Raw genomic sequence first — 57,671 nt, forward strand, 5'->3', positions numbered from 1 at the left:
TGATCAAAAAATGCCTTACACTGGCTATGGAACGGCGCAGTCCGCTGGTTTCAGAAGATGCCACCACACGATACCTGTCGTTCATAGAGGGCTTCCCAAACCTCATCAACCGCATTCCACTTTCGCACGTAGCCTCGTATCTGGGCATTACCCAGCAATCGCTGAGCCGTATACGCCGTAATATCCGTTAATGATGCTTTTTACCAAATGGTAAATGTTTTTTAATAGCCATTCTCAACCTTTGCTTATTCATTTAAAAAATACAAAAAGATGAGCAAAAAGATCGTATTAATAACCGGAACAAATAGTGGTTTTGGCTGGCTTACCGCCCAGAGCGTAGCCGCCTTGGGGCATCGGGTTTATGCCACGATGCGCGATACCCATGGACGAAATGCTGAAAAGGCCCGGGCTTTAGCCGCTGTAGAGAACATAACCGTTTTAGACGTTACCCTGACTGACGATGAAAGCGTGAAGCAGGCCGTTGATGGCATTTTGGCTAAAGAAGGCGTTATTGATGTGCTGGTGAACAATGCCGGTTACGGAATGACCGGTGTAGCCGAGAGCTTTACCACAGCCGATGTGCACACCACTTTCGATATTAATGTTTATGCCCCCTGGCGTTTGATTAAACAGGTACTGCCCGCCATGCGCAAACAGGCCGAGGGACTGATCATTAACATCACCAGCGGCTTTGGGCGGGTATCGTTCCCGTTTGCGACCATTTATGCGGCCTCCAAGTTTGCGCTGGAAGGAATAAGCGAAGGCTTGCATTACGAAGTGAAACGTTTAGGAATAGATGTGGTGCTTGTGGAGCCAGGCGCTTTCCCGACAGAAATGCAGCAAAAGAACAATCCTGCATCTGATCAGGGTGTATTTGAGGGCTATGGCGCCATTGCCGGTATACCCAACAAAATGGTAGCCGCATTGGGTGAAGAAATGCAGGCTAAAAAACCCAACCCACAGGATGTTGCGGATGCCATTGTAAAACTGATCGGTACCCCAAAAGGCACCCGGCCATTACGTACGGTAGTAGATCCTATAACCGGCCAATACATTGAAGCTGCCAACCAGGCTGTAGCTGAACAATTTGCCAAAGGATTGGTGGTATTCGGGATGGGTGAATTATTGTAAGTGAAAAGGATATACAAAAACGGCAGTAGCCTGGGCTACTGCCGTTTTTTATTGGAGCATTGCAGGATGGAGGCTACCTCAAAAGTGTGACGACTTTTTCCCGTCCGGGTTATTTTAATTTCATTTTACCGGGCCGGAGACCCTCTTCTATGGGCTCATTTATAGCACGCCTGCAAAACTCTACGGATAGTGCAATTAATGGCTATTTATTTTTAAACAACAATAAAAATGCAGCACACCCAGACCAATTAAATTACTCACTATTAACCCTTTAAGCACTAATCTTTTTTAACAGGATTACCAAGCATTTGTATAAGTTTATTTTCAAGTCCTTTTCCTACCAAGGTCTTGCCAACAATTTTACCATTGGGATCAATAAGGAAATTTTGCGGTATTGCACTAACACCATACAATTTTGCAGCTGCATTGTCCCAGGCTTTAAGATCAGATAGTTGCAGCCATGGTAAACCATCGGTCTTTATAGCCGCCAGCCACTGATTTTTTGCCTCGCTCTTATCAAGCGATACCCCAAGCACAGTGAAGTTTTGATCTTTGAATTGATTATAAATCCTGAGCAGGTTTGGATTTTCTGCCCTGCAAGGACCGCACCACGATGCCCAGAAATCCAATAAAACGTATTTACCTCTGAAAGAAGAAAGTTTTACTAATTTCCCTTCTGTATCAGCTAACTCAAAATCAGGCGCTGTTTGCCCAACAGCGGTAGCTTTCATCTGCGCTAAGGTTTTAGCAAAGTTTATACCTTTAGCACTTTTCTTTATTCTGTCAGAAAATCCATCAAATAAAGATTTTACTTCAGTATATTCTCCATCATAAGCCAGTTTAGACATCAGGTTGAGCGCAAGATCGGAATCTGTATGTGTTTTAACGAATTTTGCATAGGCTTCATTCGTCAGCTTGCTATATCTTTTTTTGAATTCTTCCAGCTTATCTTCAAAATCAGGTGTGTTTTGTGGGTTGGATTTTCCTTCCATAAAAGCCCGATCTTCGGGAGACATTTTAGCTAACGCTTCGTCTACGAGATTATTGAATTCGGTATAATCATTGTTCATTGGTGTTCCGGTTACCTGGAATCCAATGAAAGAGCTTCCCTCTTTTATCGTCACTACGATTTTACCCGGTTCTAAAATTACAGTACCACGTTCAAGACTTTTATCTCTCCCAACACTTTTTGTATCAAAACTCAGTTCGGCTGAAACAGGTGAAGAAGGAGCAGTCCCGGCAAATTTAAATGCCCCGTTTTTTAATGTAACCGAATCGGTAATATCTTTACCGTTTAAAGTATAATCCAAATAAGCTTTAACCGGCGCATTAAACTCGCCATATTTTCCTGTGATGGTAAACGTGTTTTTGCCGTCCTGTGCAAAAGCACTCAATTGCATAATTGATAAAGCGGCGATTATTAATTTTTTCATGTTTTTATTTTATAGTTCCGGATATTAAATAATGTTAATGGTAAATTCGACTTCATCCGGAGGAAGACACATTTTATCGTTACATACCATAAATTCTACTTTCCCTTTTACCGCGGCATTTTTACCAGTTAACTTAACTTTTTGCTGAAAAACGACTGCGCTTTCGAAAAAGCCGACTTCCATCATAAATGCAGGCTCTAAACGTACAATTGCTTCGGGTTCTTTGGTGGCCCCCATCAGGCTATAGGCGTTTGATTTTTCAAAGGTAAATTTTGTAGGTTGTGGACCACCTTTTCTAACATACTGTGAATATAAGTGCCAGCCTTTTTCCAAAGTGGCTTTTACGAATACAACTGCTTCATTTTTGCCTGTTTTCTTTGCAGCATAACTCCACTTTACCGGATGATAAATCTGGCCGAATGATTTAATCGCAAAAAACGAGCAGATGAATAATAAAATCAGATTTTTTTTCATATAGGTATCAATAATTAATTGTTAAGGGCAGCGTGCTTTTTAGTAATTTCTACCATGGCTTTAACTTCATAATATTCGCGATCAGTTGAACCAGCGTAACCAATTCCTTCCATCCTTATTATTCCTTTAGGATCGATGATAAACTTATGCGGTGTGCCTTTCGCACCAATTGCTTTAAAGAATGCCATTTCGGGATCGCGAAGCACATCAAGTGTAAGCTTGGATTTATCGACATATTGCTGCTGCGTTTCCTTATCTTCTGCAATACCCGCAACAAATAACTGAAATGGTTCATTCTTGTAATCTGCAACTACCCTTTCGAAAGCGGGAAAACAAGCTTTACACGGCGTACAGGTTGTACTCCAAAAATCAACCATCAGGATTTTTCCCTTGTAATCAGACACTTTAAACGGCGCACCATTTAATTTGGTGATGGCAAGGTCTGGTGCAGGTTTACCCACCGGATCCCACTTACCTTCAAGTTCTTTATAATAGCGCTGATAAGCCTCATCCTGCAATGAAGCCACATATTTTGCAGCGTTATCTTCTCCATTTACTTTTGCGTAGATGGTTTTAAGCGTAGCTAAAAGTTTGGGATTTGATTCTGCATCTTTAACAGCAACAGTTAATGTATCAATCGCCTTTTGCGTTTGGCCGTTTGCATCTAAAATGACTGCATAACGACTGATGAAGTTTGGCTTAGAATCTTTAAAATAATTCATGTTCCTTATTTTAGCGTCTTTAAGCGCTTCATTAATCTTTGCTAATGCGGAGCTTTTATTACCATTTATACAATCCACTGTAGCTGAAATTTCCAGTAAGACTTCGTGTGCGTGTTCGAAATCATCTTTACGTAAACCGTTTTCAATATCTTTAAGGTATTGTTTGGAAGTGACATCAATCCATGCCAGGTTTTTTTTGTCATCTACCCACTTTTCGAGAATGTTGGTTAGCTCATACAACGATAGACCGTCTTTAACAGACTTATCATACTGTTTGAACTTCTCTAAATTTTCCTCATGAAGCCAGTTGATGGCTATTGCTGCCCTGATACGGTCGTAATGTTTTCTATTTTTCTCGGTTTCGGGTATCTTTTTAAGTAAGTCGTGATAAAATTTCTCCTGGTCCTGTACCTTAGCGATAAGGGTGAATTCGTCATACTTTTCAGCCAAAGGGTTAGGCTGTTGTGCCTGAGCTCCGAAACTGATCAACAGTCCCAGAACTAAAGTCGCAATACATTTTTTTAAATTGTTGATTTTCATAACTGATATTTAATTTATGTCATAATAATGAGGCTGTATCAAAATGGTAGTTCTATCGAATCTGTCAACGCTGAGCTTAGCCTGTACTACGCCTGACGAAGTATCGCAATGCCTTGTAAGACATTTAAAAACAAGCCCTTCGACTACTTGTCCCGAAACTTCGGGAAACTCAGGATGACAATTCTATATTCAATTGGTACAGCCCCGGAAGGTTATTGATTGTCTACTAATCCTTGATTTTGATTGACCATAAGGCTTCCAAATTTCAAAGCATAGCGCTTTGGCGTTAATGTATATGTTTTTAAAGCATTGCCGTCAGCATCCAGCAGGTAGTGCTTAGGAATGATGTGATCCTTGTAAATCGGATCGACAGAAAGACGACGCATATCCAACCACCTCAAGCCTGAAAGTGCAAACTCCCTAACGCGTTCATCTAAAATAAATCTAACCATTGCCTGTTGATCTGAAATTACGTTTACAGGCAGTGCCGCAGTTGAGGCTGGCATTCTTTTCGACCGTAACGCTTCAACATCTGCCTTTGCACCGATCAGGTCATTTCCCCGTGCCTTTATTTCGGCACGCATTAAATACATTTCAGGTAGAGATGGTCCTATATCAAGAAAGAAATTGGGATAACGACGTACTTTTTTAGGGTAAATCAGGTCGCCAAACAACTCGGTGTCTGAATAAAGCAGCAATCGCTTATCATCATCACCGTAAAGGCTTGCTGCCTGAGGAGTAAAAACCGGGCAATCAGCAAAATTGAAATTCCATACCGTGGTAGAAATATTATAAATGATCTGGCTGTTGTTTGCTGCAAGGGGAAGATTGCTTAAGGCACCGAGAAAGTTGAGCGGAAACCAGGAACCGGCCGCATTTTCATCTAAAACGGTGTTGTAGTCGTAAAGCGCAAGTGGTATGGTTGATTTGGATAACTCTGCAAAAGCACCATCAATATGTGTTTTAGCTGAAGCAAAATCAAGCATATTCATGTATACCCTGGTAAGAAAGAATTCAGCAGCCATTTTAGATAACCTCCTGCGGTGCGTAACCGGCCCCAGATCGGGGAAGGCTTCTGTTAAATCTTTGATGATCGCAGTATAACATTCTTTTACAGTTGCACGGGTAAAGGAGGTTTGCGTAACATCAGCTGCAGTAATGAGCGGTATACCCAAATCAGCTGAAGCAGAAGCAGGATTGTAAGGCAAAGAAAAGTCATTTAAAAAGGCCAGATTACATATAGCCCTACCAACTTTTGCTTCAGCCAATAACTGCCTTTTCTGCTGATCGGTTCCCTGAGTTGATCCCATTACCTCGTTGATGATCTTATTAAAAAGGTAAAGCCTTTGAATATAACCGGTGGGGGCAGTTATTTCCTGCGGAAGTTCGTTCTGCTCGTAAACCATATCCTCATACCGGAACAAACGTTGAACACGTAAAGGCACACTTTCAAGATAATTATTTTGCAGGGCCACGTCATCTCCAAGATAAATAGAAGCAGAAACGGTGTTTTGCAAGAACAAACCATTTAAGATCTGCTCATAATCATTTGTAGTTTGCGCAATCAGTGATCCTTTTGGCTGTATTTCCAAAAAATCTTTTTTGCAGGAGCCGGCTAAAAGCATCGTGCAGGCAAACAATGCCATTAAAAAGTATTTCGTTGTGAGTTTCATAACTATTAATTCAATTTAAAGTGTGATATGAGCACCAAGTGTTATTGTTCCCTGCCCTGTACGTAGGTTTCTTATCGCTCCGGTGTTGCCGGCGGTTTGAGTTGCGCCAACATTTCCTAAAGACTGGAATTCCGGATCGATCCCTAAATCATTGGCTTTCCATAACATTAAGTTGGAAACCTGTGCCCTGAATGTTATAGATTGTGCATGTAGTTTTTTGATTAGCCCACCCCTGACATCGTAGGCTAACGTGATGTCGCGGATCTTCGCAAAAGAAGCATTAAACACATTGCTGTTTGCATAAGTATAATAGTTCGTATTTCTACTGCCACTAATCGCACTTGTAGCAGCATACCGGGGAATATCGGTCTTGTTCTCATCTCCGGCTACTTTCCAACGGTTGGCAAACTCGCTGGTCATGTAATTTAAATAAGGTACGCCCGACCAGAAGGTATTTACATCCCGGAACATTACGTTTCCGCCGTTATAAATAATATTGATGCCCAATGTGACATTTTTGTAGCGGAAATTGTTGGAAAAACCACCGCTGTAAACCGGTTGTGAACTGCCCATGTATACTACATCCTGGGCAGTAGTGGCTGTAGGGTTCGATGTAAGCGTTCCATCGGCCAGTCTAACCTGTGGATCTCCGGAAGCATTTAAACCTGCATAATTGTAGGCAAATACCACAAAAGAAGGATAACCATCCAGGAACCTGGTACTAATCATACCTGGTCCGGTAGTGATGGGTGTAGCATTTGCAAGCCGCGATATTTTATTTTTATTGTACCCTAAGGTAAATGAAGTGGTCCAGGTGAAATGATTACTACTGATATTAAGCGAATTGAGCGAAATATCCAAACCCTTGTTTTGCAGATCGCCAAAGTTTCCGATTACTGAAGCAAAGCCCGTGAGCGGTGCGGTTGTCAGGTTACCGATCAGATCATTTGTTTTTCTGATATAACCGTCTATCGACCCAAACAATACACCATTCAGGATTTCAAAATCCAGTCCCAGATTGTAGTTTTTGGTGAGTTCCCAGGTAAGTTTTTTGTTCGCGGGGGCATTGATGATCAGACCAATGCCGTTCGGATAATTGACATTTGTTTCAGCTTTCAAAATATCCCATGATGCTGCAGTGCCTGGAGTAGGCGCATTACCTGTAATACCGTAGGTAAACCTAACATCTAAACGGCTTAACCAGTTTACAGGCTTCATAAATTCCTCTCTTCCAAGTGCCCATTTACCCCCAACACTCCACACGGGCCTGTTCTGAGCCGATTGGTCAAAGCCAAATAAGTTGCTTCTATCAATACGGATACTGCTGTTCAGTGTGTATTTACGGTCGAATGTGTAACCTAAATTGGCAAAATAAGACGAAGTTCGGCTGATTACACCTTCGCCGCCCGTTACATTATTGGCCAATGTTCTTGTTCCTCCTGGTACCGTTCCGGTAATACCCTCACCTAATAATTGATAATTTACAGGTCTTGCTACCTGAAGCTGATCATCCCATCCCCTATAAATGGCTGTTGTTGAAAGTGGGGAATTGCTGGTTGCTTCCTGCCCTGCCATAACGGTCAGCTGATGTTTATCAAGCCAGGTGTGATCATACAAAAACTGGTTTCTGATCGTCCAGCTTTTGAGCAGTTCATCGGTAGCAGTTAGCCGGCCGCCAAAAGCCGGGACATTATACACCGGGGTACTGTTAAGCGTAGGCGCCTGGGTAAATGTCATTACCTCATCTCTTACCGCATAACTGCCCTGATCCAGTTGCACGCGTTTTTTAAAAGAATTCATGTTATAGCCGAATGTTCCTTCATAACGGAGGCCTTTTATAAGCTCCAGTGTAACACCGGCCACAACTCTGGTAGATAATGCATTACCTTTGGTATATCCCCTCTCAATCTCCTGTAAAGGGGAATAATCCAAATTGATACGGCTTCTTGCCTGGTAATCCTTACGCAGATCATCGCTATAATTGCCCATATGGTTAACTATTAGCGGATTTCCTGAGGGATCAGCAAATAACTGGTAAGGCACCAGATCCAAACTCGGAACGGTGATATTGTTGCTCCTGGTAACCCTGTTGGTGAGGTCGGTGATGAGGTAAACCTGGAGACTTTTGTTAAACTTAAAATCCTGACGCAGGTTGATTTTGTACTGGTCATCTGTCTGGCCCGGAGTATTATTAACCGTTCCGATATAGTTAGCAGAACCATAAAACGAATGTGTTTTACCACCACCGGATACAGACAAGGTATGGTTAGTAGTTGATGCCTGCCTGTAGAAATACTTTTTAAGCTGATCGCTGTTATCGATTCCCGCCAGGCTATCGAGTTTTGCATTGGCCTGGGCTTGTGATATTAAGCCTCTGCTTGCATCATACTGTGCCTGCAAATGAGGGGTAAGAGGGGCTGTCAATTGTACTGAATTATAGGAATTACTGCCCACATATTGAGGAAATAGCTCCTTTGCAGTAGCAATAAACTGGCTGCTGTTCATCTTCTGGATATAGCCCAGATCAGGTATGCCCTGAAAATTATGGTACCCGTCGTAGTCAATTTTTAACTTTTCATCTGCACCACCTTTTTTTGTAGTAATCACAATTACACCATTAGCGGCCTTGGCGCCCCAGATTGATGAGGAGGTAGCGTCTTTAAGTATGGTGATATCTGCAACATCCTGCATGTTGATGTTTTGAATAAAATTATCAGGAACCTGTACCCCATCTAAAACCACGAGCGGCCCCCTGTTGGAATTGATTGATGATAAACCACGAATCAAAAAGGGATTGTTACCTGCGTCAGGCGCATTATTCACCGCTAAACCGGGTACTAATCCGTCCAGCCGTTGCAACACATTGGTGCTGCTGGATCTGTTGCTCATAACCGCCAGGCTGGGTTTCGAAAAAGAGCCTGCGCTTCTTTCCCTCGATAGCGTTTGATATCCTGTGGAGAAGGTAACATTTACCGATTCAAGATCATTGGTAGCAAATTCAAGCTGAATGGTTCCCATATCTGGCGATGCATTGATCTCCCTTATGGCATATCCAACGTAGGAGATTACGAGAACAGCATCATTGGCAATGCCCGATAAACGAAATGAGCCATTGGCTCCTGTTTGTGTGGAGATTTCACTGTTTTTAACTTTAACGGTGGCACCCAGCAATGGCTGTTTCAGCACATTGACAACAACACCTTTCACATCTGTCAACCCTGAAGGACTTACTGTTGCTGTGTTTGGTTTATTGAAAATCAGAATCGCCTTGTTTTCTTTATCGATGCTATACGAAAGATTGGTTTGAGCGAGTATCTGTTTAAGTGCCGCATCCAAAGGTACATTCGTAAGACTTACATTAACAGTTTTGTTCTTCTCTTCTGTATCGGTCCAGACTGAACTATAGCCTGTTTGTGACCGGATCTCTCTAAACACTTTTACTAAAGTGATTTTCTTTTGATTAATTGTGATATTTTGTGCTAAACCTGATGCGCTTACATGTAACAGCGAGATCAGTAGCAGGAAAAAAGTTGGCTTAATAAGCCTGAAAACTTTATGGACGCAGCATGGAAGCTGCATAAAATCTGTCGCAGAAATTTTATACATTTACATTCTTTTAAATCGTGAATTACCTAGTAAGAAACGTTCATTTCCGATCTGATCGGAAAGATTTAAGAGTTTGGAAAGGGGTGTTCCAGCACTCCTTTTCCTCTTTTAAGTGGTGGCAATTAGTTACTCTTCATGTTGTTGGTTTAGTTAAGTTTGGTTTGATGGTTGATAATAAATCAGTTCATTAGTATTAATTTATGGCGTAAAACGCACAACTTTAATAGTTCTTCCATTCACATTAAAGCGCACCTTTTTGGTCATTTCCAAAATCCGCAGCACATTTTTGATCTCACCGTAGCGGGTTATCGTAGCCAAGACCGGAATCTGTTTCAGGGTTTCGTTTTGGTATTCAACCTTTACATCGTACCACAAGGCAATTTTATTCATGGCACTTTCCATCGATTCGTCGAACATAAAATACCCATCTTTCCAGGCAGTCATCTCCTCAACGTCTACATCATTAACCGATATTTTATTTTTACTAAATAACGCCTGCTGACCGGGCTTTACCTTTTTTAATTGACCGTTCGATTCTACCTGAATAGCTCCCTCCAATAAAGTGGCGGCAACATGGCCGTTATTAGCAATGCTGTTTACATTAAAACTGGTTCCCAAATCCCGAACAATCCCTGCAGCCGTTTTAACTGCAAACGGTGCATCAGTCATATGTTTTACCTCAAAATACGCTTCACCATATAGAAGTTCGACATCACGTCTGTTACGGGCAAATTTTTCAGGAAATCTGATCGCACTAAACGCATTGAGCCAAATTTTGGTGCCGTCACTCAGGTTAACCTGGTAAACCCCACCCTTTGGAGTCCGAAGGGTATCATAGGCAATTTTAGCAGGAGATGTATTTATACCCCTGGTGTAAGTTAATGATCCGTTTGCATGCTGCTGCACTATTAAACCGGTATTTGGCATTTCAATTTTTTGAAAACCGCTACCCAGTAATATTTTTTTCCCATTTGCCATGAGAAGCTCAGCTTTGTTACCGCCCGGCCTAATGCCTGTGTAAGCCATATTTTGGGTATTGGTGGTTCTTTTAGGAGCAAGCAATAAGTAAGTAACTGTAACGATACCAATTAAAATAGACGCAGCTATGGAGATGTATTTTAAGGAGTATTTACTGCGCTTGGCTAAGATCGCATTAAGGATTTCACGCGAATCTCCTTCTGAAAGTTCCATGTCAGATTCGTAATCTTTCCACGCGCTGTTCAAAAGATCATCGAGTTGTTTGGGTTCTAATGTATCCAGCTGACTAAATAACTGATCCCGTTCCTCTTTATCACATTTACCCTCTAAATATTTTGCTAGTAAAGCTGTTACTGTATCATTCGACATAAACTTAATTTAAAAATCAACGCAATTTTAGCGTGTTTTTAAAGGTAAGACGACAGAACAGTCAAAATGTGCAAGAGAAAATTATTTTTTATTTATTTTTTTTGCACTTCGGGGATTAAAAACACAAAAGTATCATTAAAATAAGCAAGAAAATACTTTCTTTTAATGTAATGAGGGCATTTCTGAAATGGCTTCGGATGGTTGCTACGGAAAGATTTAGTTTTTTTGCAATTGCAGGATACTCTTCTCCTTTTAAATGTCGTAATTCATAAACCAAGCGCTGCTGCTTTGGTAGATTTTTCAAAGCATGTTCGAATTTCGATTGGATTTCTGTAGCTTTCATATCCTCGAATGGGTCGCTGGCCATGTGCTCATCAGAAATGAGGCGGAGATCGGAAACAGCCATTAATTCACGCGATTTCCGTTTCAGGTGGTCAAGAGCAGCATTTTTGGCCATACGGTAAATAAAAGCATTGAAGTTTTCTACATGATGTGTGCTATGACGTGTGTTCCAAATTTTTAGAAAAACATCCTGAACAATATCTTTTGCAATCTCGCTGGACTCTGTTATCCTAAAAATAAAGCCGTAGAGTTTATCTTTATAGTTGTAAAAAAGAGAAGCAAAAGCTTCCTCATCATCCAATAATAGGCGATGAAGTAATTCCAACTCTTTTTCACGTGTTAACTTTGACATCCTGATGTGCACCTTTCGCCAGAGATCATGATTAAATCACAAATAGCTATCAGGCTAAACTTGGGTTTTATTAAATCAGATAAATTTGTTAAAACTATCTTAATATTTAATAAAAATACAAAAACTTCAGAATAAAAAAGAAATGTGAAAAAACTATTAATGGTTTTTGAGCTAGTGGTTTATCATGATGTACCAGAACTTAAGCCCCTGATAAATGGAGTAATTAGACCAGGTATTTTATCGAATTTCATTTTACCGGGCCGGAGACGCTCTTCTATGGGTTCATCCGTAGAACTCCTGCGGAACTCTACGGATAGTGGGATCAATCGCCTAATTGTTTTAAAGCCGTTTGGAGCATTACATCGTTTCCATTTAACATATCTGCAAGGGCAGGTTGGACTACAACATCAGGAAGGGTGCCGTGGCCAAAGTTTTTATGGAGATCAACCGCATTAATATACTTGAGAAGTGGGATAGACACTTTAAGCCCGAAGTCAAGTTTGGCTTCCGGCATCAGGCCGCTGTTATTCCCCTGGTATCCTCCACCTGTCTCCTCGCCCACAAACAAGGCACGTTTGTTATACTGTAAAACGGCTGATAAGTCTGCACAGGAAGATAAGCACGCACCATTGATTAATACCACCACCTTGCCGGTATAAACATCTGCTTCAGGTTGCTGCACTTCATAGAAATCAAACTCACGGGTAAATTTAGATTTGCGCCACAGATATACCGAATCCATCTTTACCGGCTTTCCGTAGATCAGTTTAGCAGAACCTTTAAGGCTCAGGGCGAAAGGCTCGGTCACTTCGATCCGGTCCCAATACCGGAAAGGCTGGTTGATCAGGTACCGGCTAAGCAATACTGCATTCGGGTCGCTGCCACCGGTATTATTACGCAGATCAATCACCAGCTTTTGGATATGCTGCTCCTTAAGGTCTTTGAAAACCCCGGCAATAAATTTCCGGAACTGCTGCTTGCCAGCTTTAATGTCAGTTTCGCCAAAAGAACGGATGGTTAGCTTACCAACAGCTTCTTTAATGCTGAAACTCAGTCTTGGTTTGTTCTCCAGATCCATGATGGCCGGCACCGGTATCACATCGTTGCGCACAGCTGCCAGGTTAAATTCCTTTTCGCCCTGGTCAGTCGCTACCCGTATTTTATAAGAATCGCTGAGTTCGTAATTTGCCCGGTAAGCCTGTGCGAAACGGTTATTGATCGCCTGGTATTTCCAGGATTGGTTAAAACCGTCAGACGGGATCATCTCAAACAGTCGTACCCTGATGGCAGCAATAGAATGTCCGTTAATGCTCAGCAGTTCTGCACCTACAGGCACCGCCCCGTTCCCGGAATAGTTCTTGCTGATATAGGCTTTTTCGCCTATAAAGTATACATCAAGAGGGAGCATATTTTGCTGTTTGTTCAGGAAATCCATGTACTCGCCGCTTAAAGACACATTGGTATGAACGCAACGTACTTTAGCAATGAGTGGTTTAATCGTGCGGAAGTATTGCAGCTGATCCATTGGCCCTTTAATTGCCGCCAGGCTCGAATCAATAAAATGTGCAAATTCAGACCTGGAGGTATAGCGATAAAAACCGGGATGTTTTTTGGCCATTTCGCCCATAAGTTCTGTAATACTACGCCTTGCAGAATCGGCAGTTATGGTTTGCTGTGGATCGAAGCCCGTATTGGGTTGTGCCAAAAGGAGCAGTGAACGTAAAAGCAGGAAGGTAAGGAATAAAATTTTTTTCATAACCGAAGATAGATTCTTAATACACAGGAATTTGTTAAAAACTGTGAAATCGGTTACGGCATCAGGTTTTGCTGATGGCAAGCCCGTTCAGTGATCGGCCATTTGCACTGCAGAATGTAAGTCACTCAGGTAGACAGTTGGGTTCATCCCGTCAAAAAAAACAGCCCGAAGTTTGGTTTACTATCTTTAATGGCAAAGAAGTGGCTGATGTGAACTAGGGTTTCAAATGGAATAGCTCTTTTTCCCTTTAAGCGAACAAATACTCAGGCCAAGCGGATTGATCAGAAGATTTAATGTTTTTGAAAAATCAAATATTCAACGCGAAAAACAGCAGCTATTAAATATTTGTGCTGTTTTACCGCACGAAGAGGCATGGGGGCGGATTCGAACCGCCATAAAAGGTTTTGCAGACCCCTGCCTTACCCTTCAGCCACCCTGCCTTGTAAAAGAGGCTGTATCATAAATAGAATCGTCATCCTGAGCCTGTCGAAAGACCTGCTTAAATACCGCTAAAAGCATTTCGCTACTTCGCCAAGCTCAGCACAGGCTAAGCGCAATGTGACAAAATCTAAGGAGAAATTGCCTTTATGATACAGCCTCTTTAATTATATATTATCTATACCCGTTATTCAACAAATTGCCAAAGAATATGGCATTCAGGAACAAACGTCCGGTTCCTAACCAATATCCCCTGTAGGTAGGATCATCTGCAAATAAAATCACCTCCCCATTACCGCTACCGGTGGCAATAATGGCTGCCGAACCCGCAACCTTGGCTGTATTCGATTTAGAAGAGTAGCCATTAATTAATGGTTTTGGGGAATACTGTGCCACAGTAGCGTACTTATTCGAACTCGGCAGCAATAGGGTTGGTCCGTTTTTGTTAATGAAAAGCTTACGGGAGCTAAGTCCGAAGGCAATTGGATGGGTAATGTCAAGATCAGCCTGAAAAATGGCTCCATTGATCCTTTTAGAACCTTCAACATCTTCCTGCCTTTGATAATCGAGTCTTTCTGCTACCGGTTTTACACCTCTTGCAGCCGTTTCTGTTCCTGCAAGTTTTGCCTGGTCTTTTTTGGTTTCATCGCCGGCCTTTGCCACAGGAGTTGCCGGTACAACTGGCGCTTCCCCTCTCCTTCCAAAAGCGTCTGTTTCGGCCAGTTTTTCTTTTACGATTTCCTGTTGCACTGCCCAGGCCGTAGCAGTTTGAAAAGTAATCAGCGTTCCGCCTTCTGCCACCCAGTTTTTGATTTTATCTACCGTGGCCTTATCCCAGGCACTGTAATTTCCTCCGGGAAGAACCAATACATTATAGCGGTTTAGAGGTGCTCTTGCGAAATTCTGAAGATCCAGTTTGGTTACGGGCAGATCAAGCTGCTGATTCAACAAAAACCAAACCTGGCCGGCCTCTGAAGAAGTTACGCCCTGTCCGAAGGCTAAGGCCACTTCCGGCTTGCGTACCGCCCTGATATTGCTGCTCCCCAGGTCTATCCCCTCAGCACTGAACCCGCCCGAAACCGCAGTAATGTCAATATTGGCAGATTTGGCTACCCGTTGCAGTGCAGCATAAAGTGAATCGGCTGCAATATTCTGTCCAACCACCGGGATAACAAGCGAACCCGGAAGGTAGGCTTTTTTACCCCCGGCAGTGTTGGCCACAAAAGATTTGAAAGCTGTTTTTACCAATATGTTTTTTAGCTGTAGCTGATACAGTGCTTTGGTAAAATTATAATCGCCTGAATTGATCAGATAGGCATAAGCAGAACGATCTCCTAATACCTTTCCCGATTCTGCTGCCAGGCTTTTAACCGCAGCTCCCTTTGCAAATGCGCCATTCAGCTTCGCGTATTTTAAACCATAAGCATGGATGATGCTCCACCCGGTATTATCATAAAATATACTATCTTTCAGCGTATTTTCTTCGAAAATAGAATGAACAATTAAAAAGTTGGGCTGTGCAGATGGCACGATATATGATTTACCTTTTTCGAAAGTTTTGCCATCCAGGGTCAGGTTATCCTGTACCTCAAAAACCTCTACGTGGTGGGCCAGCAAAAGCCCTAAAAACTTCTGGGTAAGGTTAACGTCGTTCTTATCGCCAAATACAAATCCCTTAGCCGGGTTCTTCTGTCCCTGATCTAAAGCGTATTTAAAGAAATCTTTCTGCACTTTAAACAATCCTGTTTTCTCTTCAACGGCACCTTTAATCGTCGAAAAACTGGTGGTAAGGTGGTTACGGATGGTAAAAGCAAAAGTTAATGGTCCGTTACTCGATTCCTGCAGGATCCCACGCGAGCTTGCCTGCTCAAAAGTAGCAGCAACAGAACCAAAGAATTTAGGATAGGTAGAACCATAAATGGGTGAGAGGTTATCGTAGTTTTCTTTAGTGAAATAAAAAGAACCGATATCATCTAATGCCCTGGAATGGTATTTTGCGAGGACCACCTGGAATTCATATAAAAACTGCGGAATCACCGGGCTTTCGTGGCTCTTTGGTGCAGGCTCAAAATAGTAGGTGGCATTGGTGCCCTGCTCATGAAAATCAATCTGCACGTTAGGGTACCATTTATGAAAAAATGCCAAACGGTTACGGCTCTCTACCTGCACCAGGTTTAACCAATCGCGGTTAAGATCAGTAAAATAATGGTTAGTCCTGCCATTTGGCCAGGCTTCCTGGTGTTCTTTATCAAGCGGATCGCCAACTGCGGGGTTAGCATGGTAGGCATTATGCCAGTTGGCTGCCCTGTCCCTGCCATCGGGGTTTAAGGAAGGATCAATAAAGATAACCGAAGAGGAAAGCCATTTCTGCGTTTCAGCATCATTGCTGGCAGCAAGATAATAGGCCGTGAGCAGGCTCGTTTCAGTGCTGGAAGTTTCGTTTCCATGCACACCATAACCCAAATGGATAATTACAGGTGCATCACTGCCCAGTACAGGTTTTGAAGGATCGATTTGCTTTAAATGTTCCTGCCTGATCTGTTCCAGTTTAGCATAATTGGCTGGCGAAGTAATGGTTACAATGATCTGCTCGCGCTGCTCATAGGTTTTACCCAGGCTTTCTACATGTACCCGGTCTGATACTTTTTCAAGCTGGCGTAAATAGGCAACAACCTGATCGTGCCTGGTAAAATAGGTTCCGATGGGATAGCCCAGAAACTGTTCTGGTGTCGGAATTTTTGCATCAAGCGAAGTTGCTTTTGGGAAAAAATAACTGTTTTGTGCCGACGACTGTTGTATCCAGATGATGCTGAGCACAATCAGGATTTTTGCTGTATTAAGGAATGATTTCATTTTTTTAGCTTAAATAATTTAATACCCAGGGTTTTGCGTTACATCCGGATCAGATTGTATATCAGAATAAGGGATAGGAAAAAGCCAGAAATTTTTGTTGTTAATACCGAGTACGGCTCCTGCCCTTTCGGTACGTACCAGATCAAACCAACGGTGGGCCTCAAAGGCAAACTCAATTGCATTTTCATCTTCAATGGCCTGGATAAGACCGCTCTGTGTAGTTGCTGTGGTTACCCCAACATCTGCCCTGGCCCTTACCGCATTCAAATCAGAAGCGGCATCCAAAAGTTTGTCCTGCTGTGCCCTTGCCTCTGCACGAATGAGGTAAAGTTCTGCAATCCTGATCAGGTAAGACGGATCGGTACTGGTAGCAGTAGTATTATAAAGCACACCATAAACTGCATTGCCACTACCGGCGATAAGGCTGTTCCTTGATCCTCCGATTGCCGGGTTATTGAGTTTTGCAACCAATGCATCAGAAGGTTTGAGCGTAAACTGTCCGCCGGCAGAACTTGGATACCACAGGTTCCAATAGCTATTCCTGTCATTTACAGAATAGGCCAGCTCGAGTACAGATTCTGCTGTTTGAAATGGTGCTGTAAAAAATGATTTATATGGCTTTACCAAAGTGTATTTGGTATTATTAATTACCTGGGTGGCATAGGTCTCTGCATCTGCCCATTGTTTGCGATAAAGATGGAGCCTTGCACGCAATGCCCTTGCAGCACTTTTCTGTGCCCTGTTTCTGGTGGTTGCATCTTCAGGAAGTAACTGCTCAGCCTGTATCAGATCGGCCAAAACCTGGTCGTAGGTCTGATCGAGCGTACTGCGTTTGATGCCTTTTAAAACACTTAAATCGGTTGTTGGCTTCAACTGGAGCTGAACACCACCCCAGCCCCTGGCCAGATCGAAATACGATAATGCCCGGATGAAATAGGCCTCGCCCAGAATCCTGTTCCTCTCTGCTGTGGTAAGCAAAGGATCTTTTACCAATGGCACATAGGCAATTACACTGTTTGCAGAATTAATGGTTCTATAAATACCCTGGTAAGCTGCAACTGTAATTACATTATCAGTTGGGATGGCATTCTGATCGAGCTGTAAATATTCGCTTAGGGTGCCATTAAAAACCACATTATCGGTGGTTATGGTCCCCAGTGTTGGATAACTCGATGAATAATAGCCCTGCAGGCGATCGTAGGTACCAATAATGGCCGCTCTTGCCGTGCTGGCATCTGTAATGGCACTTTCTGTAGGAAGGGCATTATTGGGTATTTCTTCCAAATATTTTTTGCAGGAAACCGATAGCAATACCACGGCTGAAAAAACTGCATTTCTGATATATGATGTTTTCATTTCTTAAAATTCTAAATCCTTAAAATGTTACGCTTGCTCCGATCTGGAAAGTTCTGGGCTGAGGAACAGTGGCCCAATCATAACCCACGGTATTTTGGTTATTGGACTGTGAACTCACTTCGGGATCTAATCCGCCATAGTTGGTAAAGGTGAGCAGGTTTGTTCCCTGTGCATAAACCCTTAACTTACTCACCCCGATTTTCTGCAATACGTTTTTAGGAAGAGTATATCCCAGTGTAAGGGTTTTTAAACGGATAAACGAACCATCTTCCAGGTAACGCGAAGACAGACTGGCCACATTACCGCCGTAATTGTTGGATGCACCACCGTTCTGTGTAGGGTTTCCGCTATAGGTAGTCAGTCTTGGGATATCGGTTATATCACCCGGTTTCTGCCAGCGGTCAAGCTGACGTGGCAAAAACCCGATATTGGCCTGAGTACCACCATGCACCATAAAAAAGTCGTTCATGTTCATAATCTTGTTACCCTGCTGGAAGTAAAAGAAGAAGTTCAGGTCAAATCCTTTGAAAGTGAAGTTATTGGTCAGTCCGCCGGTATATTTTGGAAGGGCATTACCAACAATCTGGCGGTCGGCAGAAGTAATCAGGCCATCACCATTTACATCTTCGTAAACGGCATTACCGGTTTGCGGATCAACGTACAACTGTTTATACAACTGGAAAGAATTGGTGGCATAGCCCTGTCTTAAGATCGAAATATTCCTTCCTGATGCCCCCAAACTAATATCGGATGCCAGTTTTTCGATTTTATTGTTGTTGAACGAAATGTTGAAATTGGTGGTCCACTGGAATGCATCGGTTTCGATATTGGTTGAATTGATGCCCAGTTCGAATCCTTTATTCCTCACCGCACCAAAATTCTGCAGGTAAGAGGCAAAACCTGAGCGGTAAGGAACCGGAACGTTCAGTAACAGATCATAGGTATATTTATTGTAGTAATCGGCTACGATACTCAAACGGTTTTTAAAGATCCCAAATTCTACACCTGCGTTGAACTGACGGGTGGTTTCCCAGGTTAAATCAGGATTAACAAGTTGTGTTGGCGCAATACCCGGCTGTTCCAGGTAATTTGCCCCTGAAGACCATAATCCCTGTGCGGCATAAGCACCTATACCATTCTGATTACCTGAAAGGCCTAAACTTGCCCTCACTTTAAGCTCATCGAAAAAGTGGAGGTTTTTGATAAATTCTTCCTGGCTCAGCCTCCATGCAAGTCCGCCAGAAGGAAAATAGCCCCAACGGTTGTTTGTACCAAATTTACTTGAGCCATCAGCCCGGATACTTCCGTCGATGGTATACTTGCCATCGTAGGTATAACTCACCTTGCTGAAAAATGAAACCAGTTTTGATTCTGCACGGGAAGCTGAGCCGGAACGTGTGGCCGCTACCGATATAGATCTTAAACTATTTGCAGCAAAACCGGTTCCGCTTGAACTTGTACTTTCATTTAATACGGTATTGAGTGTATTTCCAATCAGTGCATTGATATTATGTTTTTTGCCTGCACCGAACGACTTCACAAAACTCAGCACCTGCTCATTGGTCAGCACCAGGTTTTTGTTTTCGATTGAAGATGCAGAACCATTTGTAGCGATACCTGCACTGATAAGTGTGCTTGAATAACTATTATCATATTCGCTGCTGTTATCAATGCTCCAGCTGCTGCGGAGTTTTAATCCGGGAATAAAAGTATATTCGCCATAAATATTACCGATTGTACGCCAACCCACAGCTTTACTATCCAGGTTTTCGATCAGCGCCAAATGATTGTCAAAACTTCCGTAGCGGGCATAAGTACCATCATTATTGTAAATAGGCAGGTAAGATCTTGGGAAAAGCGCCGAATTGATTACCCCGGTAGGATTGTTGTCACTTCCGCTCAGGTTCCGGTCAGAGCGGGTAAAATTAACACTTGTACCTACTTTCAGCTTATCGGTAAGGTAATTATCATAATTTAAACGTGCAGAATAGCGGGTATAATCTGATGGCTTTACGATAGACTCCTGATTTAAATAACCCAGGCTGATATAATACGTACTGCGATCGGTTCCGCCTACAGTAGAAACTTCATAATTTGAAGTTCTTGCCGTACGGAAAAGCCCGCTGATGCGGTCGTAAGTCGGCTGGTTTTCAGGATTTGGGAACGGAAGTACAACTGTTGATGGGTTAAGGCCGTTGTCTTTGGCAGTATTAATGCGCGATTCGTTGGTCAGAAGGGCAACTTCCGGTCCATTGGCCACTTCGAATTTCTTCACTGCCGTAGACCAACCCTGGAAAGTATTGAGTGAAATATTGGCTTTCGTATTTCGTTTCCCCCTTTTTGTGGTTACGATGATTACCCCGTTGGCCCCCAACGAGCCATAAATAGCAGTGGCATTGGCATCTTTTAAAATCTGGATATCTTCAATATCAGATGGGTTAAGGTCAGCAATCGGGTTTGATGCGGCCTGGTTACCAAGTCCGGCAGTAATCGGATCTGCATTGCTTACAAACACCCCATCAATGATATAAAGCGGATCAACAGAGGCATTGATGGAGTTGTTTCCACGCACACGGAAAGTTATGCCTCCGCCCGGAACACCAGAATTGGAAGAAACCTGAACACCGGTTGTTTTACCCTGCAATAACTGGTTAAAACCACCTGAAGGCTGGTTCTGTACTACTGATCCGCTTACACTGCTGATCGAACCCGCAATGTATTTTCGCTCCTGGGTGCTATAGCCCGTTACCACTACATCGTTTAGCTGGCTCTGGATTTCCTGGAGGCGGATGGTAACCGGACTACCGTTTACCGTTAGTTCCTTTTGATCGTAACCGATAAAACTAACAATCAGGGTATAAGGGAAACTCTGTCCGGTTACGAAGCTGAACCTGCCATCGGGATCAGTTGAAACGGTGTGGGTAGTCCCTTTAATCTTGACCACGGCACCAGGTAAAGGGAGGTTTGTAGTAGCATCCAACACGGTACCGTTGAGTTGCGATTTAATGGTGGGGTTTACCTGGGCAAAGGCCAATGTTGACCAAATGACACATAAATAAAGATAGAACCCTTTTCTGTAAAGATTTTTCATTTTTTGTTTGGAAAAGTTTGAACAAAGCACTTCCACGAGCCTTTTTAAAAGGGCTTTATGAAAATGAAGGATTAAAAATTGGGTATAGGGAAGACAGCTAAGGCACTAGCAGCATAAACTGTCGCACATTGGACAAAAGCCGTAAACCTGGATTACAGTATTTTCTTGTAGCGACATTTGAGAATCTGCCCGCTTTGTGCCGGGCGCACCTGATGGTAAAAATTGTTTCATGATAATTTGTCTATTAAATCTATAGATTTAATAGACAAATTAAAACAATAAAACCTTACCATACAAGTTTATTTTACGGTTAAGCTTTACCGACTTCACATAAACCAAATAATATTTGAATAAAATTTTAATAACAGATGGATACCATAGAAAACATGTTATCTAATAAGGCAATTATTTCGAATAGCCTTAAAAATAAATCGGACTTTAAATGCTATAAAAAACGATATGGGCAAGCAGATCAGGCCTTTTGTGTGCTTTTCAAGAAAAATATTGGCATCGCTTTAGTGCCGATCTAGGCATTATAAGTGACAAAGCCTTAGCCCTGCCGGCGCGCTCTAAAATCGCTGGGCGTACATTTATACCTGTCGCGAAAGCTTTTGGTAAAATTAGCCAAATCATTATAACCACAGTTAAAAGCAATGTCTTTAATCCTTTCGTTTGAAATTAACAACAGTTCTGCAGCTTTTTCGAGCCGCTTGGTTTTGATATAATTGGCTGGGGTATCGTTGTAATGTTTGGTAAATTCGCGTTTAAAAGACGACAAACTCAAATTATTAAGCTGTGCCAGTTCATCAATACTGAGCTGGGCGAACAGGTTAGCCTCAATAATTTGTTTAAAGGTATAAGTAGCAGGCGAAAAAAGCTGTGTAAATATGGTTTGTACGGCCCGGGCATTGGTGGTTTGGGCCAGGAGCAGGATAATTTCCTTTAACTTTAAAACCAGTATATCTTCGTTAATCAGTGCCGGATGCCGGAAATAAAACAACAAACCTTCGATATATTTTTCGATTAAAAAATTGTTATTTAAAATCTCGACACTTTTGTTCGAAACCATCCGGTTGGGTGCATGAAGTATAACCGGCAGTTCCCGATCGTAGATCCGCTTTAAAATATCGGGATGAAAATTAACGATCATAATTTCGTTCACATCCCCTTCATTTAAATTACTGATGGTTTTGCTTGCCTGTATACAATTTAAAAACAAAGCATGTTTATGGGGTATATCTACCAGGTCTTCGTCGCGGTGATATTGCATTTCACCCTGCAACATGTATAAAAAGCAGGCATTATCGGTAATAGGGAAATCGAAGGTAAAAGGTGCCTTTATCCTGATGTTCTGGATAATGGATTTACCAAACAATTCGTATTTTTTATGGTCAATAATCATTTAAAAAAACCTTCAGCTATAAAAATAGAAAAACTAATGCAGGGTTTAGCTTTTAAGCACCGCGCATTAGTCTTTTTAATGATAATCATTTAAATGATCTGAAAGGCATGATGCCGCTCTTAATTCAATTTAGCTATCCTGCGTTGTTTAATATACTGGTAAACAGCACCTGCAATAAATAGAATTAAAAGCACAAGCAAGGTTTTGGCGATTAGCGGATCGGCCGGCCCTTTGGCCAAAGGATGCCCCAGCGGTACGCGGGTAAAGGTTTCGTTTACGGTAGGGATGAGCGATAGAAAAAAGCTGAAAGAGAGTAAAAAATTCTCTACGTAACGGGCCTTATTACTGGCACTTCGCTTTACCGAGAGCCAAAAAGCTACCAGCACCAAAATAAAAATGAATACCGAAAAAATATGCCCCGCATTAAAGCCTCCGTGTTTGGAGATACCCAATGCAGTTAAAGCTGTAACAACAGTAGTATAAAAGTATATTTTACCACTAAGCTGCGTTAAATCAATTTTGCCAAAGCGTACAAATGAAATGATTGCCGATGCGATGGCAACGATACCAATGATGGTATGAAAAATTCCTAAACCTGATAGTCCCATAGTCTTTTTTGTTGAATATGTAATTGTTATTACAAAAGTGGCTATAGTAAAGTTAAGGCATTTTGTTTATTCGTTCAATTAATTGGTAATCTCGTTCAAAAATGATCAGGCAAGTGGCTTACAGCCTGACAGACTGGTACTTTTCGTTTTGGCAGGCAGGACATTGGTCGAAGATGAAGTATCTTTTCCTGCAACTGAGTAGAACAAGTTTGAATAGCTAATAAAAGTTGTAAAAAATAAGCTAAGCCCTTAGTATAATCTTCTTACCTGTTTTTACGGCCTCATAAATGGCATCAATAATTTTAAGGTCTTTTAAGCCTTCCTCACCATTTACAGGAACTACCGGCTTTTTATCTTCAAAAATAATAGTTGCCATTTCATCCATCTGTACCGTTTGATGCGTAGTTACCGGCTGTGTGAGTTCACCCTTATGCGTTCTACCTTTGATGGGGCCATAGCCGGTAGAAGGCTGCATTTCTGCAAATCCCCTGTCGCCACTCATAAAAAATCTATCCAGGTAATTGATGTTATAACTCGACAGGCAGGAGGCAACTGCACCGCTGGGGAAACCTAATTGAAATTGTATGGTTTCATCTACACCTTCTTTAAACTTTACCGGATCAGTTTTGGTTTCCTGGGCGGTCACCCAAACCGGCTCTTCGCCGACCATATACCTTGCCCCGTTAATTGCATAGATGCCAATATCCATCATTGATCCGCCACCCGCAAGCGCTTTGTTTAATCGCCACTGCGAAGGATCGCCTATCTTAAAACCACATTGCCCCTGGAAAAACATAACCTTACCGAATTCGCCCGCATTTCTCATCCGGATTACTTCCAGCGTACGGGGTTCAAAATGCATCCTATAACCAACCAGTAGCTTTACATTCGCTTTTTTACAGGCATCAACCATCTCCTGTCCCTCTTTGGCATTTAATGCCATCGGTTTTTCGCATATGGCGTGTTTTCCGGCTTTTGCCACACGTATAACCTGATTATGGTGCAATGCATTTGGTGTAATTACATAAATCGCATCTATATCCGGATTATTTTTCACCTCATCGAAGTTCTCATAGTGATAACAATTCTTTTCAGGGAGGTTGTATTTCGTTTGCCACTCTTTAATTTTCGAAGGCGTACCACTGATTACGCCTACCAGTTTTGCTTTGGTACAGGCTTTCATGGCCTCGGCTACACGAGTACCATATCCGCCTAAACCCATAATGGCTACGTTAAGTATCCTACCCTCATAAGGTTGTTCAACTTCGTCAGGAGCATTAGCAAATGCCGATATTGAACCTAATTTCAACATCAATACTGATGCACCCATTTTTTGTAAAAAGTCTCTTCTGGTATTCATATTATCCTGGGCTTATGTACCTATTCAGCAAAAGCATTCGGCAACACACGATATGCGACCGCCCATTTTTGCCGGTTAATTAGCTGATTTACTTCATGATATGTAACACGAACCGGTTATATATAGTTTTCAAGATACGATTTTTGACTTTATCTGAAGAATAAGAGGTAGTTATCGAGGCTGGAAAGCCCCTGAAGTATCCGCGTTGCACCTGCAAGACTGTTCAGCCTAGCACCCCATTAACGTCGTGAACGAACCAATAGCCTCTTGTCCTGAAGATACCATATGCTGCTTTTTAAATACAGAAATTGATGTTCTGGCCATTGAGGGCTTGCTGATTGGTAAAAAAGACCGGCTTCTGATAGTATGAGCGTTTTTGAGTTTATCAATGCTCATACTTAAAATTCAGGATTAATAGCATTCAATCAGACAAGCCAGGTATTGTAACATCTCTTTTGAATGCTATTCATACTGATAACCTTTTAAATTGAAGAGAAAGAACCTAAAAAGAGAACAAATAGCGAAAATTGAAGCAATCTTTCTCCATGAAAATAAAAATCAGATAGCTTTAAACTATCCGATTTTCCTAAATACAAAGCAATCGTTCATTTATAATTTATTTTTCTCTTTTGTAATACAGTTGTGCCAATCCTGTTTCGAAGGTCTTTGCTGTTACAAATTTAAGTGCCAGTTCTGGTCTTCCGTTCTTAAAAAGTCTTGTTCCGTCACCTAATAGAACTGGGATAACCGAAATTGTAAACTCGTCTATTAAATCGCTCTTTAATAGCTCATTTATTACTTCAGCACCACCATCACAATAAATGTGCTTTCCTTTTTCAGACTTAAGCCGTTTAACCAATTCGGTTATGTTTCCTGTATAAAACTTGGTTCTACCAACTTGTGGTCTTTCGGATCTCGTTATAACATAAACATCTGTTTGTCCATTGTCGTAATGAGAAGCACCGATTTCTTTAAGTACATAATCATAGGTTTTCCTACCGATAATTATCGTGTCAATTTCAGATTTAAATTTAGCATAGCCATAATCTTCTCCTTCTTTTTCTACAATTTTTAAGAAACTTAGATCGTCATTTGGTTTTGCAATATACCCATCTAAGCTCATAGCAATGAAAAGCGATATTTTCCGCATTTTTTTTAATTTAATGTTTCTACAAAATTACTTTTCAGCTATCGTTTACACTTTGTAAAAATGCGACAAATTAAAGTAGCGATGGTGAAAGCCCTGTATTTCTTTTGATTTCATTGGTAAGATGTGAATGGTCGTAATAGCCACATTCAAATGCGATATCTAACAAGCTACGGTTTTGATTTGGTTTTTTGATGATACTCATAGCATTCTGAAAGCGAATAATATTTGAATATTCCTTTGGTGATAGCCCGATATGTTTTTTAAAATTTCGCTCCAGTTGTCTGGTGGTTGTGAAATTTCTTTTTGCCAGTTCACAAATGCACATTTGTCCCTTATTGTAATATATATCGTCAATAACTGATTGTAGTTGTATGCTTTTACTCTTTATTCTTTCAGAGAAAAAATGGTCAAAATAATTGTATGGATCAGTAAGTATTTTATTAACGTTAAATGAATTGGCTTTTTCAAATTCGATAGTTTCGTTAATCAACTCATTTTGGGAGGCATAACTGTAAAAATTTGAAAAAGTTGCTGGTTTTAAGCAAACACCTAACAAATGTGTATCATTATTGATAAAAGTATCTTTGAAAGAATTCATTGCGCCAACGACATAGGTTTTTCCAAACTCCATACCAACCGAGCCATTATCTGTTAAACAGACACTTCCTAAATTCATTAAGATACCTGGACATCCATCTGGATAAACTCGTTCTAATTGTGTTTCAAGCTTATTTCCTCTCAATTCCCAATAAAAATGAATGAAAGGTTCCAATTCCTTCTTTGGTTTTACTTTTATATATTGCATTAAGTGGTGTAATGTATTTTTAGTAAAAGTTTACCTTTCAAATTTACAAAATATATAGGTTGGTCATTTGGGTTTAAACTAAAACAGAAATTTAACTTTCGTCAATTTTATTACGCTGCAGCGGTAATTTAATCTGTCTGTTTAGTTGAAAAGGTTTTGATTCTGTATCGATAGATGGCAGAAAACACTTCACATGAAAGTATAATTGCTTTGAAAATCTTCCATAACAGTTAAGATAAGGCATCCATGCCCCTTTATTTCTGCTGTATAATCTTAAAACCGCTAAAGGATGCATAACCAGAAGCATCACCATAGGTGGCGTGGTAAACACCAACCTGTAAGCCAGTACCCAGATCATCTCTTTTTACAGGGCTGCCAGGAAGATCTACCCAAGCTTTCCCATCGTTGCTGCCACGCATAAAAAATGTATTTCCAGCCCTTTGTATCTGCAGGTGTTTATAAAAAGTCCATCCGGAGAGGTTGTTTGTCTGCTTTCTGCCTCCATTATCAAGGTTGGTAACAATATTTCCAATACCCCAGCCTGGCATAATGCCATTTTGTAAAAGCATTCTTCCATTGGCTAAAGCTTTAACCATAATACCAGCCTCATTTGCGCCATAAGCTTTCTTCTCCTTTAGTCCCAGCATATCTGAAAGCATTACTTCAGCAATAAAATCACCCTCCACATAGTTGTAGGCAAAGGGCCCCGTTGCCTCCGATCCATCCCAAAACGTATGGTGCGAAACCATCTTCAGGATACCTGAATGCTGAGTAACCGTATCTGCATTCCCCAATAAACCCTCCCAGGAAGTTCCTGTTAAACCATTTTTTGCTGCCGGCACTGACCGGGCTGATCCAGCCTGTTTTTTGATAATAAATTGCGAAGAATCGGTTCTAACAGCAAAGGGAAGAGAAGTTTGGGTAACATTTCCAAAATTATCCCTGATTTTGACCGTATAACTATAACTACTTTGGGGAAAGACCGAAAAATCGAAATAATCTGATGACCGCAACCATTTTGCATGCCCTTTATCTTTATCATTTTTAAAAAGATATTCGAGACCATTACCTGGCAATTCAGGTTTATCGGCTACCATATAAACCATAGTGGGCGTAACTGCTGACGGCTTTGAGGTAAATGATGCTTTTAAGCTAACATTGCCTAAGGTTTGTTTCCAAAAATTAAATTCTTTTAAGCAATTACGATGATCGAGGCCATAACTGTATATGGTAATTGATGAAATTGCAGTTGTGCCACCAGAAGATTCAATCAAAATACGCTGGTCTCTTTGATTATTACGGACCATTGCATAACTGGCCGGCTTACCATTGATAAATACCTGGAACTTCCCCTTAGAAAAAGAACAGATCAACTGCTGCCATTTTCCATTCCCTTCTATCCTCACGGCTTTATTTCTTTTACCAAAAAACAGATCTGTTTTTGAACCAACAGCAGGTAAAAGAGAAAAAACTGCAGTAAATGGTCTTGAAAAATCAATTTCTTTTCTCATACGACCTTCCAGAAGGATTTTACTGCCATTTGCCAATACAGTAGCTATTTTCCCATTAATATCGGCAACTTCGGTATTTCCCTTACATGTCAGTTCTCCTAAAGCAGTCCCATTGTTGGGCCAATTTGTTAAATCTCCATATTCAAGTTTTTTTGTATCTGCGTATAGAACCGTATGGTTAGTTATGCCTTTTGTATAGGCTGCCTTAATCTCTGTACCGGTTAATGGAACATCATAAATTTTTAAGGAGGCCAGCGCACCAGAAAATCCTGAAGTCCCATCATCATTGCCGCCCACAAGAAACCTGGTTAGATTATTGACGAAAAGCATCCTTCTTTCTGCCCTATCCAATTTTCCATCAACATATATACGCTCCATTGTGCCATCAAAAACCATAGTAATCAGATGCCATTCATTTGCTTTGGGTAAATTTCTGTACCCCAAATCTGCCCAGCCAAGATGGGTGGCAGCACCTGCACTTTTACTATTGCCGTAACCTACCGCAGCATTACTTAAATTAACGCCCCCCTTACCCGTCCATGAAACGATTGTTTCTTCTTTATCAATTTCTGGGTTTAGTACCCACATACTTACGCTATAACTGCTGTTCCCCAGCATTGATGATGGTGCACGAACGGACGATGATAAACGTGCCGTGCCTGAGAAAACTAAAGCCTTTTTTCCACCTATCATTGATGTAATCGGTTTATTTGTGCCCATAGCAGAAAACACGCCCGCTAATTTTCCATTATTTTGAACATGAGCCGCTATTGACCCTATCCGAAGATGATCAAAATTGAGATCTACCAGCAGCCCCTTCGGTTCGAAACGTTGCAAAGATTCCCATTTTTTGATGCTCGTATGCATTACCGGATTATAATCAGCATGATCAAAAACCTTCATGTTCCAGATCGCCTTATTTAAGCCCGGATATTCTGTCCGTAAAATCGTTGTGCGCAGGTACCTGGCCTTAACGTTTCCAAAATCGATCATCGGACTTCCATGTTTGGTATTTTTACTCCGGTCAACGTACAGCGCCCATGTTTGGCCATCGAGCGAATATTCAATCTTGTATTGATAGTACCAGGTTGCATATTCAAATTGAGTATGCACACTTTTAACATCATAAACCTTACCTAAATCTATCTGGAGCCACGCCAAACCGATATTGTTTTTGGCCTTCCATAAAGTTCCGTTATTATCATCAAATGCAAATTCTGGTTTAAAATCCTGATCATAAGTTGAAGAGGCTATAGCGGCTTTCCCTAGCGCCAGATCTGGATGCGGATTCACATTTTTTGCCAAATAGCCAATTCCGGAATGTGTAGGAACCAACTTCAGTATGTTTCCTTTTTCATCGAAGATCATTTTATCTGCCGCTACCTGCCGGTGATAACCACCATCATTGTGTGGGTTATTATGGCGATGATAAACCAGGTAAAAATCATCTCCCTGCTGCAGAACAGACTGATGCCCTGGCCCATGGACTGTTCCATCGCCATTTGTTGCGAGAATAGGATTATCCGGCCCATATTTAAAAGGCCCCATTGGATTGCTTGCAGTGGCATACTGTACCCGGTAAGTCCCATCTTCGCAATAGCCGGATGAATAAGTGAGATAATAAATGTTCTTTCTTTTGAATACAAATGGGGCCTCGAAAAAGTCTTTTGCATCAGTATTTGGGATCTGTGCAAGTTTTGAAAACGACTTCATGTCATCATTCAATAAGCCCACACCACAACCATGGCCTGGATAAATACCCCAGGTACCCCAATACATATAATACTTCCCGTCGTCATCTTTAAATGTCTGCCCATCAAGTGTAATCACCTTTGGTACCATAAAATTTGAAACTATTGGTTTTCCAGGCGCTAAAAGCGATGTCCATGGGCCAACCGGTGTTGCTGATGATGCACCGAATATTTCAACGGGCTGGCAGTAGTATAGATAATACTTTCCGTCAGGTCCTTGTGTTACATCTGGTGCCCAATAATAATGGGTTGTTGGCCAGTTCATATCCTGCATGACCCAATTCACAAAATCTTTTGAAGTCCATACCTGTGATGGTCCAAATCCTCCTCCATTACCATCTGTTGTGGCATAAATATAATAAGTATCTCCAAATTTTTTCACCGTTGGATCTGCGAAATAACCCGGTATAATTGGATTGTGCTGCCCTTTGGCTAAATGCGGAGATTGCGCCATTATAGATTGGGAACAACTGCATAATAGAAAAAAAACGAAGAGGTTCAGATAAATGTTTTTCATAATTAATATGGATAGCGCTACCTATAAAAGCCACACTTCACGGATCAGGATGTAAATATAAAAGAAGCATAACCTGAATTTCCGTTGTATATTGATACATAACATTAGTATTTTAACCAAGCACCCCAATCAGCACTTCTAATGTAGCGGATTAGAAAACTGAGCACTTGAGTTCGATTATTAAATCTCATTTTGCGGTGTTTTAATCAGGTTTTCAGTTAAGGCGGTCGTTGCCCCTGACCTGTAGCGAATCGGGAATGTACGAAGTAAACTGAGCCTTAAGCGAGTTCACCGGAGGTAATTTGTCTCCAAGTATTTCAGGCTAGAAGATGTAGCCTCCATCTCTCCGTAGAGTCGCTGCGCTTAACTCTACGGATGATGAAATATGGTTGAGTTTGGAAACTCAACCTGGCCTTTACAATAAATTTTGACCTGATTTAATGCCCTTCACCCTCTTCTCCGGTATTTTTGACCTTGCTTAACAGATCATAAGCACCTTTAACCACTACCTTCGCCTCACTGATCGGCTCTGCAAAAGAAACCTGGGTATAACCATTCTCGGCAACTCCGGTTTTTACCTCCATCATCCGGTACCGGTAATCCTTACTGTCTTTAAGAGCAGGCTGATCGATAAACACGAATTTTTTGCCTTCAAATTCAACAATTGCCGCATCGGGTAGTGCTTCTACCTTGTTCATGCCGCTTTCTACATAGGCTTTAAGGTACATGCCCGGAAGCAATTGTGTATCCTCCCTATCGAGGTGGCAGTGGATTTGTACGGTACGTTCTTTACTGATTTCCCTGCCAATAAGGTAAACGGTTGCTATGCGTTCCTTTTCTTCATTGGCCAGCACAAAGCGTACCTTCTGCCCAAGCTTAAGCTTGGGTACATCTTTTTCAAATACCGTAAGCTCTGCATGCAGGTGCTCGGTATCGGCAATCTTAAACAGTACATCGGTAGTACTGGCAAAGGCACCAATATTGGTGTTAACCTGGGTAACGTAACCCGACATCGGCGCATAGAGGTTAAAGGTTTTCTGGATCTGCCCTTTTTCCAGTGCCGGAAAACTGATATTCAGTAAAGAAAGTTTTGAGCGTTGTCCCAACAATCTTGCGTTCACGCTCTGGTACTCGCTCCTTGCTTTCTGAAGTGCTTTTTTAGAATTTACATTTTCCTTGGCCAATTCTTCCTGGCGGTCTAACTCCTGCTTTAAGAACTGTAACTGACTTTTATAATCCAGGTAATCTTGTTGCATCTGAATAAATTCCGGATTCTGCATTACGGCTACGAGCGCTCCCTTGGTTACCCGTTTTCCTTGTAACATGTCGGTACTTTTTACTATTCCTTCGAGCGGTGTGGATATAGACACCAGGCTTTGCGGCGGGAGGTCGAGCATGCCGTTAACTTTCGTTGTTCCGCTTAATTCCTTCAGTTCAATATCACCCAGGGTTATTTCCGATAACTTGTGTTGCTCTGGTGTAAGGGTTACAATATCGCTTTTTTCGTGAACGGCTTCCTTTTCGGGTTCCTTCTCCGAACCGGGATTGCTGCAGCCAGCAAAATAAATTGGGAGGGACATCAGGATAAGATATTTATATATGGATCTCATAAGATTTGTGCTTAAAATGATTGGTTGTTACCGGTTAAAAATTCAATCTGGTTAATGCTCTGGCTTAACTGGAGGAGGGCCATCAGGCGCCCCTCATAAATACCATTTGCCTGTTTAAGGTTTAACAGGTACTCCGAATAGCCTATTTCTCCGTTTTGATAGGCAATGCGGCTATTTTTTAATATCAGTGCCGCATTGGCTGAGGCAGAAGTCATAAAATAGTTATACCGTTGCCTGTTTTTCAGGTATTCACCAAAAGCCTGTTGATACTGGCCTGTCAGTTTTCGCTGCTGGAGTTCCAGGTCGTTAGAAGCAATCTCCCTGTTAATGGATGCGGCCTTTGCCTTCGCAGCATAGGCCCTGTAAAACAAGGGAACGGAAAGTCCCACCTGAAAACCCTGGAAACGTTTGTCGCGGCCAAAGAAAAGCTCACTTCCATTAACGTTTTGAAAACCGGTTAGCGACTGGTTGAAATAACCAAGGGTAAAATCGGGTAGTGCTTTGGCAAGTTCTACCTTACGTTGTTTTTCGGCGATTACGATCTGCTGTCTGAAATAGGCAAGGGTTGGATTTTCATTTAAAAGTGTCGTATCCGCGATCGAAATTTCAGGTGCCTCCTTTAAAAACTTATCCGCTATCAAGGGTGGCCCGCCCTTACCCAGGAGTGTAGCAAGCTGCGCCTGATAAATTCCGATGTCAGACCGGTTTTGATCGAGCAGGTTCTTTACCTCCTGGAGCTGTGTCTCTGTGGCTACCTTCTCCAGCAGGTTACCTTCACCGGTTTTGTACTTTAGCGAAGCAGATTTTACAAAACCCTTATAAATGCTGTCTTGCTCAAGCAACAGTTTTTCCTTCGAATAGAGGTACTGAAGGTTGGTGTAAACCGTCTTCACCTGAAAAACAAGTTCGTTTTTACTTGAAGCAACCTGAATCTGGCCTGCTTTGATCCGTTCGTCGCCTAATGCGGCATTTGCTGCAAAAAGTGTTGGAAAAGGGATCGTTTGTGAAACGGTAAAGTTGTTGTCGTTTTTCACCAGGCTATTGTATTGCCCGTAAAGCATTGAAACTTCTGTTTTAGGCATTTCGAAAGCACTCTTTTTAAGCACCTGCTGCAGTCCTACACCAAGGTTAGCCCCGTTAATGGTCCGGTTGTTTTCCAATGCCGAAGATATAGCCTGTTCGAGTGTTAGCGCAGTTTGCGCCTTGGCGGGCTGCAATCCGAACAAGGTAATAAACAGGACTATTGTACCTGCCAAAGGAGCAATTTTTACTTTTTTACGGCCTATTTTTTCTACCCAGATATAAAGCACCGGAAGCACCAAAAGGGTTAGCAATGTTGCAGAGATCAGTCCGCCGATAACAACCGTTGCCAAGGGCCGTTGTACTTCAGCTCCGCTACCACCCGAGATGGCCATTGGAAGAAAACCCAGGGAGGCTACGAGTGCCGTCATAATCACCGGGCGAAGCCTGACCGAGGTTCCTGTTTTAATAATTTCGAAAATATCTTTCATTCCTTCTTTTTTCAACCTGTTAAATTCACTTATAAGTACAATACCATTCAGTACCGCTACACCAAAAAGCGCAATAAAGCCAACGCCGGCCGAGATGCTGAAAGGCATGCCGCGTGCCCAAAGGGCAAATATGCCACCTATGGCCGATAATGGAATTGCGGTAAAAATTAGAAGCGCATGTTTTATCGACGAAAAAGTTAGATAAAGCAGCAGTAAAATGAGCAACAAGGCCAATGGCACAGCTATGCCCAGTCTTTTAGTCGCTGCCTGCAGGTTCTCAAAAGTGCCGCCAAAGGTTGGGTAATATCCTGGTAAAAACTTAACCTCTGCATCAATTTTCTGCTGAATTTCCTTTACAATACTTTCCACATCCCTACCCCTCACATTAAAGCCAACGGTAATACGCCGTTTCGCATCATCGCGCTGGATCTGGTTGGGCCCCTCCCTGTACTGGATATCAGCCAGTTGTTCCAGCGGGATCTGATTGCCATTGGGTGCTGTTACAAACAGATTCTTTACATCTTCCAGCGACTGCCTGTTTTCTTTTTCCAGGCGGACAACCATATCGAATCGTTTTTCGCCTTCGAACACCAGGCCAGCTACCTCTCCGGCAAATCCAGAGCGGATAGCGGTATTCACATCCTCAATATTCAGCCCAAACTGCGCAATCTTTTCTCTATGAAATTTGATGATCACCTGTGGAAGTCCTGAGGCCTGTTCCACATAAATATCCTTGGCCCCTTCAATTTTTCTGGCGATGTTACCGATCTTGGTTGCGTAGGCACTCAGCTTCGAAAAATCCTCTCCATAGATCTTGATGACCACATCCTGCCTCGCACCCGTCATTAACTCATTAAAACGCATCTGGATGGGCTGCTGGAACCCAAAAGTAACCCCAGGAATATACCGTTCCAGCTTGGCCTGCATTTTACCCGCAAGCTCGTCCCTGGTCGAAGCACTTGTCCAGTCACCCTTATCCTTTAGGATAATAATCAGGTCGCAGGCTTCTACCGGCATGGGGTCGGTAGGGATTTCGCTAGAGCCTATCTTTCCAATTACCTCTTTTATCTCCGGAAAATTTGCCTTTAATACCTTTGCAGCCCGTGTAGCGGCCTCAATGGTCTGAGAAAGGCTGCTTCCGGTAAGCACCCTGGTTTCTACGGCAAAGTCGCCCTCCTCCAGTGTGGGGATAAATTCGGCGCCCAGATAATTGAAAATAATAAGGCCGGCAACAAATAACCCTATTGCAATGCCTACAACTGCCATCTTTGCCCGAAGTGCAAAATTGAGCATTGGAGTATACACACTTTGAAAAAAAGACATGATCCTGTCTGAGATATTCCGTTTGGTGTTAATGGTTTTGCTTAGCAACAGTGCACTCATCATTGGCACATAAGTTAACGACAAGATAAATGCACCCAGAATAGCAAAGGCCACTGTTTGAGCCATTGGCCTGAACATTTTGCCTTCTATACCAACCAGCGCCAGAATCGGGAGGTAAACGATGAGTATAATGATTTCGCCAAAGGCGGCACTGTTACGGATCTTGGAAGCAGATTCAAAAATCTCTGCATCCATTTCCTGTTGACTGAGCCTGTTTTTATTTTTTCGGATACCCAGGTGGTGAAGTGAGGCCTCTACTATAATTACCGCACCATCTACAATTAATCCGAAATCAATGGCACCAAGGCTCATCAGGTTTCCGCTGACGCCAAAAAGGTTCATCAGGCATATGGCAAAAAGCATGGCAAGCGGAATTACTGAAGCTACAATTATCCCGGCACGGAAATTTCCCAAAAGCAGTACCAGCACAAAAATCACAATCAATGCACCTTCTGCCAGGTTTTTGGTTACCGTACCAATGGCATTGTCTACCAGTTTGGTACGATCGAGGAAAGGCTCAATAACGATTCCCTCCGGCAGATTTTTTGCAATCTGGTCCATCCGGGTTTTTACGTTCGCAATAACCTTGGAAGAGTTGGCGCCCTTTAGCATCATCACTACTGCCCCCACTACCTCACCCTGGTCGTTCCTGGTCATGGCACCGTACCTGGTGGCCGCGCCGATCCTCACTTCTGCTACATTTCGGATCAGCACAGGAATGCTGTTTTCATTGGTCCGCACAACGATGTTCTCAATGTCTTCTATACTGTTGATAAGCCCCTCGCTCCTGATAAAATAAGCATTGGGCTTCTTATCAATATAAGATCCACCGGTGTTTTGGTTATTTTTTTCAAGCGCCCTAAAGATATCACTGATGGATATATCCATGCTTCGTAATTTGTCTGGATTGAGGGCAATCTCATACTGTTTAAGGTAGCCGCCAAAGCTGCTCACGTCTGCTATACCCTCTACGCCAAGAAGCTGGCGACGAACAATCCAGTCTTGAATGGTTCTGAGTTCTGTGGCATTATATTTTTTTTCATATCCTTTTTTGGGATGAATTACGTATTGGTAAATCTCTCCCAATCCGGTGGTTAATGGCGCAATCTCAGGCGTTCCTATCCCTTTCGGAATGGCCCTTTCTACTTCAACCAGCCTTTCGCTTACCTGTTGGCGGGCCCAGTAAATCTCTACACCCTCTTTAAATACCACTGTTACAACCGAAAGGCCGAACCTGCTAAAGGAACGGACTTCTTCTATTCCTGGAATAGTGGCCATGGTTTGCTCTACCGGGTAGGTTACAAAGCGTTCAATATCTTCAGCACCGTTACTTGGCGAAGAAGTAATAATCTGTACCTGGTTATTGGTAATATCAGGAAGGGCATCTATAGGCAGCTGCCTAAGGGAGTATATGCCCCAGGCTATCAGCGCCAGCATCATAATTCCAACCAACAGTTTTTGCCTGATGGAGAATTGTATTATTCTGTTCAGCATTGTCGTTTAAATCAAAAATCAATAAATAGCACGCCATCATTGCACTTGATGATGCAAAATTTGCGTGTAAAAAGCATGCTTTCATGGACATTACCATGAGATAAAAAATTGATTTAAACGAGTTTAGGCGGTTGCCAAATATCGAAGGGTTGTTTTTTCAATGCGGAGCATTGGAAAACCGGATAAGGCTTTCTGTACACAGGAACAATCAGATCTGTTAATTTTTCGGATGGAAAGTGCTGACCGACCGAGCAGCAGGTACAGCTACAGAACGGCGGACAGGATTCTCCATACCTATGCTCAGTTTTTGATTGATTGCTATGCACAATGTTTTCTGTGTGAGATTTGGAAACCATATCTTCCTTGTCCTGGCAGGGCATAAAACCCAGAAGGATCAGGTAAAAAGAAAAAAGGAATACAAAGTTTTTCACAAGGGCAAATGTAATGATTAAAGTTTTTAATTCATAAAGACCGCTTTTATTAAAAATCCCTTATTAATTGATAACCCATTCTCCAATGTTTCTTTAAAACCATTTGGATGAGCTACTCAAGTTTCCTTTTGCATCATTAGCTTAATGCCTTTGAGCATATAGGAACCCTTAGCCAATTGAAAATAATATAATAAGCCCTATACTTGTATACAATACATCGGATATGCCACCAATTAAAATGCATCATCAGGAATTCGAAGCTCCGGAGGAACTGCAGGATACGATAAAGTGCTTCTGGTACAACAGAAGAGAGGCCAGAGCAGACTCATCGGGTTTTGAAGTAGTGCCTGATGGTTACGCTGAGATTATTTTTCATTTCGGTAGCGGCTGCAGCATTTCTTCTGATGGGGTTTTATGGCCTTTGCCTTCGCCTTTTATGATGGGCCTGCTTAATCAGCCTGTTATTTTTTACGCGAAAGACCGCTTTGAAACCATTGGTATCAGGTGTTTTCCATGGACTGTATTCGATTTACTTGGTCTCCCACCCAACAAGCGTGCATTACACGTATTCGAACATCCTGTGGCTCAGCTTCAACCCAAACTGAATGCCTTTGTGCTTGATGGAAAAATAGCGGAAGCGGTGGCTGAAGTAAAACAATATTTCTTACAGGCCAGGGCGCAGGTAGCAACCAATAGCATGTTATACAAGGCTGGAACCGCGATGCAGGCCGCAAAGGGCACTATACCGGTAAGCGAGGTAGCAGCAGCGGCACATGTAACCGTGCGTACATTGGAAAGGAACTTTAAACGATCTTCCGGCCATACTGTTAAAGATGTATCGGGCCTGATGCGTTTTGAGCAGGTACGCAACCGATTGTGGATGGATCCAAATGCCAACCTGGCCAGTCTGGCGCATGAGTTTGGCTACACCGATCAATCTCACCTGAGCCGTGAATTTAAACGTTATAGTGGTATCAGCCCCGCAGCATTTGCCCGTAAGGCAAAAACAGGCCAACAAATGTTAAGCGATGACTTGCTTAATCTCTCCTCCTGAATAAAAAAGATTGTCGTGTTTGTACAAGCCTGGCCGCCAGGCATTATTGAATTTTGTGTTCTAATCATACCATATGAACACAACAATTAAAAATAAAAAACACACTCATACCATTTACGATGTTATTATTGCTGGTGCTGGCCCTGTGGGCCTGTTCCTGGCCTGCGAATTGGCCTTAGCCAAATGTTCGGTACTCGTACTCGAAAAAGCGGTGGATGCGCACTCGCCTTTAAAGCAGCTTCCCTTGGGCATCCGTGGCTTATCGTCACCAACAATTGAAGCACTTTATCGCCGTAACTTATTTGAGGAACTTGAAATTCATAAACACCTTAAAAACCCTCATCAAAATGCCGTGCAAGGGCCCCGTCGCCAGGCAGGGCATTTCGCAGGTATTCCGTTCCATGATGGCGATATCGATACCACGCAGTGGAAATATCGCCTGCCAGGTTCCACACCTGCCAGTTTAATTACAGAAATGCATGAGCTGGAAACTGTATTTTCCAAACGCGCAGAAGCCCTGGGCGTTGAAATTAAACGGGGTTTTGCAGTAACAGGTTTCCATCAAAATAATGAAGGAGTAATTGTACAAGCAGGCGGGCAATCTTTCGAATGTAAATGGCTTGTAGGATGCGATGGAAGCCGGAGTGTGGTACGCAAAACCGGTGGCTTCGAATTTGCCGGCACTGAGCCCGAATTTACAGGTTACACGGCTAAGGCAGACCTCCTTAATCCGGAAGTGCTTAAACCAGGCCGGAATGTAACGCCGACCGGTGTATATATGCAATCGCAACCGGGTTACCTGGCCATACAGGATTTTGATGGTGGTGCATTTCATGGATCAGCGAAGCCTGTAACGCGCGAACATCTGCAGGAGGTGCTGCGTCGTGTTTCAGATACCGGTGTTACCATCAGCACGCTCCATATTGCAAGTACCTGGACCGACCGGGCAAGGCAAGCCACAACCTACCGAAACGGACGCGTACTTTTAGCAGGAGATGCGGCTCACATCCATGCACCCTTAGGTGGCCAGGGGCTTAACCTGGGCATGGGTGATGCCATGAACCTGGGCTGGAAACTTGCAGCCACCATCCAGGGGAAAGCTCCTGAAGGTTTATTGGACAGCTATGTTACAGAACGGCATCCCATTGGTGCACAGGTGCTCGATTGGTCGCGCGCTCAGGCCACCATTATGAAACCTGACCCCAATGCCCGTGCTTTGCATGCCATTATTACCGATCTTATCAATACCACTGATGGCGCCACTTATTTTGCCGGCAGGGTTTGGGGCGTTTCTACTCAGATTAACCTTGGGGGGAAACATCCGCTAATTGGCTGCAGTGTCCCTGACTTTGAATTTGAAGATGGTACAAAAATTGGCCAGCTGATGCATAATGGCCAGGGTATCCTGCTCGATTTTAGCCACAATGCTACACTTAGCAATTTAGCCGTCGAATACCATCAGGTTGATTATATATCGAAACCTGCGAAAAAGCAATTAGGGTTATCGGCCGCACTGATCCGCCCGGATGGAATTGTAGCCTGGGCTACTGATGAGGAGATAAACATTAGTGAGCTGCAAAAAGCAATTACAAAATGGTTTGTATAAAAATCAGAATTTTGGTCAATGCTAAAAGAGATGGTATTATAAAACAAGTTTCTTTAAAAGTTTGTCACGCCACGATTGACAGATTCCTGTAGAAATTCGTCATTGCGAGAAGGAACGACGAAGCCTGCCTGCAATGACAATGCCCCGAGGGTATAAATAAACATTGGTTAGTTATTGGGAGATAGAAATTGTGCGATTTTACGAACTTTTAATGTTTAATCAACAAATCAATCGAAACCCCCTAAAAATACTACCAAAAGGCCAAACATTAACATCCCCAGGCCGTAAGCAATAATTGCCTTTAAATAGTTAGCTATTTTTTTACTGTTAAAAAATTGTGCTATTGCCCATGTACTATAACCAACTACTATAATGCTGGAAACTTTCATAAAACTGATTTTACTTAGCCCCTCGGCAATGGCAAAAACAGATATAATTAACATGCCAATTCCCATCACAAAACACAGCAGGATCAATATCTCGAAAAAATTATAGTTGTATTTTTTAAAAAATAGTTTTAACCATAAGGAAATGCAGGCGCCCATTAAAATATTGGCATAACCGTAATGCCCCGCTACCCAATCGAAGATTAAACCAACACTTGTTTTTTTTACCTCAGTAAATTCAACATAATCCTCTTCTATGTGGAAGAAATGACTAATTACCGTGTAAATTAATGAGCTCACAACGATAAATATAACTGGCTTTACCAAGCGGTTCCGATTATCGGTAATAAATGTTCTTATACTTTGGCCAGGCCTGATCAGCAGTTCTTTTACCGTGAACAATATTCCTTTTTCGAAATGTAAGAGGTGCTGTATTTCATGCAGAACATAATGGGCATCTACCCTTTCAACATGCATTGGCTGACCGCAATGACCACAGAAATTATCGTTTACAATATGACTGCAGTTTCTACAACTTATTGAATCGGGATGCATGTAACCTATTTAACCTCTGGTGAATTACGTAATCTGATCTCATCATTTACCGATTTTAAAGTGCTGTAGATTGGCAACCAGGTAATGGGCAAAACCATTACCGGGACAAATAACACTAGTTTTGCCTTGAGAAAGAGCAAGGCTAAAGCGATAAGCACACCTAATATGATAAATCCAATTAATACACCCTTTAACTTCGAGCTGGTTTTGTTTAATTCTTCCAAGCTTAATTCAGACCATTTTTTCATCGTTCAAAATCTTTTCTGTAAAAGTGGGCACAAAAATATTTTCAGGGACTACACTTTAGTGTAAATTTGTTATTAAGCCATCCCGTAAAATGAAAGACAACACCACCTCCTCTTTGCTTACCAAGAATAAAGTTGAAAAAATATCAACTGAAGACCTTCTCCAACAGCAAGATTATATGGAAGCTATAAAAGCTTTCGCCCGTTTAACCTACGAAAGCGTATATGTGATCGATTACGAAAAAATGGCATTTGAATATGTTTCAGAAAACCCCTTGTTTCTATGTGGTTATTCGCCCAAAGAGGTATTGGATTTAGGCTATGAATTTTATTTTAAAAATGTTCCTGAAAAGGATCTCGTTTTATTGAGTCTGATTAATGACGCGGGATTCGATTTTTTCGCAAAACTGCCAGGTATCGAAAAAAAACATTATAGCATCACTTACGATTTTCATCTGATTAGCCGGGAGGGTAAACCCATGCTGATTAACCATAAGCTTACGCCCTTATTTTTAACTGGCGAAGGTAAGATGTGGAAAGCAATGTGTGTAGTTTCCCTATCCCATCATCAACAGGCGGGCAATATCTGTATCTACAAACAAGGTACCGATGAGCTGTGGGCCCTGGATACCACGACCAAAATGTGGAAGAAATCAGAAAAACCCAAACTCACTAAAAGAGAAATTGAAATATTGCAATTGCATGCCCAAGGCTTAACCATTAACCAGATTGCCGAAAAAATATTTGTTGCTCCTGATACCGTAAAGTATTACAGGCGAAGAATTTTTGAAAGATTGGAGGTAGGTAATATGGTTGAAGCACTTTCGCGCGCAGTTAACAATAAAATAATTTAGTTTGCGCTCAGCAAAAGTGCTTGTAAAAACTATAGCTTTCTTCTATATACCCCATCTATAACAGATTTCAAAAAAACGGGCGATCTTTCAACTGAAGCGGAGCGAAATAGAGAAATCTTTGAACCAGGTTAAAAGATTTCTCCATTGTGGCAGAAATAAAGATTTCTCAATCTGTCATCTCAACTCCTTTGTTTTTTGTAAAAAACTACCCCAAAAAATGTATCCAAACGGGATGACCAAAGCCTGGGTTTACCACATAGCCTTAAGCATTTAAACCACCATCGATTGTTAAAAACGAACCAGTGATGTATCTGGCCTCTTCACTTGCAATAAAGCTCACAAATGCAGCAATATCTTCTACTGTACCGTAATCTGGTAACGCCATACGCGTTCTCAGAAAATCAGCCAATGGCGCGTCGGCAGGGTTCATATCCGTGTTGATTGGTCCGGGCTGAATCAGGTTTACTGTAATTTTTCGGGCGCCGAGGTCGCGGGCTAAACCACGGGTAAAACCCTGAAGTGCCGATTTGCTCATGGTATATAAGGTGGTTTCAGGACCAAGCGCATTATCGCCCATGTTGCTGCCAATGGTGATAATCCGCCCACCCTCGGGCATACCTTTTACCGCAGCCAGGGCAGCCACAAAAACGGCCTGTACATTAACCGCCATAATTTCGTTATAATCTTCAAGTGTATGTTCTTCAAAAGCCTTACCAATGTAGATACCTGCATTGTTGATCAGTACATCAATATGGCCAAAATCAGCAATGGTTTTAGTCACTGCTCCACTTACCTCACTTGCTACGGTACTGCTCGCTTTTAATGCAACAGCAAGCCCACCCGCAGCTTCAACGTCAGCCACTACTGCCAAAGCTTTTTCAGCTGAATTGGCATAAGTAAATACCACTTTTGCACCTTCTGCTGCCAACCTTTTTACAATTGCTGCTCCTATGCCCCGGCTTCCCCCTGTTACCAGTGCAATTTTATCTGTTAATTTTTTCATATGATTTTTTAAATTTTCGGCTAATGTAAAAGAGATACTTTAAATTTGCAGGTAAACATCAAATTGTTAGGTACTAACAAAAAAGTAAAAAATGAGAAAAGAGACGTCAACCAATGCTTTGAACGAAAAAATGATGATCGACAGTTGTGGTATGGCTTCATCGCTGGCTGTTATAGGCGGCAGGTGGAAACCAGCCATATTATGTCGTCTTTCTTATGGTACCATGCGCTATGGCGAGCTTAAAAAAGACATTATTGGCATATCAGAACGGATGTTGGTGGCGCAGCTAAGGGAACTGGAGAAAGACCAGATCATTACACGTGTTGTTTTTCCGGAGGTACCGCCAAGGGTAGAATACCGGTTAACCGACCTGGGCCTTACCATGAAACCAATGCTCGATGCCATGTCTGACTGGGGCAACATGTACCGCGGGCACATCAACCAAACTCAGGAGTTACCTACGGATGTAGTGCTGGAGCAGTAGCCGGTCGTGTTCAAAAAAATAAATAAAAAATAATCTTTCATTTTTCTACTGACAAACAGCTGTCATAGGCCGGTTTTAGCTTTATTCTATTAAATAATAAAACAAAATATCAGCAACTATGATTACTAAAAGCGAATTACTGCAACATTGGTTAGGCCACAGAAAACTAACCAGAAAAACCATTGAAAAATTTCCGGAAAAAGAATTATTCGAATTTTCAATTGGCGGAATGAGACCTTTTGCAGCATTAATTAAAGAATTATTATCGATTGATGTTCCTGGTTTAAAAGAAATGGTTACCAGGGAAACAGCACCATTTAGCCACGATCTGCCTCTTCATACCAAAGCGGAGCTACTGGCAAAATGGGATGAAGATACCCCAAAAATCGAGGAGTATTTTAACCAGATCTCTGAAGATCAGTTTCACGAAACCATTAAATTATTCGGGCAGTACGAGTTTACGATACTTAGCCACCTCTTGTATTTCATTGATAACGAAATACACCATCGCGGCCAGGGCTTTGTATACTTAAGGGCATTGGGTATTGAGCCACCATTTTTTTGGGACCGGTATTAAGCATTAAGCAGTTGCTTGTTTATTCTCTTTAATCCAGATTCCATGATTTCAACCAGCTCATTATTTAAATGGGCTGGTTCTATAATTTCAGCTACATCAACAAATTTAATAAACCAGCGTACAAAGGAAACCACAGGCAGAGAACAGTCGAAATACATTACTACAAAATCACCTGATATTTCTTCTCCTGCAAACCCGAAAATCTGGCGGTCCCAATATAAATAATTCGCATACTTCCGGTCTACCCTGATTTTAATTTGCATCCTGTTTTCGGAAAAATCTTTATCGCGGAATTCATTAATTGGCGGGTGCGCAATGGTAAAATTATCCTGCAGCATTAATACCTTTTTAATCCTATCCAGTCTAAAATTGCGGTAATCTTTTCTTAAATGGCAATAGGCCAAAAGATACCAAAGATTATGTTCGTAGAATACGCCAATGGGCTCTACAGATCTGCCAACCTCATGAAGATCGCCACTTTTGACGTAGTGGATATGCGTTATTTTTTTCTTTATCGTACTATTGAGTAAAATATCGATAATATTGGGCAGGTAATCAATGGATTTAAAGTTTTTCTTAAGATGTATTGCGTCTTCCAAATGCAGAAAATCTCTTTTTTGATGCACCTGAAAAGAACTTTTTATTTTAATTAGTGCCGCCTCAAAATGTTTTTTAACAAATTCGGTTTCATGTTTCTGCATTACTTTTTCGGCAACCGTTAAACTGAGAATTTCTTCCTGGCTAAACCTCGATGGCTGTAACCTAAAGCCTTCCATAATCGAATAACCAGCCCCTGATTCATTTACAATAGGAATACCGGCAATCTCCAGCGCTTTTAAATCCCTGTAAATTGTCCTTAAGCTGATTTCGAACCGCTTTTGTAATTCTTCCGTACTTACTACAGATTTAGACTGCAGTAGAAAAAATATCTGTAGTATCCGGTCAAATCTTTTGGTAATATCCATGTTAAATGCAGGTATTTAATTAACAGCTAATTTAGCTGGTTTACCCTTAGCAGAGCATTACTTTGACGATAAATTTTCTGATGAACCGCACAAGTTAAGGAATTCCGTTTTGCAAAAAGTTCCTGAAACCAACAGGGCTTTGCGTTTGGTTTAAAATAAAAAAGCCTTAAAATTTACATTTAAGGCTTTGGTTCATTATAAGATTGGATAATCCTTCCTGTTTATGCTTTGATAAAGGCCAACAGGTCTTTATTTATCGTTGCTGCTTCGGTGGTTGGCATACCATGAGGGAAACCGGGATACGAGATCAGGGTTCCATTTTTTAAGAGTTTTACAGCTTTTGCCCCTGTAAGCTGGAAAGGCACAATCTGATCGTCTTCGCCATGCATTACGAGTACAGGAATATCTACACTTTTAAGGTCTTCGGTAAAATCTGTTTCAGAAAAGGCCTTAATACAATCATAATGTGCTTTTACAGCACCCATCATGCCCTGGCGCCACCAATTATCCCTAACGCCCTGCGATATTTTCGCACCTTCACGGTTATACCCATAAAAAGGTATGGTAAAATCCTGAAAGTATTGAGACCTGTTAAAGGCTGTACCTTCACGTATTTCATCGAACACAGCAAGTGGAATGCCATCAGGATTGGTGTTGTTTTGAACCATAATCGGTGTAACCGCACTAATTAATACTGCTTTGGCCACACGGCCTTTCCCATGTTTTGCCACATAACGGATCACTTCTCCGCCACCGGTAGAGTGCCCGATGTGTATGGCATCTTTTAAATCAAGTGCCTCTGTAAGCGCTGCAACATCAGCAGCATAAGTATCCATTTCATGCCCTACTGCTGTTTGGCTAGACCTTCCATGTCCGCGGCGATCATGTGCGATCACCCTGAAACCCTGTTTAAGGAAAAACATCATCTGTCCATCCCAATCATCACCAGATAATGGCCAACCGTGATGGAAAAAAAGTGGCTGTCCGGTTCCCCAATCTTTGTAATAAATTTCGGTTCCGTCTTTTACTGTAATCTTACTCATTGTTTTTGATTTTAGTAGGTGAAAAAAATCTGGATATGCGCATTAGATTGATTCTTAATGAATCTGCTCAAAAGAATTATACATTCTTAAAAGTCTTTTTTAAAACCTGAAAATAATAATTTAAAGTTCATTGATATACTTAGAACCTGCTATTTATTTATATGCTTATAATATTGATCTCACTAAGCCGCCCTCTACCCTAATGGCCGCTCCATTGGTTCCGGAGGCTAATGGACTTACATAAAAAGTAACGGCATTTGCAATTTCACTAACATCAAGAAAGCGTTGCAATAATGAGGTAGGCCTCATGTTCTTAAAGAAATCGGCTTCTACCTCAGCAACGGTGATATTTCCCGTTTTGGCTAAATCTTCAATAAAACCACCAACCCCTTTTGATTTTGTAGGGCCCGGCAAAATTGAATTAACCGTTACCTCAGAACCCTGACTTAACTCTGCCAGGCCTCGGCTAACCGCCAGCTGTGCAGTTTTAGTCATACCATAGTGGATCATTTCATCCGGAATAAATACTGCCGATTCACTGGAAATAAAGATAATCCTGCCCCAGTTTTTCTTTAACATTTTCGGAAATAGCTGCCGCGACAACCGGATTCCGCTCATCACGTTGACTTCAAAAAACCTGAACCAATCTTCATCACTGATCTCTTCAAAAGCTTTAGGTTCAAAAATGCCGGCATTATTAATCAGAATATCAATCTCGGGTAATTTATCAATCAAATTATTTACCTCATCAGCTTTCGAAAAATCAGCTGCAATGCCCGAAACGAATTCGGCGCCAGCAATACCTTGCAATGATTTTATGGCGTCATCTACACTGCTTTGCGATCGGCCATTGATGATTACCTTTACACCTTCTTTTAATAAACTTTCGGCAATTGCGAATCCGATACCCGCAGTAGAACCGCTTATAAAAGCTGTTTTATTCTTTAGCTGTAAATCCATTCTGTGATTTTTAAATAATGTTTCCGATAAAATTTAAATTGCCCAATGGCTAATACAAACTGAACAATTTTCTAGCTGAAAAGTGTCATAGAAATATGCTAAAATGAAACCACCAGGTAACAAATAAAACAGCAAATACAAAAACCGCTTTAAGGGCTGTTCATAAATCAATCTTTTACTCTAAGGCATTAAGCTGTGTAACCAATAACACGCCGCCAAGTGCTGCAGCCAGGAAAATCCCCTCATAAATCAACAAGCGCTTTTTCGTTTTCAAACCACGGTAAAAAGTATGTGCTGCAATTACACCAAGGCCAGCTAACTCAATATTCCGCTGCGTTTTTTTTGATGAATCTTTATGCTTGATTAAAGCAATGCGAAATAGTTCGTTTATTAAACCGATATTTTTCGAAATACCTCTTCTGACCTGTTTTTTACTGACTGATGTGCCTAATTTTTTAGCTGCACTTTGTAATCCTGTGGTGGTAATCTCATTAATTAAACGGGTTTTAGTATCTTTTTTTTCCATATTGCTCTTCATAGGTCTTATTATTTCAACCCCATTTGAGTGATATGGTTTTGATAAATTTGAGAAAATTTGGATAACCATTTATGATAAAATCACCAGATCAATATCTTTCATAACCAGATTTTTCAATAAACCATTAAAAACTGCCGTAGGTAAAATTACCTGAAAAATATTAAGATGGGATTTTATAGTACAGTTGGTAGTAATTGTCTTAGCGAGACACTAAGACTAGGAGAGAAATATAATTTAGAAAAAAAACGTTTTAACATCCTAAAAGTGTAAATAACTCCAATTTGAAGTAAACTATAAGCTATTTATCCCCGTATATGCTGATACTAAAACCTAAAAAATGTTCAGTATCAGCGGAAAAACAGAGGCAAAAATTGTAGCCTGGAAGGCACGGAATGGAATCAATATTTTGCGTATCTGCCTTGGTATAATATTTATTTGGTTTGGCCTACTGAAATTTTTCCCCGGTGTGAGCGCTGCAGAAGAAATTGCAGGTCGTACCATTCTTAAACTTACTTTTGGATTGGTAAAACCATCAATATCCGTGCCCATACTTGCCATTTGGGAGTGTATTATCGGTTTGGGTTTAATAACGAAAGCATGGCTTAGACTTACCCTGATCTTATTGTATATGCAGATGGCCGGAACATTTCTTCCGCTGATCTTTTTCCCGCACGAAACCTTCCATCATTCTGTGTTGGTGCCTACACTACTAGGTCAATATATTATCAAAAACTTTGTATTAATTTCTGGCGGAATTTTAATAGGCGCAACGCTTAAGGGCGAAAAGCTAATAAATAAGCTGGTGTTGGAAGAAAAGGCTGTAAAACTTGAAAAGCGCTTCGGCAGAATCAGGCGCATCATCAGAATGAAAACAGCGTAAAACCACAAACATTTATTTCACATTTTTAAAAAAATGTAGAGGGAAGCTTATTCATAATTTACACCTAGCGAAAAACAATTTATAAAACAGATTCTGTACAAATAAGGTCTGTTTTGTTTTTTAATAGCAGTTTATTTATTACTTAAGCTTTCAGATCCATGCAATGATGTTTTCCTCCTCTAAGAAAGAATCACCAAATCAATATCCTTCATCGCGAGATTCTTCAATAAACCATTAAAAACCGCTGTACGTAAAATTACCTGAAAAATATTTAGATGGGGTTTGCCGATACATATCGTGGTAATCTCCTTTTCGGAAGCGATATCTATAATTGTTTTGGTAATGGCGTTGCTTTTTATTTTTATTACTTCGGCACCCAGTTCAGTAGCCAGTTTAAAATGATTAATCAGGTGGCGTTGCTTATCCAGTTTAATACGTTCCAGGCTTTCACTATCGCTCTGCACGTACAGCACCATCCATGGCGATCGGTAATAGGAAGCGAGCCTTGCTGTTTTCCTGATTACTACCCCTGCAGTTTCTGCATTTGAAGAAATACAGGCCAAAAAACGTTCGGGCCTAAGTTTGATCGATTTGGGAATTTCGGTCTGGATTTTCCGTTCTACCTGGTGTACCACTTCTTTTAAGGCCAGTTCGCGCAGCTGAAGAATTTTATCAGACTGAAAAAAATTGCTCAATGCCCTCTCGATTTTTGATTGATCGTAGATTTTACCTTCTTTAAGGCGGGTAACCAGTTCATCAGCCGTAAGATCGATGTTTACGATTTCATCTGCAATCTCCAAAATCTTATCCGGGATCCTTTCAGTAACCACTACGCCTGTAATCTGCTCAATTTCTTCGTTAATGCTTTCCAGGTGCTGGATATTAACTGCCGAAATTACACTGATCCCCGCTTCGAGCAGATCGAAAACATCCTGCCAGCGTTTGGTATTTTTACTGCCTTCGGCATTGGTATGGGCAAGTTCATCTACAATAACAATCTCGGGATGGCGGTTCATAATCCCTTTCAGATCCATTTCTTCAATTTCTTTGCCCCGGTAAAAAATTTTCCGTCGCGGAATAACCGGAAGACCCGCAACAAGTGCCTCTGTTTCTGCCCTTTTATGCGTTTCGACATAACCAATGCAAATATCTACGCCATTTCGCAGCAATGCATGCGATTCTTGGAGCATCCGGTAAGTTTTACCCACACCGGCACTCATACCGATATAGATTTTGAGCTTTCCACGCCTCGATTTTTTAACCAGATCTAAAAAGTGCCTTACAGACTCTTCTTTTTGTTCTTCTTCCATAATATTTACCAGGTAACAGTCATTATTCCTTTTTCTATTAATATGGTGATGGCAACAATCATAATAAGGGCGAATAAAACCATCATAAATTTAAGCGAAATCTTTTTGAAAATCAGTTTGATCTGTTTTTCTGCTGCATAACTTCTCTTTATGTTGGATGTTCTTCTCCTTTTTAAGGAACTGAGTTTTCTGATCATCAGCATTCCAGAGATCGCTAAAAACAGGCTAAACAGAATTTCTATGTAAGGATGCATTGTTTTAATATTAAAATTATGCTAGTCTGACACGTTGAGCTTGTTGAAACGCTTTACCATACATTTTGGCTAGTTCTTCGACAAGCTCAGAATGACAAATCTTAATGAGTAATCGTCATTTCCAATTAAGTTGGAAATGACGAACTGCGTATTAAAACGATACTGCAATGCTTGCGGTTAGGCTGGCATTAGCGTTAACTGCATCGCCCTGCCTCGCAAAAATTTTATCCTTACTATCATAAGCTTTTCCTTCCAACCTCACAACAGCATTTGCAATTGGCGAATAATCAAGATTTAAAGAATATCCTTTTGTTTTAAAACCTTGTGGCGTGCCCGTGGCAATAAAAATTCCATTTTTGTCTTCATAATATTCAAACCTTCCGGCAACTGCCCATTTTGGTGCAAACTTGTATTGCGCAATAACGACAGGAGAAATCACTTCGCTTTTATCGCTACTGCCTTTTTGTTTCTGCTGCGTGCCATAATCAAATCCAAGGGTTACACCGAATTTATCAGTAAGCTGAAAGATACCATAAACATTATGGTAAAACCTGTTCACCCTCACCGAATCGGCCCCTTCCGTTCCAAGGTAATTGCTGTAATTTACGGTAATTTTATCTGTTGGTTTCCAGGTCAGCTGAAGTCCGCCGGCCGGTTTATTATTCCCATTCAGGCGGGTAATGCGCTGCCACCCGTTTAAGTATAATGCGCTAGCTGTAAATTTACCATCTTGGGTACCATAGGTAATTTTCGCACCCGATTCATAGTAAGGTGTATTTTCTGAAGAAATATTTCGGGTAAGTACCCAGCAATCTTTCGAAACCGCACTTTCGAAACCGATGTGCGAAGAAAAGATTCCGGCATCAATCCACAGATTTTCTGTTTTAGATAATTTCACCCCTGCATTTGCCTCAAAGATATTTTTCAGAACCCCTGGTTCGGCCGCAAGATTGGCATTAGCATAAGTTCCTGCCATTACCGCTAGGTTGGCCCTGATCATTCCGCTATCGTAAGCAGCCTTAATAAAACCAAGGTTCAGGTTTACTTCGTTTGTGCGGTTATGGGAATAAATAAAGCCAGGGCGATTATGGTCTGCAGGTTTATTAAAGTCGTATCCGTAATAGGCTTCAAGATAACCACTTATTTTAATTTTTGGTTCTTCTTGTGCTTTAACCAAGAATCCTGTGGTAAGCGTAGCGGCAAGTAAAAGAATTTTTTTCATTTTATCTGATTGTTTTGTATAGGGCAAAGCCTAAGGCCCAGGCTGTTGATACCAGACCTTAATGCATTACCATTGTTATTGTTTTGGGAAACTGATTGTTAATAAAGGGGTCGTCATCTCGACTGGAACGAAGTGGAATGGAGAGATCCTTAAACAAATAGTAAATCTCTCCGCTACGGTCTGGATGTCGGCATTACTAATTAAAGCTCATCAAGGGCAAGATTTAACTTTAATACATTTACCGATGAAGGGCCAAAAAGTCCCATAAATGGTTTCAGGGTATTCATAGCCACAAGTTCTTTCACTTTTTTAACATCGATTTTGCGGGCTGCAGCAACCCTTTGTACCTGAATGGCTGCACCTTGCTCAGAAATATTTGGATCAAGTCCGCTTCCTGATGCGGTAACCATATCTGCCGGAATATCCGATTTTTTAATGCCAGGATTATATTTCAATAACGTATCAATACGCGATTGTACTTCTTTTAAATAATCGGGGTTGGATGGCCCTTTGTTAGAACCTGCAGAACCTGCCGCATTGTAGGCTACAGCTGATGGTCGTCCCCAAAAATATTGAGGTTTGGTAAACGACTGACCCAATAATGCGTATCCTACGGTTTTACCATTTTTGGTGATTTTTTCTCCTCCACCATTTCCTTTAGATATTTTACTGATCAAGGCAACACTAACAGGATATACCACACATAACAATACCAATAATACAAGTGTTAAGCGGATTGATTGAATGATGTACTTTTTCATTTTTGTATTTTTTTAAATTTCCTTGGTGTCATGCTGAGGTACGAAGCATCTTTAGCAACTACTTCATTGATAAAGATTCTTCGCCACGCTCAGAATGACAGATTGTTTTACACAAACAGACCTACTAATAAATCAATTATTTTAATGCCTATAAATGGAGCTACCACACCACCGATACCATATATAAAAAGGTTTCTGCGAAGTAAAGCAGTAGCACCTATAGGTTTGTAAGCCACACCTTTTAATGCCAGCGGAATCAGGATAGGAATAATGATGGCATTAAAAATAACTGCCGACATAATAGCTGATTCTGGCGAATGCAGGTCCATAATGTTCAGGCTTTGCAAAGCAGGAATTGATGCGATAAACAAGGCTGGAACAATTGCAAAATATTTGGCCACATCATTGGCGATTGAAAAAGTGGTGAGGGTACCGCGGGTAATCAGCAATTGCTTACCAATTTCTACGATCTCGATCAGTTTTGTAGGATCGTTATCCAAATCGACCATGTTACCTGCTTCTTTTGCAGCTTGTGTTCCGCTGTTCATGGCTACACCCACATCGGCCTGTGCTAAAGCCGGGGCATCATTGGTACCGTCGCCCATCATGGCAACCAGCTTACCTATGGCCTGTTCGTCTTTAATGTAATTCATTTTATCTTCGGGTTTAGCCTCGGCAATAAAATCATCAACACCTGCTTTTTCTGCTATATATTTAGCTGTCAAAGGATTATCTCCAGTCACCATTACTGTTTTTACCCCCATTTTTCGCAGGCGTTCAAAACGTTCACTGATACCTGGTTTAATGATATCCTGCAATTCGATTACACCAAGGGCTTTTTCGTTTTCAGATACCACTAGCGGCGTTCCACCGTTGGTAGCAATTGTTTTTACGTGGTTTTCAATGTCGGATGGAAAGTGGTTTCCGGCTTTTTGTACAATATTCCTGATCGAATCGAAAGCACCTTTTCTGATCCTTCTTCCGTCGGCGGTATCTAACCCACTTGAACGGGTTTCAGCTGTAAATTTGATGAATGCTGATCCTTCAGGTGTTCCGGCAGATTTGAAACCTTGTTCGGCAGCCAGTTCAATGATCGATTTTCCTTCAGGGGTTTCATCTGCCAATGAGCTTAACACGCAGGCGTCGGTAAAAGCTTTAATGTTTACACCGGCAGTTGGATAAAAATTAGTCGCTTTACGGTTACCAATGGTAATGGTTCCGGTCTTATCTAAAAGCAATACATCAATATCGCCTGCAGTTTCTACAGCTTTACCCGATTTGGTAATTACATTTGCCCTTAATGCCCTGTCCATTCCGGCAATACCGATGGCAGATAAAAGTCCGCCAATGGTGGTTGGAATGAGGCATACAAAAAGCGAGATCAGGGCGGCAATAGTAATTGGTGTATTAGCGTAATCTGCAAAAGGTTTCAGTGTTACACAAACAATGATAAATACAAGGGTAAAACTGGCCAGCAAAATCGTTAAGGCAATTTCGTTAGGTGTTTTTTGACGTGAAGCACCTTCAACCAAAGCGATCATCTTGTCTAAAAAGCTTTCGCCGGGAGCAGTACTCACCTTAACTTTGATTTCATCAGATAAAACTTTTGTTCCACCTGTTACCGAAGATTTATCACCTCCAGATTCGCGGATTACCGGGGCAGATTCTCCGGTAATGGCCGATTCGTCAATAGTGGCAATACCTTCAATAATCTCTCCATCAGTTGGGATGGTATCGCCTGTTACACAGATAAACACATCGCCTTTTTTTAATTGGTTGGATGAACGGATTTCGATGGTCCCGTTTGCCAAAAGCACTTTAGCTGGTGTTTCTTCCCGGGTTTTGCGTAAACTATCGGCCTGTGCTTTGCCCCTGGCCTCCGCAATGGCTTCGGCAAAATTTGCAAACAATACTGTAAGCAACAGTACCAAAAAGATAAAGAAATTATATAAAGGTGATCCCTGTCCGCTCTTGCTGAAAGAGTATACCGTAACATAAGCCATAATCAGCGTACCGATTTCAACGGTAAACATTACGGGGTTCCGTACCATTACCCGCGGATCAAGCTTAATGAAAGATTGTTTTAGTGCGGTTTGCACCATGGCTGCTTCGAACAATTTATTATTGGGTTTCATTTTTTTATTCGTTATGTGATTTCACAGATTTAATTGATTTCACAGATTATTGTGTGGTTTGCTATTCTGGCCCATCAGGCTCAATGTGACAAACTCATTTATTTAAGCATGGTAAAATATTCTGCCAAGGGCCCTAAAGCCAATGCAGGGAAATAAGATAATGCGTTCAATACTAGGATCACGGCAAAAGTCATCAGTGCAAAGGTTTTGGTATCTGTTTTAAGTGTACCGGCCGATTCAGGGATGAATTTTTTGGCTCCCAGTAATCCGGCAATGGCAACCGGTCCGATAATGGGCAAGAAACGGCCTAAGAAAATTACAATACCTGTAGACAGATTCCAAAACATATTGTTATCTCCCAGTCCTTCAAATCCAGAGCCGTTGTTGGCGTTCGATGAAGTCATTTCGTACAGCATTTCAGAGAATCCGTGAAAACCTGGGTTATTGAGCCAGTTTTTAGGCTGAACAGCCCATGCGGCATTGCCATGATTGGTGAAGATATAGCTTGCCACAGCTGTGCCGGCAAGAATGAGGAACGGACTGAGTAAAGTGATAATGGCTGCAATCTTAATTTCCCTGGCTTCTACCTTATGCCCAAGAAACTCTGGTGTTCTTCCTACCATCAAACCTGAAATAAATACGGCAACAATCAGGTAAATGAAGTAATTCAGCAAACCTACCCCACAGCCTCCGTAAAATGAATTGATCATCATTCCTAGTAACTGCCATGTACCTGACATCGGCATGCTGCTATCGTGCATACTATTCACAGAACCTGTAGAAATAATGGTAGTTACCGTTGCCCAATAGGCTGAAGCGGCAGGACCAAAGCGCACTTCTTTTCCTTCCATTGCCCCGGTAGTTTGAGAAATGCCCATTTTCGCCAAGGCCGGGTTTCCTCCCAGTTCTGAGCTTAGCATAGGAATGAGCAACATAAACAAACCAATGGTCATCACCCCAAAGATTGTCCAGGCTAATTTTTTCCTGCGGATAAAATAACCGAAAGCAATTACCATTGCAACAGGAATGATTACCTGCGCAATCAGTTCAACCATATTGGTAAAATAACTTGGATTTTCAAATGGATGCGCAGAATTGGCGCCGAAATACCCTCCACCATTTGTACCCAGGTGTTTAATGGCAATCATTTGGGCAGCAGGCCCTCTTGAAACATGCACCGTATCGCCTTGAAGGGAAATAAATTGATCTTTACCCTCATAGCTTGCCGGAGTGCCGTTAAAACTTAAGATTAAGGCCATCACAAAAGATAGAGGCAATAATAAACGGGTAATTGATTTTACAAAAAATTCCCAGAAATTACCTAGCTCTGTTGTGGTTTTATCCCTAAAAGCCTTAAAAAACACTACGGCAGCGGCAATACCTGTTGCTGCACTTACAAATTGAAGAAACATGAGCACGTATTGCTGGGTGAGGTAACTTACGCCACTCTCGCCCGAATAATGCTGGAGATTACAGTTGGCAACAAAACTGATAATGGTATTAAAAGCAAGATCCGGTGTCATACCCGGATTTCCATCGGGATTAAAAGGGAGCTTATCCTGAAAAATGAGTACAAAGAAACCATAAACCAACCATAATATATTAATGGTAAGCAGTGCTTTTAACTGCTGTTTCCAGTTCATCTGTTCCTTAATGTTAATTCCGGAAAGCTTGTAAATACCATTTTCCAATGGCTTTAAAAAATCTGTCCAGACTTTTTCTCCTGCAAAAACCTTAGCCAGGTATTTACCCAATGGTATTGCAATAACCATGGTAAGCAGGAAAGTGGCAATAATGCCTGTTAATTCAGTGTTCATTTTTTTAATTTGTTAATGTCCTCTACAGAGGTGGGATTAAAATTTTTCGGGTTTGATCAGCACGTAGATCATATAGATAAATACGGCGATTGCGATGATGAATAATGCGATCATAATGTTAGATTTTTTCGAACCAATCGATTGATTTATAAGTAGCCCAGCAGAGCAGGACTAAGATTAAAAAAAGTAATATTGTCATGATTGTTATGATTTTACAAGCCAATAGCCAACTCTCATACCACAAAAGACACTACCCCAACAAACACCTGATAAACAACAAGTTAATAAAATTATTTTAAATAAATTAAAATGAAGCAAAAAAAACCATTCCAAAATGGAAAGGTTTTTTTCAAATTGGTACCTGCAATAGTGTTCAATTCCATCTGCAAAGGTTCCTTGTTTTGTTGCCCCTGATTTATATCGGGCATAAGTAACACAAATAATAATCGTTATAATGACGATTATTGTTTAAATTAGAAAAAAATTCTAACCAGGTAAAATTGAACTCAAATGATCACTCCTCTTACAACTGGAATGCTTTTATCGCTTATGCATTCAAAAATAATACAACTCATTAAAAAAGAGACTGAGGCACCGGCCTGTAAATTGAATTTAACGATTAAATTTTAACAGAATATGGAAAGAAAATTTTGGCTTCTTGCGGCGCTGATATTAGTAGTAACCAAGGCATTTGCTATAAATAAAGAAACAAAAAATGAGCCTGATTCCGCTTATTTATTTGCTTACAATGCAAACGGACTTCGATTTGCCTGGAGTTTAGACAAACAGCACTGGACTCCCATAGGGAACGATTATACCTATCTGAAAAGCGATTATAGCCGATGGGGTAGCGAAAAAAGAATGATAACTCCTTTTTTGATCCAGGGCAAAAATGGCCTTTGGGTATGTATTTGGAGCCTGAACGACCGTACACTGCAGTTTGCCACCTCAAGCTCGAAAGATCTTGTAAGCTGGGGGCCGCAAAACTATCCCTACGTTAATCAGGGTAAAAATGTTTTACGTCCGACTATTGATTATAATGGCAAACTTGATGAATATACCGTAACCTATACAGATGCCAATGGAAAATATTTTCAGACCAAAAGCAAAGATTTAATCCATTACAGTGCCGTAAAAGAAGTGCCTGCCACAACTTATCTGAATAGCAGTACATCTGTTAATATACCCCATGCAGTTAATGGTCAGATGCACCGTTTATCGTGGAAAGTTATTTTGGGTTTAAAAAAAGCCTATGAACTAAAAGATTATAAAAGGAAACAGGATAGCGAAACCACTAAAGACGATGCACAGCGTTTTGCGGGTCTTAAAAGTGTGGAAGCAAAAATAACTTTCCAGCCAGATCGAGCAAAAACGATCAGCAATATGCTAACAGGTGTATTTTTCGAGGATTTAAATTATGCAGCTGATGGCGGCTTATATGCCGAACTGATTCAAAACCGGGATTTTGAATATCACCCCCGCGATAAAGAATACCATGACAAAAACTGGAACAGCAGTTATGCCTGGGTACTTAAGGGTGAGCGTGCCACCATGAAAATAGATTCAATTTCGCCCATTCACCCCAATAACCTGCATTATGCGGTTTTAGATATCCCACATGCCGGAGCATCCATTGTCAATACCGGTTTTGATGGAATAGCGTTAAAAAAGGGCGAAGCTTACGATTTTTCCTTATCAGCAAAATTATTGAATACAAAAAAAATGAACCTCGAAGTGAGGCTGGTAAGTGATAAACAGGGCATTTTGGCTAAATCGAACTTAAACATCAGTTCAGACAGCTGGAAAACAGCGGCTTTACCTTTGGTATCTTCTGCTGATGCGACCGATGCAAAACTCGAAATCGTGATGAATAGTCCTGGCCGTATGGCAATTGATATGGTTTCGTTATTTCCGAAAAATACGTTTAAAGGCCGAAAAAATGGGTTAAGGGCCGATCTGGCACAAACCATCGGAGATATACATCCCCGTTTTGTACGTTTTCCGGGAGGTTGCCTTGCGCACGGCGATGGGATAGCCAACATCTACAAATGGAAAAACTCAATAGGCCCTTTAGCTGCACGTAAACCAGATAGAAACCTTTGGGGTTATCATCAAACCATGGGGCTTGGTTATTACGAGTATTTTCAGTTCTGCGAAGATATTGGCGCTGCACCTGTTCCGGTAATTGCCGCTGGTGTACCCTGTCAAAATTCGGCTACAGGTGGTGGTGGACAACAGGGCGGTATACCTATGAGTGAAATGGGCCAGTATATACAAGATATAGTAGATTTAATAGAATATGCCAATGGTGATGTAAAAACCGAATGGGGAAAGAAACGTGCTGAAGCAGGCCACCCAAAACCCTTTAACCTGAA

Annotated in this window: 43 protein-coding genes and 1 tRNA gene (2 of these 44 cut by a window edge); 9 read left to right on the top strand and 35 right to left on the bottom strand. The window is 41.4% G+C overall.

Going from position 1 to position 57,671, the window contains the following annotated elements:
• Window positions 1–191, top strand: the end of a protein-coding gene (locus tag ACFSR6_RS08430; protein WP_379077564.1) for a Crp/Fnr family transcriptional regulator. Its footprint begins 379 nt before the window's first position; the window shows 191 of its 570 coding nt (coding positions 380–570); the start codon falls outside the window, past its left edge; it ends in the stop codon at window positions 189–191.
• 79 nt (window positions 192–270) lie between these two features.
• Window positions 271–1,131, top strand: coding sequence for an SDR family oxidoreductase (locus ACFSR6_RS08435; RefSeq protein ID WP_379077567.1), 861 nt, complete (start codon window positions 271–273; stop codon window positions 1,129–1,131).
• 278 nt (window positions 1,132–1,409) lie between these two features.
• On the opposite strand, the gene ACFSR6_RS08440 is transcribed toward ACFSR6_RS08435, so the two are convergent.
• The 21 genes from ACFSR6_RS08440 to ACFSR6_RS08540 all read right to left on the bottom strand — a co-directional run bounded on the left by ACFSR6_RS08440 (window position 1,410) and on the right by ACFSR6_RS08540 (window position 36,647).
• Window positions 1,410–2,564, bottom strand: coding sequence for a redoxin domain-containing protein (locus tag ACFSR6_RS08440; protein ID WP_379077569.1), 1,155 nt, complete (start codon window positions 2,562–2,564; stop codon window positions 1,410–1,412).
• Between the two features lie 24 nt (window positions 2,565–2,588).
• The gene (locus ACFSR6_RS08445; RefSeq protein WP_379077572.1) at window positions 2,589–3,038 is read right to left on the bottom strand and encodes a protein-disulfide reductase DsbD domain-containing protein; all 450 of its coding nucleotides are present in this window, start codon (window positions 3,036–3,038) and stop codon (window positions 2,589–2,591) included.
• A gap of 14 nt (window positions 3,039–3,052) precedes the next feature.
• Complete coding sequence (locus ACFSR6_RS08450; protein ID WP_379077575.1) at window positions 3,053–4,300, bottom strand: TlpA family protein disulfide reductase; 1,248 nt, start codon at window positions 4,298–4,300, stop codon at window positions 3,053–3,055.
• Window positions 4,301–4,512: 212 nt separating this feature from the next.
• Complete coding sequence (locus ACFSR6_RS08455; RefSeq protein WP_379077577.1) at window positions 4,513–5,973, bottom strand: RagB/SusD family nutrient uptake outer membrane protein; 1,461 nt, start codon at window positions 5,971–5,973, stop codon at window positions 4,513–4,515.
• A 15-nt stretch (window positions 5,974–5,988) separates the two neighbouring features.
• Entirely contained in the window at window positions 5,989–9,579 is a 3,591-nt protein-coding gene (locus ACFSR6_RS08460) for a SusC/RagA family TonB-linked outer membrane protein (RefSeq protein WP_379077580.1), read from the bottom strand.
• 198 nt (window positions 9,580–9,777) lie between these two features.
• The gene (locus ACFSR6_RS08465) at window positions 9,778–10,926 is read right to left on the bottom strand and encodes a FecR family protein (protein WP_379077582.1); all 1,149 of its coding nucleotides are present in this window, start codon (window positions 10,924–10,926) and stop codon (window positions 9,778–9,780) included.
• Window positions 10,927–11,041: 115 nt separating this feature from the next.
• The gene (locus ACFSR6_RS08470) at window positions 11,042–11,620 is read right to left on the bottom strand and encodes an RNA polymerase sigma factor (protein WP_379077585.1); all 579 of its coding nucleotides are present in this window, start codon (window positions 11,618–11,620) and stop codon (window positions 11,042–11,044) included.
• Window positions 11,621–11,942: 322 nt separating this feature from the next.
• Window positions 11,943–13,376, bottom strand: a complete 1,434-nt coding sequence (locus ACFSR6_RS08475) for a S41 family peptidase (RefSeq protein ID WP_379077588.1) — start codon at window positions 13,374–13,376, stop codon at window positions 11,943–11,945.
• 368 nt (window positions 13,377–13,744) lie between these two features.
• Window positions 13,745–13,816, bottom strand: a tRNA-Cys gene (locus tag ACFSR6_RS08480).
• Window positions 13,817–13,988: 172 nt separating this feature from the next.
• The gene (locus ACFSR6_RS08485; protein ID WP_379077591.1) at window positions 13,989–16,667 is read right to left on the bottom strand and encodes a M14 family zinc carboxypeptidase; all 2,679 of its coding nucleotides are present in this window, start codon (window positions 16,665–16,667) and stop codon (window positions 13,989–13,991) included.
• An 18-nt stretch (window positions 16,668–16,685) separates the two neighbouring features.
• Window positions 16,686–18,023, bottom strand: coding sequence for a RagB/SusD family nutrient uptake outer membrane protein (locus ACFSR6_RS08490; RefSeq protein ID WP_379077594.1), 1,338 nt, complete (start codon window positions 18,021–18,023; stop codon window positions 16,686–16,688).
• A 19-nt stretch (window positions 18,024–18,042) separates the two neighbouring features.
• On the bottom strand, window positions 18,043–21,114 hold the full coding sequence (locus tag ACFSR6_RS08495; RefSeq protein ID WP_379077597.1) for a SusC/RagA family TonB-linked outer membrane protein: 3,072 nt from the start codon (window positions 21,112–21,114) through the stop codon (window positions 18,043–18,045).
• A 550-nt stretch (window positions 21,115–21,664) separates the two neighbouring features.
• Window positions 21,665–22,516 carry a helix-turn-helix domain-containing protein gene (locus tag ACFSR6_RS08500; protein WP_379077600.1) on the bottom strand — a complete coding sequence of 284 codons (852 nt, stop codon included), beginning with the start codon at window positions 22,514–22,516 and terminating at the stop codon, window positions 21,665–21,667.
• Window positions 22,517–22,635: 119 nt separating this feature from the next.
• On the bottom strand, window positions 22,636–23,124 hold the full coding sequence (locus ACFSR6_RS08505; protein WP_379077602.1) for a hypothetical protein: 489 nt from the start codon (window positions 23,122–23,124) through the stop codon (window positions 22,636–22,638).
• Between the two features lie 241 nt (window positions 23,125–23,365).
• Window positions 23,366–24,484 (bottom strand): Gfo/Idh/MocA family protein, encoded by a 1,119-nt coding sequence (locus tag ACFSR6_RS08510; protein ID WP_379077604.1) that lies wholly within the window; start codon window positions 24,482–24,484, stop codon window positions 23,366–23,368.
• Between the two features lie 616 nt (window positions 24,485–25,100).
• Window positions 25,101–25,634 carry a dihydrofolate reductase family protein gene (locus ACFSR6_RS08515; protein ID WP_379077608.1) on the bottom strand — a complete coding sequence of 178 codons (534 nt, stop codon included), beginning with the start codon at window positions 25,632–25,634 and terminating at the stop codon, window positions 25,101–25,103.
• Between the two features lie 70 nt (window positions 25,635–25,704).
• Window positions 25,705–26,439 carry a DUF6597 domain-containing transcriptional factor gene (locus ACFSR6_RS08520; protein WP_379077610.1) on the bottom strand — a complete coding sequence of 245 codons (735 nt, stop codon included), beginning with the start codon at window positions 26,437–26,439 and terminating at the stop codon, window positions 25,705–25,707.
• Between the two features lie 254 nt (window positions 26,440–26,693).
• Window positions 26,694–30,155, bottom strand: a complete 3,462-nt coding sequence (locus ACFSR6_RS08525; RefSeq protein WP_379077613.1) for a family 43 glycosylhydrolase — start codon at window positions 30,153–30,155, stop codon at window positions 26,694–26,696.
• A 500-nt stretch (window positions 30,156–30,655) separates the two neighbouring features.
• Window positions 30,656–31,798, bottom strand: coding sequence for an efflux RND transporter periplasmic adaptor subunit (locus tag ACFSR6_RS08530; protein ID WP_379077616.1), 1,143 nt, complete (start codon window positions 31,796–31,798; stop codon window positions 30,656–30,658).
• Window positions 31,799–31,839: 41 nt separating this feature from the next.
• On the bottom strand, window positions 31,840–36,216 hold the full coding sequence (locus tag ACFSR6_RS08535; RefSeq protein WP_379077619.1) for a CusA/CzcA family heavy metal efflux RND transporter: 4,377 nt from the start codon (window positions 36,214–36,216) through the stop codon (window positions 31,840–31,842).
• Between the two features lie 113 nt (window positions 36,217–36,329).
• Window positions 36,330–36,647: a DUF6660 family protein gene (locus ACFSR6_RS08540; protein WP_379077622.1), complete on the bottom strand. Its 318-nt coding sequence runs from the start codon at window positions 36,645–36,647 to the stop codon at window positions 36,330–36,332.
• 223 nt (window positions 36,648–36,870) lie between these two features.
• Between ACFSR6_RS08540 and ACFSR6_RS08545 the strand changes: the two genes are divergently transcribed.
• Both ACFSR6_RS08545 and ACFSR6_RS08550 read left to right on the top strand, forming a co-directional pair.
• Window positions 36,871–37,701: a helix-turn-helix domain-containing protein gene (locus ACFSR6_RS08545; RefSeq protein ID WP_379077625.1), complete on the top strand. Its 831-nt coding sequence runs from the start codon at window positions 36,871–36,873 to the stop codon at window positions 37,699–37,701.
• A 73-nt stretch (window positions 37,702–37,774) separates the two neighbouring features.
• Window positions 37,775–39,307, top strand: a complete 1,533-nt coding sequence (locus ACFSR6_RS08550) for an FAD-dependent monooxygenase (RefSeq protein ID WP_379077628.1) — start codon at window positions 37,775–37,777, stop codon at window positions 39,305–39,307.
• A 227-nt stretch (window positions 39,308–39,534) separates the two neighbouring features.
• On the opposite strand, the gene ACFSR6_RS08555 is transcribed toward ACFSR6_RS08550, so the two are convergent.
• On the bottom strand, window positions 39,535–40,248 hold the full coding sequence (locus tag ACFSR6_RS08555) for a DUF3667 domain-containing protein (protein WP_379077631.1): 714 nt from the start codon (window positions 40,246–40,248) through the stop codon (window positions 39,535–39,537).
• A 5-nt stretch (window positions 40,249–40,253) separates the two neighbouring features.
• Window positions 40,254–40,496, bottom strand: coding sequence for a hypothetical protein (locus ACFSR6_RS08560; protein WP_379077634.1), 243 nt, complete (start codon window positions 40,494–40,496; stop codon window positions 40,254–40,256).
• A gap of 89 nt (window positions 40,497–40,585) precedes the next feature.
• Here ACFSR6_RS08560 and ACFSR6_RS08565 point away from each other — a divergent pair, with 89 nt between their 5' ends.
• Window positions 40,586–41,347: a response regulator transcription factor gene (locus ACFSR6_RS08565; RefSeq protein WP_379077637.1), complete on the top strand. Its 762-nt coding sequence runs from the start codon at window positions 40,586–40,588 to the stop codon at window positions 41,345–41,347.
• A 262-nt stretch (window positions 41,348–41,609) separates the two neighbouring features.
• Here ACFSR6_RS08565 and ACFSR6_RS08570 read toward each other — a convergent pair whose 3' ends face one another.
• On the bottom strand, window positions 41,610–42,350 hold the full coding sequence (locus ACFSR6_RS08570; protein ID WP_379077640.1) for an SDR family NAD(P)-dependent oxidoreductase: 741 nt from the start codon (window positions 42,348–42,350) through the stop codon (window positions 41,610–41,612).
• Between the two features lie 91 nt (window positions 42,351–42,441).
• Between ACFSR6_RS08570 and ACFSR6_RS08575 the strand changes: the two genes are divergently transcribed.
• Both ACFSR6_RS08575 and ACFSR6_RS08580 read left to right on the top strand, forming a co-directional pair.
• On the top strand, window positions 42,442–42,834 hold the full coding sequence (locus tag ACFSR6_RS08575; protein ID WP_183761390.1) for a winged helix-turn-helix transcriptional regulator: 393 nt from the start codon (window positions 42,442–42,444) through the stop codon (window positions 42,832–42,834).
• Between the two features lie 118 nt (window positions 42,835–42,952).
• Window positions 42,953–43,411, top strand: coding sequence for a DinB family protein (locus ACFSR6_RS08580; RefSeq protein ID WP_379077642.1), 459 nt, complete (start codon window positions 42,953–42,955; stop codon window positions 43,409–43,411).
• Here ACFSR6_RS08580 and ACFSR6_RS08585 read toward each other — a convergent pair.
• The 4 genes from ACFSR6_RS08585 to ACFSR6_RS08600 all read right to left on the bottom strand — a co-directional run bounded on the left by ACFSR6_RS08585 (window position 43,408) and on the right by ACFSR6_RS08600 (window position 46,986).
• On the bottom strand, window positions 43,408–44,376 hold the full coding sequence (locus ACFSR6_RS08585; RefSeq protein WP_379077645.1) for a helix-turn-helix transcriptional regulator: 969 nt from the start codon (window positions 44,374–44,376) through the stop codon (window positions 43,408–43,410). The two genes, ACFSR6_RS08580 and ACFSR6_RS08585, sit on opposite strands and share 4 nt — an antisense overlap.
• Window positions 44,377–44,597: 221 nt before the next feature.
• Window positions 44,598–45,419 carry an alpha/beta fold hydrolase gene (locus tag ACFSR6_RS08590; RefSeq protein WP_379077648.1) on the bottom strand — a complete coding sequence of 274 codons (822 nt, stop codon included), beginning with the start codon at window positions 45,417–45,419 and terminating at the stop codon, window positions 44,598–44,600.
• 165 nt (window positions 45,420–45,584) lie between these two features.
• Entirely contained in the window at window positions 45,585–46,379 is a 795-nt protein-coding gene (locus ACFSR6_RS08595) for an SDR family NAD(P)-dependent oxidoreductase (protein WP_379077651.1), read from the bottom strand.
• A gap of 175 nt (window positions 46,380–46,554) precedes the next feature.
• Entirely contained in the window at window positions 46,555–46,986 is a 432-nt protein-coding gene (locus ACFSR6_RS08600) for a hypothetical protein (RefSeq protein ID WP_379077654.1), read from the bottom strand.
• A gap of 268 nt (window positions 46,987–47,254) precedes the next feature.
• Between ACFSR6_RS08600 and ACFSR6_RS08605 the strand changes: the two genes are divergently transcribed.
• A complete protein-coding gene (locus tag ACFSR6_RS08605) occupies window positions 47,255–47,797 on the top strand; it encodes a DoxX family membrane protein (RefSeq protein ID WP_379077657.1) in 543 nt (180 codons plus the stop codon).
• Window positions 47,798–47,976: 179 nt separating this feature from the next.
• Here ACFSR6_RS08605 and ACFSR6_RS08610 read toward each other — a convergent pair whose 3' ends face one another.
• The 7 genes from ACFSR6_RS08610 to ACFSR6_RS08640 all read right to left on the bottom strand — a co-directional run bounded on the left by ACFSR6_RS08610 (window position 47,977) and on the right by ACFSR6_RS08640 (window position 55,410).
• Complete coding sequence (locus ACFSR6_RS08610) at window positions 47,977–49,107, bottom strand: sensor protein KdpD (protein ID WP_379077660.1); 1,131 nt, start codon at window positions 49,105–49,107, stop codon at window positions 47,977–47,979.
• A gap of 5 nt (window positions 49,108–49,112) precedes the next feature.
• Window positions 49,113–49,361: a hypothetical protein gene (locus ACFSR6_RS08615; RefSeq protein ID WP_379077663.1), complete on the bottom strand. Its 249-nt coding sequence runs from the start codon at window positions 49,359–49,361 to the stop codon at window positions 49,113–49,115.
• A 151-nt stretch (window positions 49,362–49,512) separates the two neighbouring features.
• Complete coding sequence (locus ACFSR6_RS08620) at window positions 49,513–50,583, bottom strand: porin (RefSeq protein ID WP_379077666.1); 1,071 nt, start codon at window positions 50,581–50,583, stop codon at window positions 49,513–49,515.
• A gap of 200 nt (window positions 50,584–50,783) precedes the next feature.
• Window positions 50,784–51,344: a K(+)-transporting ATPase subunit C gene (locus tag ACFSR6_RS08625; RefSeq protein ID WP_379077669.1), complete on the bottom strand. Its 561-nt coding sequence runs from the start codon at window positions 51,342–51,344 to the stop codon at window positions 50,784–50,786.
• Between the two features lie 107 nt (window positions 51,345–51,451).
• Entirely contained in the window at window positions 51,452–53,479 is a 2,028-nt protein-coding gene (gene kdpB / locus ACFSR6_RS08630) for a potassium-transporting ATPase subunit KdpB (RefSeq protein ID WP_379077672.1), read from the bottom strand.
• A 98-nt stretch (window positions 53,480–53,577) separates the two neighbouring features.
• Window positions 53,578–55,296 (bottom strand): potassium-transporting ATPase subunit KdpA, encoded by a 1,719-nt coding sequence (gene kdpA / locus ACFSR6_RS08635; protein ID WP_379077675.1) that lies wholly within the window; start codon window positions 55,294–55,296, stop codon window positions 53,578–53,580.
• 36 nt (window positions 55,297–55,332) lie between these two features.
• Window positions 55,333–55,410 carry a potassium-transporting ATPase subunit F gene (locus tag ACFSR6_RS08640; protein WP_082035969.1) on the bottom strand — a complete coding sequence of 26 codons (78 nt, stop codon included), beginning with the start codon at window positions 55,408–55,410 and terminating at the stop codon, window positions 55,333–55,335.
• A 522-nt stretch (window positions 55,411–55,932) separates the two neighbouring features.
• Here ACFSR6_RS08640 and ACFSR6_RS08645 point away from each other — a divergent pair.
• Window positions 55,933–57,671, top strand: partial view of an alpha-L-arabinofuranosidase C-terminal domain-containing protein gene (locus tag ACFSR6_RS08645; RefSeq protein ID WP_379077678.1) — the 5' portion only. The gene runs 838 nt beyond the window's last position; the window shows 1,739 of its 2,577 coding nt (coding positions 1–1,739); it begins with the start codon at window positions 55,933–55,935; its stop codon lies beyond the right edge, outside the window.

It is taken from the genome of Pedobacter vanadiisoli (assembly GCF_042684385.1).
GTDB lineage: Bacteria > Bacteroidota > Bacteroidia > Sphingobacteriales > Sphingobacteriaceae > Pedobacter > Pedobacter vanadiisoli.

Bases quoted from the DNA above. Each gene is read 5' to 3' on its own strand.
- ACFSR6_RS08555 (WP_379077631.1), bottom strand. From the start codon at position 40,248: ATGCATCCCGATTCAATAAGTTGTAGAAACTGCAGTCATATTGTAAAC.
- ACFSR6_RS08580 (WP_379077642.1), top strand. From the start codon at position 42,953: ATGATTACTAAAAGCGAATTACTGCAACATTGGTTAGGCCACAGAAAA.
- ACFSR6_RS08500 (WP_379077600.1), bottom strand. From the start codon at position 22,516: ATGATTATTGACCATAAAAAATACGAATTGTTTGGTAAATCCATTATC.
- ACFSR6_RS08505 (WP_379077602.1), bottom strand. From the start codon at position 23,124: ATGGGACTATCAGGTTTAGGAATTTTTCATACCATCATTGGTATCGTT.
- ACFSR6_RS08455 (WP_379077577.1), bottom strand. From the start codon at position 5,973: ATGAAACTCACAACGAAATACTTTTTAATGGCATTGTTTGCCTGCACG.
- ACFSR6_RS08435 (WP_379077567.1), top strand. From the start codon at position 271: ATGAGCAAAAAGATCGTATTAATAACCGGAACAAATAGTGGTTTTGGC.
- ACFSR6_RS08565 (WP_379077637.1), top strand. From the start codon at position 40,586: ATGAAAGACAACACCACCTCCTCTTTGCTTACCAAGAATAAAGTTGAA.
- ACFSR6_RS08440 (WP_379077569.1), bottom strand. From the start codon at position 2,564: ATGAAAAAATTAATAATCGCCGCTTTATCAATTATGCAATTGAGTGCT.
- ACFSR6_RS08595 (WP_379077651.1), bottom strand. From the start codon at position 46,379: ATGGATTTACAGCTAAAGAATAAAACAGCTTTTATAAGCGGTTCTACT.
- ACFSR6_RS08510 (WP_379077604.1), bottom strand. From the start codon at position 24,484: ATGAATACCAGAAGAGACTTTTTACAAAAAATGGGTGCATCAGTATTG.
- ACFSR6_RS08590 (WP_379077648.1), bottom strand. From the start codon at position 45,419: ATGAGTAAGATTACAGTAAAAGACGGAACCGAAATTTATTACAAAGAT.
- ACFSR6_RS08560 (WP_379077634.1), bottom strand. From the start codon at position 40,496: ATGAAAAAATGGTCTGAATTAAGCTTGGAAGAATTAAACAAAACCAGC.
- ACFSR6_RS08520 (WP_379077610.1), bottom strand. From the start codon at position 26,439: ATGCAATATATAAAAGTAAAACCAAAGAAGGAATTGGAACCTTTCATT.
- ACFSR6_RS08570 (WP_379077640.1), bottom strand. From the start codon at position 42,350: ATGAAAAAATTAACAGATAAAATTGCACTGGTAACAGGGGGAAGCCGG.
- ACFSR6_RS08575 (WP_183761390.1), top strand. From the start codon at position 42,442: ATGAGAAAAGAGACGTCAACCAATGCTTTGAACGAAAAAATGATGATC.
- ACFSR6_RS08620 (WP_379077666.1), bottom strand. From the start codon at position 50,583: ATGAAAAAAATTCTTTTACTTGCCGCTACGCTTACCACAGGATTCTTG.
- ACFSR6_RS08530 (WP_379077616.1), bottom strand. From the start codon at position 31,798: ATGTCCCTCCCAATTTATTTTGCTGGCTGCAGCAATCCCGGTTCGGAG.
- ACFSR6_RS08475 (WP_379077588.1), bottom strand. From the start codon at position 13,376: ATGAAAAAAATTTTATTCCTTACCTTCCTGCTTTTACGTTCACTGCTC.
- ACFSR6_RS08490 (WP_379077594.1), bottom strand. From the start codon at position 18,023: ATGAAAACATCATATATCAGAAATGCAGTTTTTTCAGCCGTGGTATTG.
- kdpB (WP_379077672.1), bottom strand. From the start codon at position 53,479: ATGAAACCCAATAATAAATTGTTCGAAGCAGCCATGGTGCAAACCGCA.
- ACFSR6_RS08585 (WP_379077645.1), bottom strand. From the start codon at position 44,376: ATGGATATTACCAAAAGATTTGACCGGATACTACAGATATTTTTTCTA.
- ACFSR6_RS08470 (WP_379077585.1), bottom strand. From the start codon at position 11,620: ATGTCAAAGTTAACACGTGAAAAAGAGTTGGAATTACTTCATCGCCTA.
- ACFSR6_RS08450 (WP_379077575.1), bottom strand. From the start codon at position 4,300: ATGAAAATCAACAATTTAAAAAAATGTATTGCGACTTTAGTTCTGGGA.
- ACFSR6_RS08465 (WP_379077582.1), bottom strand. From the start codon at position 10,926: ATGTCGAATGATACAGTAACAGCTTTACTAGCAAAATATTTAGAGGGT.
- ACFSR6_RS08545 (WP_379077625.1), top strand. From the start codon at position 36,871: ATGCCACCAATTAAAATGCATCATCAGGAATTCGAAGCTCCGGAGGAA.
- ACFSR6_RS08525 (WP_379077613.1), bottom strand. From the start codon at position 30,155: ATGGCGCAATCTCCGCATTTAGCCAAAGGGCAGCACAATCCAATTATA.
- ACFSR6_RS08610 (WP_379077660.1), bottom strand. From the start codon at position 49,107: ATGGAAGAAGAACAAAAAGAAGAGTCTGTAAGGCACTTTTTAGATCTG.
- ACFSR6_RS08615 (WP_379077663.1), bottom strand. From the start codon at position 49,361: ATGCATCCTTACATAGAAATTCTGTTTAGCCTGTTTTTAGCGATCTCT.
- ACFSR6_RS08625 (WP_379077669.1), bottom strand. From the start codon at position 51,344: ATGAAAAAGTACATCATTCAATCAATCCGCTTAACACTTGTATTATTG.
- kdpA (WP_379077675.1), bottom strand. From the start codon at position 55,296: ATGAACACTGAATTAACAGGCATTATTGCCACTTTCCTGCTTACCATG.
- ACFSR6_RS08445 (WP_379077572.1), bottom strand. From the start codon at position 3,038: ATGAAAAAAAATCTGATTTTATTATTCATCTGCTCGTTTTTTGCGATT.
- ACFSR6_RS08605 (WP_379077657.1), top strand. From the start codon at position 47,255: ATGTTCAGTATCAGCGGAAAAACAGAGGCAAAAATTGTAGCCTGGAAG.
- ACFSR6_RS08535 (WP_379077619.1), bottom strand. From the start codon at position 36,216: ATGCTGAACAGAATAATACAATTCTCCATCAGGCAAAAACTGTTGGTT.
- ACFSR6_RS08485 (WP_379077591.1), bottom strand. From the start codon at position 16,667: ATGAAATCATTCCTTAATACAGCAAAAATCCTGATTGTGCTCAGCATC.
- ACFSR6_RS08460 (WP_379077580.1), bottom strand. From the start codon at position 9,579: ATGTATAAAATTTCTGCGACAGATTTTATGCAGCTTCCATGCTGCGTC.
- ACFSR6_RS08515 (WP_379077608.1), bottom strand. From the start codon at position 25,634: ATGCGGAAAATATCGCTTTTCATTGCTATGAGCTTAGATGGGTATATT.
- ACFSR6_RS08550 (WP_379077628.1), top strand. From the start codon at position 37,775: ATGAACACAACAATTAAAAATAAAAAACACACTCATACCATTTACGAT.
- ACFSR6_RS08640 (WP_082035969.1), bottom strand. From the start codon at position 55,410: ATGATCGCATTATTCATCATCGCAATCGCCGTATTTATCTATATGATC.
- ACFSR6_RS08495 (WP_379077597.1), bottom strand. From the start codon at position 21,114: ATGAAAAATCTTTACAGAAAAGGGTTCTATCTTTATTTATGTGTCATT.
- ACFSR6_RS08600 (WP_379077654.1), bottom strand. From the start codon at position 46,986: ATGGTTATCCAAATTTTCTCAAATTTATCAAAACCATATCACTCAAAT.